At 47.0% G+C, this 57,671-nt stretch carries 50 protein-coding genes and 23 pseudogenes (1 of these 73 only partly in view); 59 read left to right on the top strand and 14 right to left on the bottom strand.

Annotated features, from left to right (window positions below; translation table 11 throughout):
• Nucleotides 1-80: 80 nt before the first annotated feature.
• The 3 pseudogenes from ACYF68_RS10485 (at nt 81) to ACYF68_RS10475 (ending at nt 3,144) form a co-directional block, all read left to right on the top strand.
• Nucleotides 81-1,437 (top strand): annotated as a pseudogene (locus tag ACYF68_RS10485) (cytochrome ubiquinol oxidase subunit I).
• Nucleotides 1,434-2,458 (top strand): annotated as a pseudogene (locus tag ACYF68_RS10480) (cytochrome d ubiquinol oxidase subunit II). The pseudogenes ACYF68_RS10485 and ACYF68_RS10480 overlap by 4 nt, the downstream one beginning before the upstream one ends.
• A gap of 25 nt (nt 2,459-2,483) precedes the next feature.
• Nucleotides 2,484-3,144: pseudogene (locus ACYF68_RS10475) on the top strand (potassium channel family protein).
• Between the two features lie 43 nt (nt 3,145-3,187).
• On the opposite strand, the pseudogene rnjA reads toward ACYF68_RS10475, so the two are convergent.
• Together rnjA and ACYF68_RS10465 are read right to left on the bottom strand one after the other, a co-directional pair.
• A pseudogene (gene rnjA, locus ACYF68_RS10470) lies at nt 3,188-4,872 on the bottom strand (ribonuclease J1).
• A complete protein-coding gene (locus tag ACYF68_RS10465; protein WP_344701134.1) occupies nt 4,872-5,087 on the bottom strand; it encodes an RNA polymerase epsilon subunit in 216 nt (71 codons plus the stop codon). The pseudogene rnjA and the gene ACYF68_RS10465 overlap by 1 nt, the downstream one beginning before the upstream one ends.
• Nucleotides 5,088-5,362: 275 nt before the next feature.
• Between ACYF68_RS10465 and ACYF68_RS10460 the strand changes: the two genes are divergently transcribed.
• On the top strand, nt 5,363-5,626 hold the full coding sequence (locus tag ACYF68_RS10460) for a hypothetical protein (protein WP_344701132.1): 264 nt from the start codon (nt 5,363-5,365) through the stop codon (nt 5,624-5,626).
• Nucleotides 5,627-5,680: 54 nt separating this feature from the next.
• Here ACYF68_RS10460 and def read toward each other — a convergent pair whose 3' ends face one another.
• Nucleotides 5,681-6,232, bottom strand: coding sequence for a peptide deformylase (gene def, locus ACYF68_RS10455; protein ID WP_344701130.1), 552 nt, complete (start codon nt 6,230-6,232; stop codon nt 5,681-5,683).
• Between the two features lie 122 nt (nt 6,233-6,354).
• Here def and ACYF68_RS10450 point away from each other — a divergent pair, with 122 nt between their 5' ends.
• The 10 genes and pseudogenes from ACYF68_RS10450 (at nt 6,355) to ACYF68_RS10405 (ending at nt 13,575) form a co-directional block, all read left to right on the top strand.
• Nucleotides 6,355-6,480 (top strand): hypothetical protein, encoded by a 126-nt coding sequence (locus ACYF68_RS10450; protein ID WP_461046742.1) that lies wholly within the window; start codon nt 6,355-6,357, stop codon nt 6,478-6,480.
• A 26-nt stretch (nt 6,481-6,506) separates the two neighbouring features.
• Nucleotides 6,507-6,983, top strand: coding sequence for a YkyA family protein (locus ACYF68_RS10445; protein ID WP_461046740.1), 477 nt, complete (start codon nt 6,507-6,509; stop codon nt 6,981-6,983).
• A gap of 167 nt (nt 6,984-7,150) precedes the next feature.
• Nucleotides 7,151-8,260, top strand: a complete 1,110-nt coding sequence (gene pdhA, locus ACYF68_RS10440; RefSeq protein WP_344701126.1) for a pyruvate dehydrogenase (acetyl-transferring) E1 component subunit alpha — start codon at nt 7,151-7,153, stop codon at nt 8,258-8,260.
• A 3-nt stretch (nt 8,261-8,263) separates the two neighbouring features.
• Nucleotides 8,264-9,241 carry an alpha-ketoacid dehydrogenase subunit beta gene (locus tag ACYF68_RS10435; RefSeq protein ID WP_461046738.1) on the top strand — a complete coding sequence of 326 codons (978 nt, stop codon included), beginning with the start codon at nt 8,264-8,266 and terminating at the stop codon, nt 9,239-9,241.
• Between the two features lie 26 nt (nt 9,242-9,267).
• Nucleotides 9,268-10,626: a dihydrolipoamide acetyltransferase family protein gene (locus ACYF68_RS10430; protein ID WP_461046736.1), complete on the top strand. Its 1,359-nt coding sequence runs from the start codon at nt 9,268-9,270 to the stop codon at nt 10,624-10,626.
• Complete coding sequence (gene lpdA / locus ACYF68_RS10425) at nt 10,601-12,007, top strand: dihydrolipoyl dehydrogenase (protein ID WP_380571792.1); 1,407 nt, start codon at nt 10,601-10,603, stop codon at nt 12,005-12,007. The genes ACYF68_RS10430 and lpdA overlap by 26 nt, the downstream gene beginning before the upstream one ends.
• Before the next feature lie 69 nt (nt 12,008-12,076).
• A pseudogene (locus tag ACYF68_RS10420) lies at nt 12,077-12,244 on the top strand (UPF0223 family protein); the annotation flags it as partial.
• 29 nt (nt 12,245-12,273) lie between these two features.
• Nucleotides 12,274-12,348, top strand: a pseudogene (locus ACYF68_RS10415) (hypothetical protein); the annotation flags it as partial.
• Nucleotides 12,349-12,520: 172 nt separating this feature from the next.
• On the top strand, nt 12,521-12,766 hold the full coding sequence (locus ACYF68_RS10410) for a hypothetical protein (protein WP_461046734.1): 246 nt from the start codon (nt 12,521-12,523) through the stop codon (nt 12,764-12,766).
• Nucleotides 12,760-13,575 (top strand): DUF4064 domain-containing protein, encoded by an 816-nt coding sequence (locus tag ACYF68_RS10405; RefSeq protein ID WP_461046732.1) that lies wholly within the window; start codon nt 12,760-12,762, stop codon nt 13,573-13,575. Before ACYF68_RS10410 ends, ACYF68_RS10405 begins: the two co-directional genes overlap by 7 nt.
• Before the next feature lie 187 nt (nt 13,576-13,762).
• Here ACYF68_RS10405 and ACYF68_RS10400 read toward each other — a convergent pair.
• Nucleotides 13,763-14,303, bottom strand: a pseudogene (locus tag ACYF68_RS10400) (YktB family protein).
• 141 nt (nt 14,304-14,444) lie between these two features.
• On the opposite strand from ACYF68_RS10400, the pseudogene ACYF68_RS10395 reads away from it, so the two are divergent.
• Nucleotides 14,445-15,262: pseudogene (locus ACYF68_RS10395) on the top strand (inositol monophosphatase family protein).
• Here the strand turns inward: ACYF68_RS10395 and ACYF68_RS10390 are convergent.
• From ACYF68_RS10390 to ACYF68_RS10380, 3 genes are all read right to left on the bottom strand, one after another.
• The gene (locus ACYF68_RS10390) at nt 15,199-15,555 is read right to left on the bottom strand and encodes a hypothetical protein (protein ID WP_461046730.1); all 357 of its coding nucleotides are present in this window, start codon (nt 15,553-15,555) and stop codon (nt 15,199-15,201) included. The pseudogene ACYF68_RS10395 and the gene ACYF68_RS10390 sit on opposite strands and share 64 nt — an antisense overlap.
• 72 nt (nt 15,556-15,627) lie before the next feature.
• The gene (locus ACYF68_RS10385; protein WP_461046728.1) at nt 15,628-16,125 is read right to left on the bottom strand and encodes a hypothetical protein; all 498 of its coding nucleotides are present in this window, start codon (nt 16,123-16,125) and stop codon (nt 15,628-15,630) included.
• A 165-nt stretch (nt 16,126-16,290) separates the two neighbouring features.
• Nucleotides 16,291-16,482: a DUF5325 family protein gene (locus ACYF68_RS10380; RefSeq protein WP_380571778.1), complete on the bottom strand. Its 192-nt coding sequence runs from the start codon at nt 16,480-16,482 to the stop codon at nt 16,291-16,293.
• A 165-nt stretch (nt 16,483-16,647) separates the two neighbouring features.
• On the opposite strand from ACYF68_RS10380, the pseudogene typA reads away from it, so the two are divergent.
• The 4 genes and pseudogenes from typA to ACYF68_RS10360 all read left to right on the top strand — a co-directional run bounded on the left by typA (nt 16,648) and on the right by ACYF68_RS10360 (nt 20,118).
• A pseudogene (typA, locus tag ACYF68_RS10375) lies at nt 16,648-18,492 on the top strand (translational GTPase TypA).
• 24 nt (nt 18,493-18,516) lie between these two features.
• Complete coding sequence (locus ACYF68_RS10370; RefSeq protein WP_461047588.1) at nt 18,517-18,846, top strand: YlaH-like family protein; 330 nt, start codon at nt 18,517-18,519, stop codon at nt 18,844-18,846.
• Nucleotides 18,847-18,958: 112 nt separating this feature from the next.
• Entirely contained in the window at nt 18,959-19,276 is a 318-nt protein-coding gene (locus ACYF68_RS10365; protein ID WP_461046725.1) for a transposase, read from the top strand.
• Entirely contained in the window at nt 19,273-20,118 is an 846-nt protein-coding gene (locus ACYF68_RS10360; protein ID WP_461047586.1) for an IS3 family transposase, read from the top strand. Before ACYF68_RS10365 ends, ACYF68_RS10360 begins: the two co-directional genes overlap by 4 nt.
• A 76-nt stretch (nt 20,119-20,194) precedes the next feature.
• Here the strand turns inward: ACYF68_RS10360 and ACYF68_RS10355 are convergent, their stop codons facing one another.
• Nucleotides 20,195-20,677, bottom strand: coding sequence for a hypothetical protein (locus tag ACYF68_RS10355; RefSeq protein ID WP_461046723.1), 483 nt, complete (start codon nt 20,675-20,677; stop codon nt 20,195-20,197).
• A gap of 146 nt (nt 20,678-20,823) precedes the next feature.
• Between ACYF68_RS10355 and ACYF68_RS10350 the strand changes: the two genes are divergently transcribed.
• The 5 genes and pseudogenes from ACYF68_RS10350 (at nt 20,824) to ACYF68_RS10330 (ending at nt 25,908) form a co-directional block, all read left to right on the top strand.
• Entirely contained in the window at nt 20,824-21,123 is a 300-nt protein-coding gene (locus tag ACYF68_RS10350) for an Fpa/YlaN family protein (protein WP_344701086.1), read from the top strand.
• Between the two features lie 30 nt (nt 21,124-21,153).
• Complete coding sequence (locus ACYF68_RS10345) at nt 21,154-21,516, top strand: FtsW/RodA/SpoVE family cell cycle protein (RefSeq protein ID WP_461046720.1); 363 nt, start codon at nt 21,154-21,156, stop codon at nt 21,514-21,516.
• Nucleotides 21,459-21,647, top strand: coding sequence for an FtsW/RodA/SpoVE family cell cycle protein (locus ACYF68_RS10340; RefSeq protein WP_461046718.1), 189 nt, complete (start codon nt 21,459-21,461; stop codon nt 21,645-21,647). Before ACYF68_RS10345 ends, ACYF68_RS10340 begins: the two co-directional genes overlap by 58 nt.
• Before the next feature lie 14 nt (nt 21,648-21,661).
• A pseudogene (locus ACYF68_RS10335) lies at nt 21,662-22,338 on the top strand (FtsW/RodA/SpoVE family cell cycle protein).
• Nucleotides 22,339-22,470: 132 nt separating this feature from the next.
• Nucleotides 22,471-25,908 carry a pyruvate carboxylase gene (locus ACYF68_RS10330; protein WP_461046716.1) on the top strand — a complete coding sequence of 1,146 codons (3,438 nt, stop codon included), beginning with the start codon at nt 22,471-22,473 and terminating at the stop codon, nt 25,906-25,908.
• A 99-nt stretch (nt 25,909-26,007) separates the two neighbouring features.
• Here ACYF68_RS10330 and ACYF68_RS10325 read toward each other — a convergent pair.
• Nucleotides 26,008-26,901 (bottom strand): annotated as a pseudogene (locus ACYF68_RS10325) (COX15/CtaA family protein).
• Nucleotides 26,902-27,211: 310 nt separating this feature from the next.
• Here ACYF68_RS10325 and cyoE point away from each other — a divergent pair.
• The 7 genes and pseudogenes from cyoE (at nt 27,212) to ACYF68_RS10290 (ending at nt 33,737) form a co-directional block, all read left to right on the top strand.
• Entirely contained in the window at nt 27,212-28,132 is a 921-nt protein-coding gene (cyoE, locus tag ACYF68_RS10320; RefSeq protein WP_461046713.1) for a heme o synthase, read from the top strand.
• A 31-nt stretch (nt 28,133-28,163) separates the two neighbouring features.
• Nucleotides 28,164-29,294: a cytochrome c oxidase subunit II gene (gene coxB, locus ACYF68_RS10315; protein WP_380571762.1), complete on the top strand. Its 1,131-nt coding sequence runs from the start codon at nt 28,164-28,166 to the stop codon at nt 29,292-29,294.
• A gap of 2 nt (nt 29,295-29,296) precedes the next feature.
• A pseudogene (locus tag ACYF68_RS10310) lies at nt 29,297-31,212 on the top strand (cytochrome c oxidase subunit I).
• A pseudogene (locus ACYF68_RS10305) lies at nt 31,212-31,837 on the top strand (cytochrome (ubi)quinol oxidase subunit III). Before ACYF68_RS10310 ends, ACYF68_RS10305 begins: the two co-directional pseudogenes overlap by 1 nt.
• 1 nt (nt 31,838) lies before the next feature.
• The gene (locus ACYF68_RS10300) at nt 31,839-32,180 is read left to right on the top strand and encodes a cytochrome C oxidase subunit IV family protein (protein ID WP_380571755.1); all 342 of its coding nucleotides are present in this window, start codon (nt 31,839-31,841) and stop codon (nt 32,178-32,180) included.
• A gap of 127 nt (nt 32,181-32,307) precedes the next feature.
• Nucleotides 32,308-33,260: pseudogene (ctaG, locus tag ACYF68_RS10295) on the top strand (cytochrome c oxidase assembly factor CtaG).
• Between the two features lie 21 nt (nt 33,261-33,281).
• Nucleotides 33,282-33,737, top strand: a complete 456-nt coding sequence (locus tag ACYF68_RS10290; protein ID WP_461046711.1) for a DUF420 domain-containing protein — start codon at nt 33,282-33,284, stop codon at nt 33,735-33,737.
• Between the two features lie 46 nt (nt 33,738-33,783).
• Here ACYF68_RS10290 and ACYF68_RS10285 read toward each other — a convergent pair whose 3' ends face one another.
• Nucleotides 33,784-34,140: a YugN family protein gene (locus ACYF68_RS10285; RefSeq protein WP_461046709.1), complete on the bottom strand. Its 357-nt coding sequence runs from the start codon at nt 34,138-34,140 to the stop codon at nt 33,784-33,786.
• Between the two features lie 144 nt (nt 34,141-34,284).
• Here ACYF68_RS10285 and ACYF68_RS10280 point away from each other — a divergent pair, with 144 nt between their 5' ends.
• Nucleotides 34,285-34,728: a YlbF/YmcA family competence regulator gene (locus tag ACYF68_RS10280; protein ID WP_461046707.1), complete on the top strand. Its 444-nt coding sequence runs from the start codon at nt 34,285-34,287 to the stop codon at nt 34,726-34,728.
• A 43-nt stretch (nt 34,729-34,771) separates the two neighbouring features.
• Here ACYF68_RS10280 and ACYF68_RS10275 read toward each other — a convergent pair.
• Nucleotides 34,772-35,693: pseudogene (locus tag ACYF68_RS10275) on the bottom strand (glycerophosphodiester phosphodiesterase).
• Between the two features lie 86 nt (nt 35,694-35,779).
• Between ACYF68_RS10275 and ACYF68_RS10270 the strand changes: the two are divergent.
• Nucleotides 35,780-36,043 (top strand): DUF2129 domain-containing protein, encoded by a 264-nt coding sequence (locus ACYF68_RS10270; RefSeq protein WP_461046705.1) that lies wholly within the window; start codon nt 35,780-35,782, stop codon nt 36,041-36,043.
• 4 nt (nt 36,044-36,047) lie between these two features.
• On the opposite strand, the gene ACYF68_RS10265 is transcribed toward ACYF68_RS10270, so the two are convergent.
• Nucleotides 36,048-36,422 (bottom strand): DUF7147 family protein, encoded by a 375-nt coding sequence (locus ACYF68_RS10265; RefSeq protein WP_461046703.1) that lies wholly within the window; start codon nt 36,420-36,422, stop codon nt 36,048-36,050.
• Between the two features lie 57 nt (nt 36,423-36,479).
• On the opposite strand from ACYF68_RS10265, the gene rsmD reads away from it, so the two are divergent.
• Nucleotides 36,480-37,025, top strand: coding sequence for a 16S rRNA (guanine(966)-N(2))-methyltransferase RsmD (gene rsmD / locus ACYF68_RS10260; RefSeq protein ID WP_461046701.1), 546 nt, complete (start codon nt 36,480-36,482; stop codon nt 37,023-37,025).
• Nucleotides 37,022-37,507, top strand: coding sequence for a pantetheine-phosphate adenylyltransferase (gene coaD, locus ACYF68_RS10255; protein ID WP_461046699.1), 486 nt, complete (start codon nt 37,022-37,024; stop codon nt 37,505-37,507). The genes rsmD and coaD overlap by 4 nt, the downstream gene beginning before the upstream one ends.
• Here the strand turns inward: coaD and ACYF68_RS10250 are convergent.
• A pseudogene (locus ACYF68_RS10250) lies at nt 37,494-38,629 on the bottom strand (nucleotidyltransferase). The gene coaD and the pseudogene ACYF68_RS10250 sit on opposite strands and share 14 nt — an antisense overlap.
• 134 nt (nt 38,630-38,763) lie before the next feature.
• Between ACYF68_RS10250 and ACYF68_RS10245 the strand changes: the two are divergent.
• Nucleotides 38,764-39,279, top strand: coding sequence for a YceD family protein (locus ACYF68_RS10245; protein ID WP_461046697.1), 516 nt, complete (start codon nt 38,764-38,766; stop codon nt 39,277-39,279).
• 2 nt (nt 39,280-39,281) lie between these two features.
• A complete protein-coding gene (gene rpmF, locus ACYF68_RS10240; protein WP_380571732.1) occupies nt 39,282-39,455 on the top strand; it encodes a 50S ribosomal protein L32 in 174 nt (57 codons plus the stop codon).
• Between the two features lie 64 nt (nt 39,456-39,519).
• Here the strand turns inward: rpmF and ACYF68_RS10235 are convergent, their stop codons facing one another.
• The gene (locus ACYF68_RS10235) at nt 39,520-39,984 is read right to left on the bottom strand and encodes an N-acetyltransferase (protein WP_461046695.1); all 465 of its coding nucleotides are present in this window, start codon (nt 39,982-39,984) and stop codon (nt 39,520-39,522) included.
• Between the two features lie 114 nt (nt 39,985-40,098).
• Here ACYF68_RS10235 and bshC (ACYF68_RS10230) point away from each other — a divergent pair, with 114 nt between their 5' ends.
• The 22 genes and pseudogenes from bshC (ACYF68_RS10230) to ileS form a co-directional block, all read left to right on the top strand.
• Nucleotides 40,099-40,647 (top strand): bacillithiol biosynthesis protein BshC, encoded by a 549-nt coding sequence (gene bshC, locus ACYF68_RS10230; RefSeq protein ID WP_461046693.1) that lies wholly within the window; start codon nt 40,099-40,101, stop codon nt 40,645-40,647.
• On the top strand, nt 40,647-41,684 hold the full coding sequence (gene bshC / locus ACYF68_RS10225) for a bacillithiol biosynthesis protein BshC (RefSeq protein ID WP_461046691.1): 1,038 nt from the start codon (nt 40,647-40,649) through the stop codon (nt 41,682-41,684). The genes bshC (ACYF68_RS10230) and bshC (ACYF68_RS10225) overlap by 1 nt, the downstream gene beginning before the upstream one ends.
• Nucleotides 41,685-41,816: 132 nt before the next feature.
• Nucleotides 41,817-42,245 (top strand): annotated as a pseudogene (gene mraZ, locus ACYF68_RS10220) (division/cell wall cluster transcriptional repressor MraZ).
• A gap of 11 nt (nt 42,246-42,256) precedes the next feature.
• Nucleotides 42,257-43,184 (top strand): annotated as a pseudogene (rsmH, locus tag ACYF68_RS10215) (16S rRNA (cytosine(1402)-N(4))-methyltransferase RsmH).
• 11 nt (nt 43,185-43,195) lie between these two features.
• Nucleotides 43,196-43,417, top strand: a complete 222-nt coding sequence (locus ACYF68_RS10210; protein ID WP_461046689.1) for a hypothetical protein — start codon at nt 43,196-43,198, stop codon at nt 43,415-43,417.
• 137 nt (nt 43,418-43,554) lie between these two features.
• Nucleotides 43,555-44,217 (top strand): annotated as a pseudogene (locus tag ACYF68_RS10205) (penicillin-binding protein 2); the annotation flags it as partial.
• A 248-nt stretch (nt 44,218-44,465) separates the two neighbouring features.
• Nucleotides 44,466-45,265, top strand: a pseudogene (locus ACYF68_RS10200) (penicillin-binding transpeptidase domain-containing protein).
• Nucleotides 45,265-45,699 (top strand): PASTA domain-containing protein, encoded by a 435-nt coding sequence (locus ACYF68_RS10195; RefSeq protein WP_461046687.1) that lies wholly within the window; start codon nt 45,265-45,267, stop codon nt 45,697-45,699. Before ACYF68_RS10200 ends, ACYF68_RS10195 begins: the two are co-directional and overlap by 1 nt.
• Nucleotides 45,700-45,710: 11 nt before the next feature.
• A complete protein-coding gene (gene mraY / locus ACYF68_RS10190) occupies nt 45,711-46,673 on the top strand; it encodes a phospho-N-acetylmuramoyl-pentapeptide-transferase (protein ID WP_461046685.1) in 963 nt (320 codons plus the stop codon).
• A 1-nt stretch (nt 46,674) separates the two neighbouring features.
• Nucleotides 46,675-47,970 carry a UDP-N-acetylmuramoyl-L-alanine--D-glutamate ligase gene (gene murD, locus ACYF68_RS10185; protein WP_461046683.1) on the top strand — a complete coding sequence of 432 codons (1,296 nt, stop codon included), beginning with the start codon at nt 46,675-46,677 and terminating at the stop codon, nt 47,968-47,970.
• 54 nt (nt 47,971-48,024) lie between these two features.
• Nucleotides 48,025-48,354, top strand: coding sequence for a hypothetical protein (locus ACYF68_RS10180; protein ID WP_461046681.1), 330 nt, complete (start codon nt 48,025-48,027; stop codon nt 48,352-48,354).
• An 8-nt stretch (nt 48,355-48,362) separates the two neighbouring features.
• On the top strand, nt 48,363-49,178 hold the full coding sequence (locus ACYF68_RS10175; RefSeq protein WP_461046679.1) for a cell division protein FtsQ/DivIB: 816 nt from the start codon (nt 48,363-48,365) through the stop codon (nt 49,176-49,178).
• 109 nt (nt 49,179-49,287) lie between these two features.
• Nucleotides 49,288-50,718 carry a cell division protein FtsA gene (ftsA, locus tag ACYF68_RS10170; protein ID WP_380571713.1) on the top strand — a complete coding sequence of 477 codons (1,431 nt, stop codon included), beginning with the start codon at nt 49,288-49,290 and terminating at the stop codon, nt 50,716-50,718.
• A 36-nt stretch (nt 50,719-50,754) separates the two neighbouring features.
• Nucleotides 50,755-51,882, top strand: a complete 1,128-nt coding sequence (ftsZ, locus tag ACYF68_RS10165; protein WP_380571711.1) for a cell division protein FtsZ — start codon at nt 50,755-50,757, stop codon at nt 51,880-51,882.
• A 55-nt stretch (nt 51,883-51,937) separates the two neighbouring features.
• Nucleotides 51,938-52,237, top strand: coding sequence for a hypothetical protein (locus ACYF68_RS10160; protein WP_461046677.1), 300 nt, complete (start codon nt 51,938-51,940; stop codon nt 52,235-52,237).
• On the top strand, nt 52,147-52,728 hold the full coding sequence (locus tag ACYF68_RS10155; protein WP_461047584.1) for a polyphenol oxidase family protein: 582 nt from the start codon (nt 52,147-52,149) through the stop codon (nt 52,726-52,728). Before ACYF68_RS10160 ends, ACYF68_RS10155 begins: the two co-directional genes overlap by 91 nt.
• A pseudogene (locus ACYF68_RS10150) lies at nt 52,709-53,349 on the top strand (YggS family pyridoxal phosphate-dependent enzyme). The gene ACYF68_RS10155 and the pseudogene ACYF68_RS10150 overlap by 20 nt, the downstream one beginning before the upstream one ends.
• 5 nt (nt 53,350-53,354) lie before the next feature.
• Nucleotides 53,355-53,918, top strand: a complete 564-nt coding sequence (locus ACYF68_RS10145; protein WP_380571704.1) for a cell division protein SepF — start codon at nt 53,355-53,357, stop codon at nt 53,916-53,918.
• A 5-nt stretch (nt 53,919-53,923) separates the two neighbouring features.
• Nucleotides 53,924-54,234 (top strand): annotated as a pseudogene (locus ACYF68_RS10140) (YggT family protein).
• A 102-nt stretch (nt 54,235-54,336) separates the two neighbouring features.
• A complete protein-coding gene (locus ACYF68_RS10135; protein ID WP_380571699.1) occupies nt 54,337-55,116 on the top strand; it encodes a YlmH family RNA-binding protein in 780 nt (259 codons plus the stop codon).
• A gap of 26 nt (nt 55,117-55,142) precedes the next feature.
• A complete protein-coding gene (locus ACYF68_RS10130) occupies nt 55,143-55,658 on the top strand; it encodes a DivIVA domain-containing protein (RefSeq protein ID WP_380571697.1) in 516 nt (171 codons plus the stop codon).
• 268 nt (nt 55,659-55,926) lie between these two features.
• A pseudogene (gene ileS, locus ACYF68_RS10125) lies at nt 55,927-57,671 on the top strand (isoleucine--tRNA ligase) (it continues 992 nt past the right edge of the window).

The following is a 57,671-nucleotide window of genomic DNA, read 5'->3' as shown; positions in this document are numbered from 1 at the left end:
CATTGATCGTTGTCAAATCGATCAGGATAAATTGATTATAAACGTTATAATTAAGCATACGATTACAAAGAGGTGATTGAATGGAAGATGTGGTTTTGGGGCGTGTATTGACAGCGTCTACATTAGGGTTCCATATTATCTTTGCGACAATCGGAGTAGGTATACCGATTGTCTTCATGGTACTTGAGTTCCTGGGGGTGAAGAAGAAAGACGCTGCGTACTTGACGATGGCAAGAAGGATTGCCAAAGGCTACACGGTGACAGTCGCCGTTGGGGTCGTGACCGGTACGATCATCGGTCTGCAGCTTTCCTTGATATGGCCTGATTTCATGCGGCTCGGTGGGCAGATCATTGCGCTACCGCTATTTATGGAAACATTCGCCTTCTTCTTTGAAGCAATATTCCTTGGGATATTCCTATATACTTGGGACCGCTTCAAGAATCCTTGGCACCACTGGCTCTTGAACATTCCGATTGTCATCGGGTCTTCGCTCTCGGCAGTATTCATCACAACGGTGAATTCATTCATGAATACACCTGCTGGTTTCAATATGGTTGATGGAGAGCTCATCAACGTAGATCCGCTTGCGGCGATGTTCAACCCGTCGACTTGGGTCAGGGTATTCCACGTAGTGGTGACGGCGTATACGACGGCAGTATTCATCATCGCCGCCATCGGTGCGTTCAAACTCCTCCGTTCGAAATTCGAGGAAGATAGGGAGTATCACAAGAAAGGCCTTAAAGTCATGATGGTGCTTGGGCTTGTTACAGCATCACTGACCGTTCTTGGCCGGAGACCTCTCAGCCAAATTCCTGCATGAGCACCAGCCTGAGAAATTGGCTGCGATGGAATGGCATTTTGAAACGGAGGACAACGCTGATCTGGTCCTTTTCGGTACAATTGATGAAGATACGAATGAGGTGAGCTATGCACTCAAGATTCCAAGTGCACTCAGCTTCCTGGCAGGCAACTCCTTCGATACCGAGGTGACCGGGCTCAATGATATACCGGACGACGAGCAGCCACCGCTCATCATCCACTACTTCTTCGACATCATGGTCTTCTTCGGGATGTACGCACTTATGGTATCGATCATATACTTCATAGCGAAGTTTTCGAAGTTCGACGAACACCATCCTGCACTGCTTTATGCCTATGTATTGACCGGCCCCCTGACCATGGCTTCAATAGAAGCAGGCTGGTTCCTGGCAGAGATGGGTCGCCAGCCATGGATCTTGCGCGGCTACATGCGGGTTTCTGAAGCCGTCACCCAGGCTGATGGACTGGGCATCACGCTGATTGCCTTCGTGTTGCTGTATGCGGTGCTCGGGGTCACCACAATCTATGTGCTGCTCCAGATGTTCAAAAATAAGAGTGCCACAGCAGAACGCATTGAAATCTATGGAGAGGACTATGAAGGAGGTCGGTTGCAATGAATTATGAAATCATCGGGGTAGCAGTCCTATGGACCTTCCTGTACGGCTACATCATAGTATCCGCAATCGATTTCGGTGCCGGCTTCTATAATTTCTATTCGAAGCTGACGGGGGACGACAGCATCATCAGTCCGATCATCAAGCGTTATCTGAACCCGGTTTGGGAAGTGACGAACGTCTTCTTCGTCTTCTTCTTCGTCGGCATCGTCGGATTCTATCCGGATACCGCCTATTACTATGGGACAGCGCTGCTGATTCCAGCGAGCATTGCGCTCATCCTATTGGCGATACGGGGAGCTACTACGCCTTCAACTCCTACAATAGGGAGCCGAAGTTATCCTGGGCGTTCCTCTACGGTGCCACAGGGTTGCTGATCCCCGCTTCGCTGTCGATGGCGCTCGTCATTTCTGAAGGCGGCTACATCATCGAGAGTGCAGACGGTGTGCGCCTCCAGCTTGAAGAGCTCCTCTTCAGCACTTACGGCTGGTCCGTCGTCTTTTTGGCTGTGGTCATAGTACTCTATGTATCAAGCGGGTTCCTGACGTTCTACGCAGCGCGCGCCAAAGATTCACAGGCGCTCCACCTCGTACGCAGATGGTTCCTGATCTGGACGTTGCCGATGCTCTTCATCTCGCAGTTCGTCTTCTTGGGCCTCCGTGAACATAACAGGGAACACTTCCTGCGTGCGCAGGATTACTGGTATATGTTCGGGCTCAGCCTTGCAGCGATGGGGGTAGCGGTGTACCTGATCTGGAGGAAGCGCCGTTTCGGTCTGGCCTTCATAATGATCATGCTGCAGTTTGCCTTCGCCTTCTACGGCTATGGCATCAGTAAACTGCCGTATATACTGTATCCCTACATCGACATCAATACTTCGGTTGTAAACGAGAATATGGCCTTCAGTTTGACAGTGGCCTTCATATTAGGTTTACTATTATTGATACCGAGTCTCGGTATGCTGCTCAGACTCTTCCTGTTCGATAAGGATTATGTACAGGGGAAGGGCGACAACAAGTATTGATATCCTAAACGAATAGGTGATGAAGATGAAAAAGGACTATGCGGTGATCGGCCTCGGCCGTTTCGGTGCCAGCATTGTACGGGAACTGATTGAACTCGAAATGGATGTACTGGCGGTCGACATAGATGAAAACCGTGTCAATGAATATGCCGATATCGCAACCAAGTCGGCCATCGGCGACACTACTGATGAAAGAGTGCTTAAGAACCTCGGTCTCGGCAACTTCGATAATGTCATCGTCGCAATCGGTGACAATATCCAGTCGAGTATCCTGACGACGCTGCTCCTTAAAGATCTCGGGGTCAAGCATGTGAGCGTCAAGGCACAGAACAATTATCATGCCCGTGTCCTTGATAAGATCGGCGCTGATATGGTGATCCACCCTGAGCGCGATATGGGGAAACGCATCGCCCATAAGCTTGCATCCACTTCCGTACTCGATTACCTTGAACTCTCGGATGAGCATTCGATCGTTGAGATCAGAGCACAGGAGAACCTGGCGGATCAATCCTTGCTGGACTTGGATATCCGTGCAGAATACGGAGTCAGTGTAATAGCGATAAAACGGGATGAGGACATCATTGTCAGTCCAGAACCCGACGGTCAACATCCAGAGGGATGATATCCTGATTGTAATAGGCGATGATCAGGATTTGACCCGGTTTGAAAAATTACTCATAGACTAGAAGAGCACCTGTGGAAACTTCCACAGGTGCTCTTATCTATTCATTACTTCTTCTTCTTTTCATTGACCCTCATGATGGTAGGCAGGATCATCGGTTTACGATGGGTCCGCTTGTAGAGGTGGTTGCTGAGTTCTTCTATGATGAGCTGCTTCACGTGGTACCATTCCACATGCTCTTTTGAGTTGAGCAGGTTGATGATATCCGCTTTTATCTTCTTCTCTGCACCACGGATCAAGCCGTAGGATTCCCGCATATAGACGAAACCACGTGAGATGATGTCCGGGCCGCTAAGAAGCGTCTTTGTATTGAAGTCTATCGAAACGACGACGATTGCGAGCCCCTCCTCAGATAGGTCCTTCCTGTCCCGGAGGACAATGTTGCCGATGTCGCCGATACCCGTACCGTCGACGAATACTGTGCCTGCCGGTACGCGGTGGCTATGTCTTGCACTATCCCGTTTCAATGCCAGAACATCACCGATTTCCATCAGGAAGACATCGTCCGGGTCCATACCTGTGTTGACTGCCAGCTGCTTGTGAAGATGCAGCATGCGGTATTCACCATGGATCGGCATGAAATATTTAGGGCGCATCAGACGGAGCATCAACTTCTGCTCTTCCTGTGAACCATGCCCTGAAGTATGGATGTTTGAGAGCTTTCCGTGGATGACATCTGCACCCGCTTTGTAGAGGGCGTTGATTGTCCGGTTGATGCTCAGCGTGTTGCCTGGAATCGGAGATGAGCTGAAGACGACCGTGTCATCAGGGATTATGCTGATTTGACGGTGCGTGCCGTTGGCTATCCTGGATAGGGCAGCCATCGGTTCACCTTGGGAGCCTGTACACAGCATCATCACTTTGTGCTTTTCGATGCTGTTGATCATTTTTGGCTCGATGAATGTTTCAGGCGGCGCTTTGATATAGCCCAGTTCCAGGCCGATTTTGATATTGTTTTCCATACTGCGGCCGAAAATGGCGATTTTACGGTCGAACTTGATCGCCGCGTCTATTGCCTGCTGTACGCGGTAGATGTTGGAGGCGAATGTAGCGAAGATGATTCGTCCTGTACACTTGCGGAAGATATCCTTTACATTCTGGCCGACTTCCTTTTCGCTTGTGGTGAAGTTCGGCACTGTAGCGTTTGTTGAATCGGAAAGGAGGCAAAGGACCCCTTCCTCCCAAGCTGTGCCATTTTCGCAATGTTTGCAGGTTCGCCTACCGGTGTGAAGTCGAACTTGAAGTCACCTGTGTGGACGATTGTGCCTTCAGGTGTCCGCACGATGACGCCATATGCTTCAGGGATGGAGTGTGTGGTCAAATAGAATTCGACTGTCATGTGCTTGAACTTCAATACAGTGCTCTCTTCGACCGGCTTAAGCTCTGTCGATCGGAGGAGGCGGTGCTCCTCCAGCTTGTTGCGGATGAGTCCAAGGGCCAAAGGCCCGGAATAGATGGGCACATTGAATTCTTTCAGCAGGAAAGGAATGCCGCCGATATGGTCTTCGTGGCCATGGGTGACGATGAGCGCGCTGATTTTCTCCTGGTTCTCTTTAAGATATGTGTAGTCGGGAATGACATAGTCGATTCCCAGCTGTTCGTCGTCCGGAAATTTGATGCCTGCGTCGATCATGATGATTTCGTCTTTATATTCAATGCAATATGTGTTTTTGCCTATTTCCCCGAGTCCCCCGAGGGCAAAAACGCCTACTTCACCTTTTTCCAGTGTCATCAGATATCCTCAACCTTAAAGTCTGCATTGTTATTCTTTTCGTACTCCAGGTGTGCGGGACTTAATTCCTGGACGAATTCGATGTTGAGGCGGCTATCTTTCAGTGCTGTGCGCACTTCGCTCTCTGACTCTGCCTCAAAATACCGTGTTATTGTCTCTTCACGGATGATGCGGCTATCTAGTTGTTCTTGAAAAAAAACTTTAAATACTGCCATTATATGATTTCTCCTTTTGATTTGATTATATGGATGGCCATTAACAAAAAATTTGTGTTGCATAAAGCAACACAATATAACGGACTTAACGCCGTTTGAAATATTCGTTGTTCAGCAACCCTTTCCTACCGAGAATGCGTCCAAGCCTTTGCTTCAGCCTCTTCTTCCACCGTCTGAGCATTATGACCACATCCCTTATCAGCTTAACTTCATTTTACATTATAGACGGGGGACATGCAAAGACTTTATAATGGAAGGGAATGGAGGGGAACCGCATGAAAGAGAAGCGTATATTGGAAGCTGTACTGCTTGAGTGGACGCGTCAGGACCGCAACATGATCATGCTGGAATTCAATACACATCCTGACATGGTGGTGATGAACTACATCTATGACGATCATGAAGAGGCAGATGATGTCCACCGAAAGCGTCATGACCATGATCCTGAAGTCCTGGATCACGAAACATTTACGGCACTGAAGAAGGAGTTGTATGAGCAGAACATCCCATTTAGGGAGAGGCGCGATGACTTCATCTGATTGGATGGAATTCATGTGCAATGAAAAAGCGACCGCTTTGATACGGCCGCTTTTTCAATCTACAGGCTTGGCGCCTGGCTTTGGCTCCATGGGAGCGTCCGGGTCGATGTGATCATAGAACATGATGCCGTCGAGGTGGTCCAGTTCATGCTGCAATACGACGGCAAGCATGCCTTTTGCCTTCACTTCTACAGGCTTGCCTTCGGGATCGAGGGCTGTAACTTTGACCCGCTGGAAGCGATGCACAAGGCCTGGAACGTCTTCATCGACACTCAGACAGCCCTCGCCTCCCGGTAGGTACGTCTCAGTCACCGAGTGACTTTTGATTTTAGGGTTGATCAGCATATGATCATGGAGCACTTCGCCTTCGTCACCTTCTATATAGATGGCGAGCATGCGTTTATCAAGTCCGACTTGCGGCGCAGCAAGACCGACGCCCGGCCTAAGGCCTTGTTTTCCTGCAATATCGGGATTTTGGGAGCGTACGAGATAGTCCCGCATGGCGGCCAGTTCATTTATCGTTTCTTCATCGATTGTGTCGACTTCGGCCACTTTCTTGCGCAGAAACGGATCGGGATCCCGGATGATGTCTTTCATTGTTACCAAAATAAACCCTCCTGTTTATATATGTCGCGATTTATTATACTATAATACTCAGGAGAACCGGAATTCTCAACATATTATTTTTTAATTATACACTATCCAGTCAACAATCGGAGGGAATGGAAATGAAGAAACTATTAGGTGGCGCCATGGTTATGGCGATGGTGCTTGCCGGGTGTTCGTCTGCATCTGATGAACTGCTCGATTTTTATAATGCGTTTCAAGAGACCGTCGAGGTGGAAAGGAGATAGAGGATGTCAACGCTAAATTCGAAGAGTTGGAGAGCGAGAAGGCGGAACTACAAGGCTCGCTTGAGAACGCCACTAAAGGGGAACTTGGTGAGATAAGCGATTCGCTGGTGGAAAATACGGAAGAACGCATCAAACAGTTGGATCAGGAAGTCTCGATCATGGGGGACAGCAGAAGCCGCATGGAAGCTTCGACCCAATATGTAGAAGAGATTTCCGACGAATCGAACCGTAAGCAGGCACAGTCGCTGATCGATGCGATGGACGAGAGATATATGAGCCATGGTGAAATGATCGGCAGCTACAAGTCTGTATTGAACAGCGAGAAGGATATCTTTGCATACCTTGGCGAAGAAGAAGTGTCACAAGATGAAGTGGATGAACGCCTCAACAGCTTGAGTAAAGAGTATGAGGAAGTACAGGAGAATGCAGAAGCTTTCAGCAAACGGACTGAAAAGGTCAATGCACTGAAAAAAGAGATAGAGACCATAATTGAAGGAGAATGATGTAAGCGCTGTATTATATAACAGATAAAACTGTATTAATACAGAAATCGTTGATTTAAAGCGCTTTGTGAGCAGCTGTTACAATGCTATTCATTTTACTGTTGTAACAGGATATGGTAAGATAATAGACGATAAATGAAAAATTTGAAAGGTATGGTGAACACTTTATGGCACCAAAGAATAAAAGTTTCGATCCAGTCAAGGCGCTTGAAGAGATCGAAAATAAATTTGAAATGTTCCAGATTCTCGATCAGGACGGGAAAGTTACCAATAAAGACGCAATGCCTGATCTATCCGACGATGATCTTGTAGAACTGATGAAGCGCATGGTCTGGACACGTGTGCTCGATCAGCGTTCAGTTTCATTGAACCGCCAAGGTAGACTGGGCTTCTATGCACCTACTGCCGGGCAGGAAGCATCACAGCTCGCCAGCCAGTTCGCCCTTGAAGGAGAGGACTACATCCTTCCTGGCTATCGTGATGTGCCGCAGCTCATCTGGCATGGCCTGCCGCTTACGAAGGCGTTCCTTTTCTCAAGGGGCCACTATGAAGGCAACCAGTTCCCTGAAGGCGTCAACGCACTCAGCCCGCAGATCATCATCGGCGCACAATATGTGCAGACCGCTGGTGTGGCACTCGGCATCAAGATGCGCGGAAAAGACACAGTAGCGATCACCTATACCGGTGATGGTGGTACATCCCAAGGGGACTTCTACGAAGGCATCAACTTTGCAAGTGCGTATAAGGCGCCTGCAATTTTCGTCATCCAGAATAACCACTATGCAATTTCGACGCCAAGAGACTTGCAGACTGCGGCGAAGACGCTCGCCCAAAAAGGTGTAGCTTCAGGTGTGCCAAGCATTCAGGTGGACGGCATGGACCCGCTTGCTGTATATAAAGTGACTAAAGATGCACGTGACCGTGCTGTTGCAGGAGAAGGACCGACCGTCATCGAAACGCTCTGCTACCGTTACGGTCCGCACACAATGGCAGGGGATGACCCGACACGCTACAGGACATCTGATGAAGATTCAGATTGGGAAAAGAAAGACCCGCTCGTCCGTTTCCGCACTTTCCTTGAAGAGAAGGGCCTATGGAGCGAAGATCAGGAAAACGAAGTGATGGAACAGGCTAAAGAAGACATCAAGAAAGCAATCAAAGAAGCAGACGGTGCAGAAAAACAGACTGTCACCAAACTCATGGAGCTCACTTATGATGACATGCCGAGCAACCTGAAGGAACAGTATGAAGTCTACAAAGAAAAGGAGTCGAAATAAGCAATGGCACAGATGACAATGATCCAAGCAATCACTGACGCGATGGCCACAGAACTCAGGAACGACGAGAACGTCCTGGTCTTCGGCGAAGACGTCGGCGTAAACGGCGGGGTGTTCCGCGCTACAGAAGGCCTGCAGAAAGAATTCGGTGAAGATCGCGTATTCGATACACCACTCGCAGAAAGTGGACTCGCTTCGATGGGTCTCGGCCTTACACTGGAAGGTTTCCGCCCTGTAGTGGAAATCCAGTTCTTCGGCTTCCTTTTTGAAGCAATGGACGGTGTAGCCGGCCAAATCGCCCGCAACAGACAGCGTTCAGGCGCTTCCAAGGAAACGCCTGTCGTAATCCGTGCGCCATTTGGCGGCGGTGTCCACACGCCTGAACTTCACGCGGATTCGCTGGAAGGTCTGATGGCACAGACACCAGGCCTTAAAGTGGTCATCCCGTCAAACCCAGTAGATGCAAAAGGGCTTCTGATTGAAGCAATCCGTTCGAATGACCCTGTCATCTTCCTTGAACACATGAAACTCTACCGTTCATTCCGTGAAGATGTACCGGAAGAAGAATATACTGTCGAAATCGGCAAGGCAAGCGTCAAACAAGAGGGCGACGACATTACACTGATCGCTTACGGCGCAATGGTTCAAGAAGCCATCAAAGCAGCTGATGCACTTAAAGAAGAGGGCGTCTCTGCAGAAGTGATCGACTTGAGGACCGTCTCCCCGATAGACTATGACACATTGGTCGAATCTGTCGAGAAGACAAACCGTGCAGTGGTCATCCAGGAAGCACAGCGTCAAGCAGGTGTTGCAGCGAACGTTGCAGCAGAACTGTCCGAACGTGCCATTCTTAGTCTGGAAGCACCAATCATGCGCCTCACAGCGCCTGATACGGTCTATCCATTCACACAAGCGGAAGGTGTATGGCTGCCTACCAAAGATGACATCATCGAACGTGCGAAACAGGTTATGGACTTTTAAACAGAAAGTATAAAGGAGGAAATACTGTGGCTTTTGAATTTAAACTGCCGGATATCGGTGAAGGTATCCACGAAGGTGAAATCGTCAAGTGGTTCATCAATGAAGGCGATGAAATCAAAGAAGATGATGTTGTAGCAGAAGTGCAGAATGATAAAGCAGTTGTTGAAATCCCGTCTCCAGTAGACGGGACGGTCAAACAACTCCATGTCGAAGAAGGAACCGTTACAACAGTTGGTGAAACGATTGTGACCATCGATGATGGTTCTGAAGACTCTGGCGGAGAAGAACCTGCTGAAAAAGAAGAAAAGCAAGAAGAGAAGCAAGAAGAAAAAGAAACGGAAGATTCCAAGAAAGAAGCACAGACTTCTGACGAAGGCGAAGATTCCGGTAAGGAAGACGAGTCAGAAAAAGGCGGCTCTTCCGACAAACGCATCATCGCTATGCCAAGTGTACGTAAATTTGCACGGGATAACGATGTTGACATCACAGAAGTATCGGGCACCGGCAAAAACGGCCGTGTAGTGAAGGCAGATGTGGAAGCATTCATGAATGGCGACCAGAGTTCTGCTGAGGCGACTCAAGAAACTGCCGATACCACTGATGAACAGCCAACATCCAAAGATGCCAAGCCAGCATCTTCTGAAGGCGAGTTCCCGGAAACACGCGAAAAGATGAGCGGCATGAGAAAAGCGATCGCAAAAGCGATGGTCAACTCCAAACAGACTTCCCCACATGTTACACATCTCGACGAAGTAGAAGTAAAAGCACTGTGGGACCACAGGAAGAAATTCAAATCAATCGCAGAAGAACAAGGCATCAAATTGACTTTCCTGCCGTATGTGGTAAAAGCGCTTGTGTCAATGTTCAAGAAATATCCTGAATTCAATGCATCAATCGATTCAGAAACATTTGAAGTCATACAGAAACATTATTATAATGTAGGCATTGCTGCCGATACAGAGCGTGGACTTGTTGTACCTGTAGTGAAACATGCAGACAAGAAATCCATGTTCGAAATATCCGACGAGATTAACCAGCTTGCCGGCAAAGCACGTGACGGCAAACTCTCAGGCGATGAAATGAAGGGCGGATCAATGACCATCTCAAACCTCGGTTCTGCAGGTGGACAATGGTTCACACCAGTCATCAACCAGCCTGAAGTGGCAATCCTCGGTATCGGGCGCATAGAAGAGAAGGCAATCGTCAGAGATGGGGAGATAGTGGCGGCCCCTATGCTTGCACTGTCACTCAGCTATGACCACAGACAGATTGACGGCATGACGGCACAGAACGCCCTGAACCATGTTAAGCGTCTGCTTAACAATCCAGAAATTACTATTAATGGAGGGATAATTACAGATGGTAGTTGGAGATTTTCCTATTGAAACTGATACTATTGTAGTCGGCGCAGGCCCAGGAGGCTACGTTGCAGCAATCCGCGCAGCACAACTTGGACAGAAAGTGACAATTGTAGAAAAAGGTGACATCGGTGGCGTCTGCCTGAATGTCGGCTGTATCCCGTCCAAAGCGATGATTTCATCTTCCCACCGTTTCCAGCAGGCACAAAGCTCTGAAGACATGGGGGTCATCACTGAAGGTGTGAAACTTGATTTCTCCAAAGTGCAGTCATTCAAAGACAGTGTAGTCAAAAAACTCACTGGCGGCGTTGAAAGCCTGCTTAAAGGAAACAAAGTCGAGATCGTCAAAGGCGAAGCTTACTTCGTCGATGGCAACACTATGAAAGTCATGGACGAAAAGCAGTCACAGACTTATGAATTCAAAAATGCAATCGTGGCTACCGGCTCCCGTCCAATAGAAATCCCAGGTTTCAAATTCGGTAAACGCATCCTCGATTCCAGCGGTGCGCTTGCGTTGGAAGAAAAACCTGAGAAATTGGTCGTCATCGGTGGCGGCTACATCGGAACTGAGCTAGGTACTGCCTATGCGAATTTCGGTACAGAAGTGACTATTCTTGAAGGCGCCAAAGATATTCTTGGTGGATTCGAAAAACAGATGACGCAAGTCGTCAAAAAGAACCTCAAGAAAAAAGGTGTAACCATCGAGATGGAAGCAATGGCTAAAGAAGCTGAAGAAACAGACGATGGCGTCAAAGTCACTTATGAAGTTAAAGGCGAGACTAAAGAAATCGAAGCAGACTATGTCCTTGTAACAGTAGGACGTCGTCCGAATACAGATGAGCTCGGTTTGGAAGAGGCCGGCATCAAAATGTCCGATAAAGGCCTCATCGAAGTCGATAAACAATCCCGTACTTCAATTGACAGCATCTTCGCTATAGGCGATATAGTGCCTGGACTGCCACTTGCCCACAAAGCAAGCTACGAAGGTAAAGTTGCTGCTGAAGCAATTGCAGGAGAAAAATCTGAAGTTGATTATCTCAGCATGCCAGCAGTCTGCTTCTCAGAACCTGAGTTGGCTACAGTCGGCTATAATGAAGCAGACGCTAAAGAAGCTGGATTTGAAGTGAAGACAGGTAAATTCCCATTCGCAGCAAACGGTCGTGCGCTTGGATTGAATGAAACTGATGGTTTCGTCAAACTTGTTTCACGTAAAGAAGACGGCCTACTCCTCGGTGCCCAAGTTGCGGGAGCAGGCGCTTCCGACATCATTGCAGAACTTGGCCTTGCAGTTGAGACAGGAATGACTGCTGAGGATATCGCGCTTACCATCCACGCCCACCCGACACTTGGAGAGATTCCAATGGAAGCTGCGGACGTGGTACTGGGTAGACCAATCCACACTATGTAACAGCATATTTTAAGGGCGTCCATAACGGATGCCCTTTTTTTATCTTTGCCGTAAAGGAGGAGACCAGAAATGGAAGAATACAGCTATCCGATTGATGAAGACTGGACCACAGATGAAATCATCGACGCCGTCGCTTTTTTTGAAGCCGTAGAGAAAGCATATGATGGCGGTGTGCCTGCAGAAGAATTGAAAAGGAAGTATGAAACCTTCAAAAGAATTGTACCGGGAAATCGCAGGAAAAGACGAAATTTCGTGAATTCAAATCAAACAGCGGCCTTGAAGCCTATACAGCAGTCAAAAAGCTTAAGGATGCAGAACCAGGCAGCATGATCAGAGTGTAGATCATATACAATCCGGGACCGTATCCTGCAGCCACACTCACGATTAAAGATCAGTCGGCTGCATGCGTACATAAAAAAGCATAGAGAGTGATTAAACTAAATTTTATCTGGTTAAAAAATCGATGTACGGGTAATATTGATTATGAAGACATAAATAACCCAGGAGGTTCCTATGGCTAAAAAAAATTATACCCAAACGGTAAAACCGGTCAGCCGCATTCCTGAAAAGATATTCGGATGGCTGGCTTGGATTGGATTGCTGGCGATAACGGCCCTGCTTCTTTTCTTTTCACTCGTCACAATGAATGACGCACAGGTTACACAGAACATGACACAGCAACTTGAAACAGAATTCCAGAACCTTGCGGAGCAGGGACAGGATATTGGAGCCGCACCGGAGATCTTGCTGATATGGTAGTCGGGTGGTTGAACAATGTATGGATGATTGCACTATATCTGATGATTCCGCTCATTTTAGGACTGTTCGGCCTTCTGACGATGCGCAGAAGGATTTTGGCAGGCTTCCTGCTGCTGGTGGCAGCCATTCTCACAGCACCGCTCATTGCGCCTGTCGTGACTGGCATCATACCATTATTTTTCATCATTGCAGCAATACTGCTCTTTGTCAGAAAGGATAGAGTCATTCGAAATGATGAACTTGAACCCCTGGATGAAGAACGGCGGCACAGCAGGAACAATAACCGAACATTTGAAGATGGCGGGATGACTGAAGCTGGGACGCCAGATAGGCAACCACGCCGTCGGGACGAAGCGGAGTCAGATCAGGCTTTCGACTACAATAGGCCTGCGGCCAGGCGCCGAGATGACGCCGCCCTCGATAGGGATGAAGTCAATGAAGACAGAAACAGCCGGGGACCGCGGAGTCACCATGACGAAGATATCGAGTCAACACGTACTTTCAGTCTCGGTGAATATGATGACGACAACAGGACATCGGCACGTGACACTACTAGACGTTCAGACAAGACAGCAGAAGACGATCGGTTTGTAGATCGCAATATCGACTCCAGTGAGCCCGTCACTCCGGTATCAGAAGAAGAGTATACAAGGCGCGGGGGCACTGCAGGTTCCGGTGGAGCTGATGACCGCGCGGACGATACGCAATCGAACGATGCATCACAGCGCCGTACCGGCGATGATTACAGCTATGATGCAACGAAGGAACGCCGTGATAATGTAAACAGACGCAACAACGATTCACTATAAGTACAGAAGACGCTTCTGGTTGGAGCGTCTTTTTTATAAAAATATTCAAGAAAGGTGGATATCGCCGACATCGCCCGTATACAGTCTTTGGCAGATCAGCTGAAAGTGCAGGTGACCTGATCTTCCGCCTATTGGAAAAGCCTCGATACACGACAGGTATCGAGGCTTTTCCAATGCTCCATTTGAATCAATAGAGCTTTAACAGTTCAGTCATGACCGTCTCCAGCTCTTTTAGGAATATATCATCGTTTTCCAAAACGGGGTTTGAAGGCAGATACATCTTCCCGATCAGGAACTCACCCTTCTTCACATCCTTCAGACGGGTGAGCGCAGATTCAAAGTCATCATAACTCATATCATCGATGGCTGTCTTTTCGGGTTTCATATGATCCAAAGAGATTACGTAATTGTTCGGCATGCTGCGCATCTCCTCGATCATATCAAGCCATTTATCAGCAACCTGCTGTTTTTCAGGAGACTCATATATGACCCCGTACATGCAGAATGCATGATCACCAAAAAGGCCGATCTGGAAATGGGGCATCATTTTATAGCCTCTTGGGTTGGTGCTGAAGCTGACCCATGTATCGTTGGGGGTTCACTTTGCGACGTGCGTGCTTGGCAACATGGGCGAAATGCTCATCTCCGGTCAAAGTGGTGAGATATTCCTTGAAATATTCACCGAGGTTCTCAAGTTTAGGTCGTATGGTCTCTTTCAGGGCATCCATCCGCGGCTCCAACCGTCGATGTCGAAAACCCGGAAGTCCTCCTTTGTAAAATGGTACTTAGGCATTTGGCTTCTCCTTTCAAATCATTATCTATATGATAGAATAAGTGATAATGTCAATCAATCATTTGGGGTGGATGCAATGGAAATATATGAATTCGGACAGCGTATGATCAGGGAAGCGGGGGACTTCATCAAACTCCGTATGAAGGAGGATTTCAAGGTTGATGCCAAGCTCAACCCTCATGACCTGGTGACGGATGTCGACAAGGAAACAGAAACATATATATATGAACGGATACTTGAACGCTATCCGGACCACCGCATCATTGGTGAGGAAGGGCATGGCACAGATATTGAAGATATGTCAGGCGTGCTGTGGATCGTTGATCCGATAGACGGTACATTGAATTTTGTGCACCAGCTCCAGAACTTCGCTGTCTCCATCGGCGTCTATGTGGACGGAGAACCATACTGTGGCTTGATTTTGGATGTCATGGAAGGGGTGCTGTACCATGCAAGGATCGGTAGTGGTGCTTTCAAAGATGATATCCGCCTTGATGAAATGCGGGATACGACGCTTGACCGGTCGCTCATCGGCATGAATGCCAATTGGGTGATTAAAGATCAGATAGGGCCTGCATTTAAGAAAATAGTGAAGCAAACGAGGAGTACACGATCATATGGTTCCGCTGCCCTCGAAATGGCATATGTCGCGACCGGTATCCTCAGTGCCTCTGTATTCTTCAGACTGCACCCCTGGGATTATTCAGCAGGTATGATCATCATCGATGAAGCTGGCGGCAGAACGACCAACCTGCTGGGGAAGAGATCGATATTTTGAGGAAGGATAGCATCCTGACTGGCAATAAAGCGATCCACAAGGAACTTACGGATTATTTTACAAGTGATGAAGCATTTATAGCTGGCCACAGGCTTGTGCACGGGGAGAAGCGGTAGATGCGGGTATGCCCCTCCAATTTTGTGAAGTTCTGTCGGATGATCTTCTGGAGGGTGTATTCCGACAACTCGAGCTTGAGATGGTCTATGATATCACGGCGTTTATAGTGTGTATCAGGGTAGATCATGTGGAGGCGGTTGAAGTATTTGGTTGTTATCGCCTGTATCCCGGCAACTTTGCCACAGGCATCGCATCGTCCGAAATTGCCGCCTATCGTCTGCCAATCAAAACTGTGGCAGAATGGACATTTGATGCCTCTTTTGAAGTTGAAGTGGATCATTCTGACCGTCACCCGACCGCCTGTAATCAGTGCGAGGCCGGGTGACGGTTCTTTTTCTGATCACAGCGGAATGTTCGATGGTCTTCAGATAATGGGGAGCTCACTTAATTTCAAAAACAGTTCGGAACGTGCCGATTCAATTTTGAAACTCGGATCCATCATCACATATTTGAGAATGATCGGCCGCTGATAATGCCCTTCATCTATGAGTTGCCCACGGAACATTTCGAATATCGCGCGGCTGCGGTTGAGGTCGATTACAGCTTCATGTTCAGCAGTACATAGTATATTGAACTGATTAATGTAGTGCGGACCGCTAAGATCATGCAGTACAAAAAGGTAATAGCAGTAGTCGGTGGTGAGCAGGACATTGACGATTTCGAACGAGTTGCCGATGTGCATTTCAGCATGCCAGTGGACGGACATATTCTTTGTGTTGATGTTCATAAGATGGCGTTCGAATTCACTCTCGAGATGTTCCATCTTCTGCATGGAATGATATTCTGCCGTCTCATCATCTGAAAAAGGCACTCTGTTGTACAAAAACTCATAAACTTTCAAGCGATCGTGTTTTTCCCTCATGGCACAACTCCTTAATGGTGGTGCCGTCATTATCTGTGACTTCAGACGTTGGGTCAAAATACAGAAAAAGAGACAATCCATACAAAAAAGAACAAACGGGGAAGAAGTTCCAGTAAATCCCCATTTGTCCTTGGACGAGTCGTGCAAAATATCAAATTCAGCAGCCTACAGCCAGCCGTTTTCACGATATTTCTTCTTCAGCGTAAAACCGATTCCGAATATCGCGATGAACAGTACGACGGATAATATGGCCATGAGCGGCATCGCTTCGGCGACAAAAGCAGAGAAGGCAAGCATCATCAGGACAGCCAGCACAGCTAGCACCATGAATATGGCTTTTGATTTTTTTTGTTCCATTTTGACGGTCCTTTCGAAGTGGATTTGATGAATATTATAGCATAAGACAACATTTTATTACACCCAATGCTTGTCAAGGAGTGGAAAAGGACACCGATGTCGTGTTATAATAAATAAGTTATGAAATGAAAGCTACAAAACGATTTTAAAAACGAAGGGAAAGACTTGATGAATTTAAGAGAAGATATCCGTAATATCGCAATCATTGCACACGTTGACCACGGAAAAACGACACTAGTAGACGAACTGCTGAAGCAGTCCGGCATATTCCGGGAGAATGAGCATGTCGCCGAGCGCGCGATGGATTCCAATGATATTGAACGGGAACGTGGAATAACAATTCTCGCTAAAAATACAGCAATTGACTATAAAGATAAACGCATCAACATTCTTGATACTCCTGGCCACGCCGATTTCGGTGGCGAAGTTGAGAGGATCATGAAGATGGTTGATGGTGTAATCCTGGTGGTGGATGCCTATGAAGGTACTATGCCACAAACGCGTTTCGTATTGAAGAAAGCATTGGACCAAGACCTTAAGCCACTTGTTGTTGTAAACAAGATCGATAAGGAAACAGCCCGCGCAGAAGCAGTCATCGATGAAGTGCTTGAGCTTTTCATCGAACTGGACGCGAACGACGAACAGCTCGAATTTCCAGTGGCATATGCTTCCGCAATAAACGGCACGGCAAGCCTCGAGGTGGATAAGCAGGAAGAGAACATGCAGTCCATATTCGATATGATCTTGGAATATGTGCCAGCTCCTGTAGATAACAGCGACGAACCGCTACAGTTCCAGGTCGCACTCCTCGACTATAACGATTATGTCGGCAGAATCGGCATCGGACGTGTGTTCCGGGAGAAATCAAAGTTGGCCAGCAAGTGTCGCTCATGAAAAATGATGGCACGGTCAAAAATTTCCGCGTGACCAAATTGTTTGGTTTCTTTGGACTCCAGCGCCTCGAGATCGAGAGCGCCAAAGCAGGCGATCTGATAGCAGTCAGCGGCATGGAGGACATCAACGTCGGAGAGACTGTGACACCGATTGACAACCAGGAGGCATTGCCTCTTCTGCACATCGACGAACCGACCTTGCAGATGACATTCTCAGTCAACAGCTCACCATTCGCCGGCAAAGAAGGCAAGCATGTTACAGCGCGTAAGATAGAGGAAAGATTGGAAGAGCAGCTCGAAACGGACGTGTCCCTGAAAGTTGAGCCTACTGATCAACCGGATGCATGGACAGTTTCCGGCAGGGGTGAACTCCACTTATCAATCCTTATCGAAAACATGCGCCGTGAAGGGTTCGAACTGCAAGTTTCGAAACCACAAGTCATCGTCAAAATGGTGGACGGCGTCAAATGTGAACCGTTTGAACGTGTCCAGGATCGACGTGCCTGAAGAGTATACCGGCAGCATCATAGAATCACTCGGCCAAAGAAAAGGTGAAATGGTGGACATGGTCAATACAGGCAATGGCCAAAGCCGCGTCACTTTCCTTGTACCAGCACGTGGTCTGATTGGATACCGTACCGAGTTCATGTCCATGACACGTGGCTACGGCATCCTCAACCATACGTTCGAGGATTACCGTCCACTCATCAAAGGACGCATAGGCGGTAGACGTAATGGTGTGCTCGTATCCATCGATAAAGGAGCCGCTTCGACTTATTCCATCCTACAACTGGAAAGCCGTGGCACCAACTTTATGGAACCAGGCACTGAAGTCTATGAAGGCATGATCGTCGGCGAAAACTCACGGGACAACGATTTGACTGTCAACATCACCAAAGTGAAAGCCGCGAACAATATACGTTCCGCTACAAAAGAGCAGACCACGACCATGAAAAAACCTAAAGTGATGACGCTGGAGGAAGCGCTCGAGTACATCAATGATGATGAGCTTGTGGAAGTGACCCCGGAATCCATCCGCCTCAGAAAAAGCATACTTGCCAAGAATGAGCGGGAAAAATCGCAAAAACATGAAAAGATTAAACTTGAATCGGAGTGAATTTAATTGTATCTCCCTGATTTGATGAGTGTAAATGTTACAGAGCGCCTGACTTTCTTCGGCAGGTTGTTCGGGTTGGATTCCAACCCTGAGAGTGGAATGTGGTACCTTTTCATCACCATCTTCATACTGTCGATTCTAGTGTATAACCTCGGTTTCGCACGTAAAGTCAAGGTGTGGCAAAATGCCATCATTTACGTCGTCATGTTTTTAGGATGCATCATATTGACATTTTTCGGTGCATTCCTCCCCGTTGCAGAAAGTCTGATAGTCGCTACGGCCGTTTTGGCTTTATATCGCTTCAGATTGCACCAGGAACGGAAAGCTGGAAACATTAAGACTTCCAGCAAATAAAAAATCAGCCTATCCATAAAGATAGGTAGACTAACCTAATTATTTGAGACAATATAAAACACCTTCGAAATGGTACAATGTTCATCAAGTACTGAATCGGAGGTGTTTTTGCATGGGCAAAAACGTATATTCAAGTGAGACCAAGTGGGCAGTGGTCAAAGCGAAAATGGCGGGTGAATTGACTACAAATGAAATTATGGAGAAATACGGCATCAAGAATAAATCTCAAATTTCCACATGGGTCAGATGGTATAAGCAAGGGGAACTTTATCGATTTGATCAACCGATTGGAAAGCAGTATACCTATGGACATGGTCCTGAAGCGCGCTCAGCTGATGAACGAAAAGATCGTCAGATTGAACATTTGAAGATGGAGAACGATATTTTAAAAAAGTATATGGCGATCGAAAAGGAGTTGAAAAAGAAATAGTTCTGACACTTGTTGAAAGAATGCAGACCAAATACACGACTACTGCCATTTTAAGTGCATTGCTTGTGCCGCGTTCAACCTACTACCGATGGCGATCGGAAGCCACTGATTCATCGTTGACCGATGTCGAGCGGACAATCATTGATATATGTGAGTCGACGAAGTATCGATACGGCCATCGCAAGGTGAGAGCGTTGTTGCAGCGAGACTACAATATCAAAAGGAATCGGAACACTGTGCAGCGCATCATGCAGAAATATCATCTACAATGCCGGATTAAGCCGAAAAAGAAATGGCAGTCACAAGGGGAAACCATTATTATCGCACCCGATCGAATCAAGCGTGACTTTCAGGCTGCCGCGCCCAACCAAAAATGGGTCACGGACATTACTTACATCCAATACGGGCGCACTGTGCAGTACCTGTCAACGATTATAGATCTTTACAACAATGAGATTGTCGCAGCCAAATTGTATAATCATCAGCAGACGCCATTAGTGCTGGATACACTGAAAGAAGCTTTGGAGAAACGGGCACATCCTAAAGGCGTGATCATTCATTCGGACCAAGGGAGTGTGTATACATCATATGCCTATCAGTCATATGTAATGGAAAATAATCTGGTGAGCAGCATGTCCAGACGCGGGAACTGTTGGGATAATGCGGTCATCGAATCGTTCCATTCTAACCTGAAGTCTGAAGCGTTTATATACACCAGATTCAATTCACTCAGTAATGTTGAGACGATTTCACGTGTGAATCAATACTTAAAGTACTATAACGAAGAAAGAATACAAGAAAAATTAGGCTACCTTCCTCCAATTCATTTTGGAGGAAGGTAGCCTAATGAAGGTGTTTTATATGTGTCTCATACTGCTAGGTCAGTCTAATAGGCTGATTTTTTTATTATTCAAACGCTTATTCAAACGCGATGCCGGTAACATGCACAAGCTTTTCTTCCATATTACCATCCTTGATGACCAGCACATCGATCATGCCGTCATCATAGATGCGCTTTCCATCCTGACTGAAATGGGCATAATATGTATCACGTGCATTGAAGGGAAGAGTAGTCGTCCCCTCGTCATGTGTGAACACTATCATGGCATCTTCGCCCTGATGGGGCTCGGTATATTCCAGGAAAGGCTTTAGGCAAATGATGAAAGTGCCTTCTAGAAGTTCTTTATTTTTGAACTTTTTCTCGGTTTTCAAAGTAGGCGGTTTAGTCGTGCCCTCAATGATCTGCCTGTTCCATTCTGTGCTGTCTGAAAAATTGATCTGTTCCTTTTCGGGTTCCTGAGCCAACACCTTTTCAAGTTCTTCTTTGCGGTCGTCGAATATCCATGTGGATGGGTCGAGTGTAATCTGGTAACGTACATTGCCCAATATTTGTATAATCATCTGCATTCTCTCCTTACTGCTTAATTATAGCAGAAATATATGTATTGTTTAAGCTGTTTCAATCGTATCATACTCTTGTATTTACTTGCTTTTTTGCTGTTCCTGATATAAAATTTTATAGAGAGTTTATAGAAAGGGGTAATTTCGTGTCCACTAAAGATGAATTGAGCAGACAGGCTTATGAACAGCTGGAAAAAGATGCCGAAAAGATTGTCCAGCTGATCGAAGTGCAGATGGACAACTTGACAATGCCCCAATGCCCGGTCTATGAAGAGGTTTTGGACACACAGATGTTTGGATTATCAAAAGAGGTCCATTTCGCTGCAAGACTTGGCCTGATCGATCCCGAAGACGGACATGCCGTATTGGAGAAACTGGAAAAGGAAGTATCCAAAGTGCACGAAGCATATATGGAAAAGGAAAAATTCGAGTCTAAAGAAATATAATCTTTAGACTTTTTTAAATGAGGCGATAAATTGTCATACATAAAAGACTTCTTCGACTACGTAAAAGTATACTCCAAACACGTTGATTTCGTCATCGTGATCAGCTATATCCTGCTAAGCCTCATCGGTCTCATCATGGTCTACAGTGCGAGCATGGTGATCGCATCGAAAAGCGATATTACAGGCGGGAATCCTGAACATTATTATATCAGACAACTGTTCTCCATAATTCTCGGTTTCATCGTCGTATTCATCATGACCTACTTCATGTCTGGGGAGTTTCTGCGCAATAAATACTTCCAGATTGCAGCGACGGGGGTATTTTTGTTCTTCTGTTGTTTACGGCTTTCTTCGGTACAGAGGTTAATGGGGAAAGGAACTGGATCCGCTTAGCGGGCTTCAACTTCCAGACTTTGGAGTTTTTCAAGATAGTGACCATTTTATATCTGGCGTACATATACGATAGGAAGAAAGACCGCCTCAAGCAACTTGAGGCAGGTCATCTGGTGCCTTGTTGTTCATAGGTTTCTGTACGACGATGGTCATCTCGAACGATTTCGGCACCGGGCTCGTCATCACTGGCATCATTGCAGGGATATTCCTATATTCCGGCATCTCGATCCGATTTCTCGCCAAGGCGGGCGGGGTAATCGCCATGGCGGCAGTAGCGATAGGCATCATCATCTTTATGATTAAGGGGAGTATCCTCTCGCCTCACCAGCAGGCCCGCATAGACACGTTCCTCCATCCATTCAATGATCCGACCGGGACGGGTACCAATTGACGAATGCGTTGGTATCCATATCCCATGGCGGCATTTTCGGCAATGGGCTGGGCAATGGTGTAATGAAGCTCGGCTATCTTCCAGAGCCGCATACTGACTTCATATTTGCGGTGGTGGCAGAAGAGCTGGGGCTGATTGGGGTAATATTCATCCTACTCCTGTACTTGGTCCTTGTACTGAAGGCATTATGGTATGCAGCAGTCTCAGAAGACATGTTCTATCGCCTCATCTGTGTAGGCGTCGCCATATACATCACCTTCCAGCTGTTCGTCAATCTCGGCGGCATCTCAAAGCTCATCCCGCTTACCGGTGTGCCGTTGCCGCTGCTCAGTTATGGGGGCTCGTCATTCCTCAGCATATCCATCGCAATCGGCCTGCTCATCATTTCGGCCAAACATGTTAAAAAACAAAAGACGCTGACTAACCTATAGACCAGAATTCATTTTCTGCTTTTTTTGATCACGATCTTTTGCCCTCATTTACAAATTAGGAGAAACAATGAATTGGATTGTATATTTTTTGAATATTTATTATAATTAAAATGATAATAGAGGAGGAATGTCATGAATAAAATCAACAAACTGATGGTTGCCAATAGGGGAGAAATCGCTATCCGTATCTTCCGCGCCTGTACGGAGCTCGATATTACTACAGTAGCGATATACAGTAATGAGGATAAAGGGGCATTACATAGATACAAGGCCGACGAAGCATATCTTGTCGGCGAAGAGCTGTCGCCTACAGAGAGTTATCTGGATATCGAAGCCATCATAAAAGTGGCGAAAAAAGCAGATGTGGATGCCATACATCCAGGTTATGGCTTCTTGAGTGAGAACATGACGTTCGCGAAACGTTGTGAAGAGGAGGGCATCATATTTGTCGGACCAGAGCAGCGTCACTTGGATATGTTCGGCGATAAGGTCAAAGCACGCGCAACAGCGGTGGCTGCCGGACTCCCGATCATCCCCGGTTCAGACGGCGCAGTCCAGTCATTCGAAGAAGTAGAACAGTTCATTGAAAAGCATGGGCTGCCGGTCATCATCAAGGCCATATCAGGTGGCGGCGGGAAAGGGATGCGTATCGTTGATGAAGGCGATGATGTCAGGGACAGTTACGACCGGGCCAAGAGTGAAGCATCCAAATCCTTCGGCAACAGTGAAGTCTATCTTGAAAAGTATATCGCCACTCCGAAGCATATCGAAGTCCAAATCATTGGAGATGCTGAAGGCAACGTCCTCCACCTCTATGAACGCGACTGTTCAGTCCAGCGCCGCCACCAGAAGGTTGTGGAAGTGGCGCCGTCAGTCGGTCTGAGTGAAGAGATGCGTGCGAGAATCTGCGGGGCGGCAAAGGACATGGCTGAAAAAGTCGGCTACATCAACGCCGGAACCATTGAATTCCTGGTGGCTGGAGACGATTTCCATTTCATTGAAGTGAACCCGCGCGTACAGGTCGAGCATACGATTACAGAAATGGTTACCGGCATCGACATCGTCAAAACACAAATCCAAATAGCCGACGGCAATACGCTTTTCGGGGAAGCAATCAACCTGCCGCGGCAGGAAGACATTCCATTGATGGGATATGCTGTCCAGTGCCGGATCACCACTGAAGATCCATTGAATGATTTTATGCCTGACACAGGGCAGATCATGGCGTACCGTTCAAGCGGCGGGTTCGGCGTACGGTTGGATGCCGGAGATGGTTTCCAAGGGGCGGTCATCTCGCCTTACTACGATTCGCTTCTGGTCAAACTTTCTACACATGGTCTCACATATAAGGATGCAAACGAGAAGATGCTGCGCAGCCTGAAGGAGATGCGGATAAGGGGAATCAAGACCAATCTCCAGTTTTTGGCCAACGTCATCAGCAATGAGGATTTCCGGAAAGGAGATTATTCGACCAAATTCATCGACAACACGCCTTCACTTTTCGAGTTCGAGAAGCCAAAGGATAGGGGAACCAAGACGCTTGAGTACATTTCGACAATCACGGTCAATGGATTTCCAGGGGTCGAACAACGCCAAAAGCCATATTTCGATCCTCCACGCATGCCAGACTATGAACCGAAAATAGTGGAGGGAACAAAACAGATACTGGATAATGAAGGGCCGGAGGGCTTGGTCAGATGGCTGAAGGCACAAGAAGATGTGCTTTTGACGGACACCACAATGAGGGATGCGCATCAGTCATTGCTTACGACACGGATCCGCACTTATGACATGAAGAAGATTGCGCCCTATACGGCACATGATCTGAAGGATGTATTTTCCCTTGAAATGTGGGGAGGGGCCACCTTTGATGTTGCATATAACTTCCTTAAGGAAGATCCGTGGAGACGACTTGAGACATTGCGCAGTGAAATACCGAATGTCCTCTTCCAGATGCTCCTTCGCGCTTCCAATGCAGTGGGCTATAAAAACTATCCGGATAACGTCGTAGAGAAGTTTATACAGGAAAGTGCAGAGGCAGGCATAGATGTTTTCCGGATATTCGATTCCCTGAACTGGATGGAAGCAATGAAGCATCCGATCGAATCCGTGCTCAAAAGCGGTAAGGTGGTTGAAGCGGCCATCTGTTATACAGGGGATATCCTGGATCCCCAGCGTTCAGCCGTCTATACTCTGGACTATTACAAGAATATGGCCAAAGAACTTGAGGCGGAAGGTGCGCATATACTTGCGATTAAAGATATGGCAGGACTTCTTAAGCCGCAGGCAGCCTACGAGCTTATTGGGGAATTGAAGGCGACGGTGGACCTTCCAATCCACCTGCATACCCACGATACGAGTGGGAATGGCATCCTTATGTACCATAAGGCGATTGAAGCAGGTGTGGATGTGGTCGATACGGCGCTCGGATCATTAAGCGGTCTGACATCCCAACCAAGCGCGAACAGCCTATATTATGCACAAAGCAATCAAGACAGGAAGGTCCGCGCGGATATAGAAGGGCTTGAACGCCTCAGCGAATACTGGGAAGATGTCAGGAAGTATTATGTCGATTTTGAAAGTGACATCAAAAGTCCGAATACTGAAATCTACAGACATGAAATGCCGGGAGGTCAATACTCAAACCTCTACAGCCAGGCAAAGTCACTTGGACTTGGTGACCGTTATGGTGATGTCAAGAAGATGTACCAGAAGGTCAATATGCTGTTCGGCGACATCATCAAAGTGACCCCGTCATCCAAAGTAGTGGGGGATATGGCATTGTTCATGGTACAAAACGAACTCGATGAGGAAAGTGTCATCGAGCGCGGTCAGCACCTCGACTTCCCCGACTCAGTCGTCAGTTTCTTCAAAGGGGAAATCGGCAGGCCTGAAACGGGATTCAATGAAGCCTTGCAGAAAGTTGTGCTAAAAGGCAGCGAACCATTGAGTGTACGAGCAGGCGAGGTGATGGAACCTGTAGACTTCGATCAGCTACGTGAAGAAGTGGCCGAATTCTGCGAATACAAGATCACCGAGAAGGATGTATTGTCCTATGCGCTCTATCCGAAAGTGTTCAAAGACTTCATCATGACCAACAACAAGTGGGGCAATGTTGAAGTATTGGATACGCCGACCTTCCTGTTTGGAATGCGTAAGAATGAGCAGCTTGAGATTGAAATAGATAAGGGCAAGACGCTGATCGTAAACTTATTATCGATCGGGCATGTGCACGAAGATGGTTACCGTTGGATGTATTTTGAATTGAACGGTTTCCCACGCAAGGTCTATATAAATGATGAGAGTGTCGAATCGAAAGAAGCAAGGCTCAAAAAAGCCGACCCTGCAAGCATAAGCGATATCGGGGCGCAGATGCCCGGTACCGTGAGTACGGTGAAGTATAAAGCAGGGGAGACATTCAAAAAAGGAGAGGTCATCATAATCACAGAAGCAATGAAGATGGAAAGCTCTGTAAAGGCACCCTTCGACGGCAAAGTGACAGAGGTATTTGTCGAAGCGGGTGATAAGGTAGCCTCGATGGATCTTATGATGACCGTGGAAAAAGCGTAAGGTGAAATTCTGGAACATATAAATGCGTGCCCTTCATCTCTTGATTAGTAGATGAAGGGCACGCATTTTGTTTTATAATTTCTGTTTACAACCACCATATCACTTGGAGCGGTACAGTAGAAGTATGAAGTAGCAGAGCAGTCCGAACAGTAGCGTGATAAATAGGGCATGCAACAGGGCGATGAAGATGTTTACCAGCGTGAATACGCTGAGCATGCCGGTGGTCGCCTGCAGTAGGACAAGGACGAATGCAATAATCCAGCCATACTTCAGGACTCTATATTTACTGTAGTGCTTAAGGACATGAAGCATGATGATGAAGATCCAGATGATGATGACCCGGCCAAAACCCGGTGTCCCATCTGCACCCATTCATAGAATGTATCGGCCCATAGCTTGCCGGGACTACAGTGCGGCCAGCTCAAACAGGCAAGTGATGAGTCGGTGTGCCTGACCAGAGCGCCGCTGTAGACAACAAGGTAAATATAGATTGTCAGAAATATGGTGTGGTATCTGAGATAAGGTCCAATGACCAGGGTTTGCGCCTCAAACTTCTGATCGACTTCGAACACGAGGAGCGTCAAGAGGAAGACTGATGCAAAACTGATCAGTGAAATCCCGAAATGGGCTGCAAGTACGAAGTCATTCTGACCCCACATCACAGCTGCAGCGCCAAGGAGCGCCTGGATGATGATGAACGCGATACTCAGACCCACCAGGAATTTGGTTTCTTTTTTATGGGCCATCAGCTTAAGGGCCATAAAGCTCAGTACACCAACCAGTATGATCGCAATACCAGATACCCCGCGGTGGGCCAGTTCTATAATCGTCTCAATCGGCCACTCGCTCGGGATGATGCGCCCGTGGCATAGGGGCCAGGACTGGCCACAACCATCCGCGGAGCCTGTTTTGGTTACCAGAAGCGCCGCCTATCTGAACGAACACCATCGAAAGCGTGGTGATGACAGCAAGTATTTTTAAATTTTTATACAATGGTAACACCTCTATAGCTCTTATGCTGTTAGTAGTCACAAATATTCAATATATATGAAAGAACTTGTCTTCGCAATCATTAATATTTTTAATTGCTCTTAACAATTCTAGAATATATGGTAAAATCGATTATGTACAACAAACAACTATTCCCAGTATAAAACATATTCGGAATAAGAATGTGGCACATTGATGAACAATTTTTGAACAATATAAAATGTAACGATTTTATTTCAAAAATATATAGTAAATGTGTCATGTTTAATTTATCATTATTTGTAATGTATCTGTGGTGAAAGGAGGCGTATGAATGCAAAATGATGTATATGGTAATGATGTGCATCATGGTAATAGGGCGATGACCTATAAGGCGGTCAAAACTCTTGTCAAGGATGGTATAATCAAAGCGAATTTGATTCCGGCCTTTGCTGCAGGTTTTCTGGCTGTCATGTACTACAACCAGTCTTTCTTCTCGAATGTCCCGCTTCTGCTGCTGATGGTTGCAGCGACTGCTCTTGTGATAGGCGGTGTAGCTGCACTGAACAACTATTATGACAGGGACATAGACATGATCATGGAATCGAAGCAGTCCCGTCCGAGTGTAGATGGCACTTTCTCAGGGCGAGACATACTGTACATAGGATTTGGATCATTCATCATTGGAGAAATACTTCTTTTCATGATCAACATGACTGCTGGAACACTTGGATTGATCGCTGCTTTTGGATATGTAGTCGTCTATTCCATTTATGCGAAAAGGCATCTGGTGTTGAACACCGTCATCGGGTCGATACCCGGGGCGATGCCGCCACTCATCGGTTGGGCAGTAGTAGACCCTGGTCTGCATGTGCTCGCCTGGGCGATGTTCGTTGTCATGTTCCTCTGGCAGCCTCCACACTTCTATGCATTGGCTATCCGAAGAAGCGAGGAATACAGTAAAGCCAGTATACCGATGCTTCCATCTGTGAAAGGAAACCGCCGGGCTAAGGCGTCAATCATCTTCTGGGTGGCGCTGCTACTGTTTACTCCGCTCATGATGACGGAACTTGGGCTATGGTTCGTGATTCTTGCGACCGCACTGAACATCACCTGGTTAGTCATAACATTGAACAAGTTCCGCCCGGCCAAAGATGATTACCGCCATGCCGGCAGGGTCTTCATCTTCTCGTTGAATTACATCATCATTTTTTTCGTAATGATCATTGTTGCCGGCCTATTAGGGAATTTTTAAAAGCTCAAGTATGAAAGAGAGGTCTATTTAAATGAAAAATCGTTGGATGAGCGCCAAATGGATTGGTCTTATCGTTTTCCTGGCGGCTTTTGCTTCCGGGTGCGGGAAGAATCATCTCAGTACGCTGAGACCAGCCGGTGAAATTGGACAAGAGCAATTCTATTTGATGGTGTTGTCTATAGCCATCATGCTACTCGTTGTAGTATCAGTCATAATCCTATTCTCTTTCGCAGTGCTGAAAAGCCGCAGAAGTAAATTAGGTGAAGACTACAAACCAAAAGATGTGGCTGGTAACCACGTATATGAAGTGATCTGGACTTCCATCCCAATTTTGCTCATCATCATCCTTGCAGTACCAACAGTCTACCTGGTCTTCAAACAAGGTGATGTCCGCGGCATGGAAAATGAAGATGGAGGAATCAATACAGAAGAGACAATCGTCAATGTCACCGCCAATCAGTACTGGTGGGAATTTGAATATCCCAACGAGGAAGTCGTAACAAGCCAAGAGCTTGTGGTACCTACCGACAGGAGAGTTTACTTCAACCTTAAGGGAGGCGACGTTAAACACTCATTCTGGGTACCGGCTGCCGGTGGTAAGCTGGATACGAACGTAGATGGAATCAACAGCTTCTATCTGGTGTTCGATGATGACAGTGCCGAAGAGTCCAACCGTCTCTTCTACGGAAAATGTGCGGAACTTTGCGGACCATCCCACGCGTTGATGGACTTTAAGGTAAAGGCATTGCCGGAAGAAGAATATGATCAATGGCTCGCTGACATGAAGGCTGTTGAGGAACCGGCCCAAGCATCGACGGACGATGCGGCTGAAGGCCAGGAAATCTTCAACAACTCATGTATCGGCTGTCACGCAGTAACACCGCAGGGCGCGGGTGCTGTAGGGCCTAACTTGGCGAACTTCGGAGACCGCGATCTCATCGCAGGCTTCCTTGAACATAACGAAGAGAACCTTGTCGACTGGATCAAAGATCCGGAATCCTTCAAACCAGGAAACAAGATGACGGATCAGTATGATCTGTCAGATGAAGAAATCGATAAGGTAGCGTCTTATCTGATGGAACTGAAAGTTGAAGAAGGTTCCGGAGATGTTGAATCTCTGAGGGAAAAACCTGAAGAAGATTCAGAAGAGGGAGGTAACTAGTAATGGCAACTACTGCTAAAAAGAAAGGCTTCGGTTCCGTAATCTGGGAATATATGACTACGGTCGACCATAAGAAAATCGCAATACTTTATTTGATTGCTGGTGGCTTCTTCTTCGTACTTGGCGGTATTGAAGCAATGCTGATACGTATTCAGCTCGCAGTACCGAACAACGACTTCCTATTGGAGGATTGTTCAACGAAGTCATCACAATGCATGGTACCACCATGATATTCCTGGCTGCCATGCCACTTTTATTCGCATTTATGAACGCTACTGTACCTTTGCAGATAGGAGCGCGCGACGTCGCGTTCCCATTCCTTAACTCGCTCGGTGTATGGCTGTTCATATTGGGTGGTATATTCATCAACCTATCATGGTTCCTTGGTGGTGCGCCGGATGCTGGTTGGACAAGCTACGCATCCCTATCCATCGACTCGCCGGGACACGGTATCGATTTCTACGCCGTTGGACTGCAGATTACAGGTGCCGGAACGCTGATATCCGGTATCAACTTCGTAACGACAATCATCAATATGAGGGCACCGGGTATGACATATATGAGGATGCCGTTGATGACATGGACGACATTAGTTGCATCAGTCCTGATCGTCTTTGCATTCCCACCGCTCACAATCGGTTTGTTCCTGCTCATATTTGACCGTATGTTCGGCTCCAGCTTCTTCCTGGTGGAGACGGGTGGTAATACGATAATCTGGGAGCATCTATTCTGGATCTTCGGACACCCTGAAGTTTATATCCTGATTCTTCCTGCGTTCGGGATATTCTCAGAAGTGTTTTCCACATTCTCCCGGAAAAGGCTGTTTGGGTACTCAGCAATGGTGTTCTCTACGGTACTTATCGGATTCTTCGGATTCATGGTATGGGCGCACCACATGTTTACAGTAGGTCTCGGACCGACTGCAAACGCCATATTTGCTCTTGCTACGATGGCGATCGCTGTCCCTACCGGTGTTAAAATATTCAACTGGATTCTGACCATTTGGGGCGGTAGCATTGAATTTACGACACCAATGCTCTATGGACTTGCATTCATACCGACTTTCGTCATGGGTGGTGTAACTGGGGTTATGCAGGGTGCTGCACCAGCAGACTACCAATACCATGATTCCTACTTCATCGTTGCGCATTTCCACTACGTCATCGTCGGTGGTGTGGTATTCGGACTGCTTGCAGGCCTCCACTACTATTGGCCTTTGATGTTCAGTACAATGCTCAGTGAGAAGCTTGGAAAAATCACCTTTGTACTTTTCGTGGCTGGATTCCACATTACGTTCCTGATCCAGCACTTCCTGGGTCTTTGGGGAATGCCAAGACGTGTGTTCACATACCTTGACGGGCAAGGATATAACACGGCAAACATGATTTCCACGATAGGTGCTGTAATGATGGCAATAGCAGTTGTAGTACTTGTCATCAACATCATCATCACAGTAGCGAAGAACAAACAAGTTGGACGCGATCCATGGGGCGACGGCCGTTCACTCGAATGGTCACTGCCAATACCTGTGCCGTACTACAACTTTGCACAGATTCCACTTGTCCGCGGAATGGATGCTTTCTGGATTGAAAAGGAAGCGAACGATGGCAAGATGATGCCGGCAGAGTCACTGGATGACTTCCATATGCCTAACAATTCAATCCTGCCATTTATAATGTCACTTGGTCTTTTCATCGCTGGTTTCGGAGCGCTCTACTTCGCTTCCGGTAAAGAATGGGCAATCTCGGCAGTTTCAGATATGCCGCAGCATCCTTGGGCGCTTTGGCTTCTAATTATCGGACTCGCCATCACTGCTGGCGCGATGATTACACGTTCACTTAAGGACGATCTTGGTTATTATGTCACTAAGGAAGAAGTATTAAGAGATCTTGAAGAAGAAGAAAGGGGTGCGAAATAATGGCTCACATGGAATATAATGTACCCAGTGAAAGATGGCCTGTCCATCCGGAAACTGCGACGCTTGAAGGCAAGAACAAGTTTGTCGGATTCTGGATTTTCCTAGCAGGTGAGACTGCGCTGTTCGCATCTCTCTTTGCAACCTATCTCGCATTGAAAGATTCAGTTCCAGGAGATGACCATCTTCTGCTGCTGAACTCTTCGCTTTGCCGCTTGCTTTCGTCATGACGATGTTCCTCCTGACTTCATCACTTACAAGTGTGTATGCGGTCTACCATATGAGGAACAACAACTTTAAGCAGATGCAGTTGTGGCTTGCCGTTACTGTGTTGCTTGGACTCGGTTTCCTATCCCTGGAAATTTATGAGTTCGTAGAGTATGTACATCTTGGACATACATTCAGAACCAGTGCATTCGGTAGCGCCTTCTACTTCCTGCTTGGCACGCATGGTTTCCACGTAGCGATCGGTTTGGTCTGGATCACTGGTCTCATCCTCCGCAACGCCAAGCGAGGCCTATCAGTCTATACGGCGGCTAAAGTCAATACAGCTGCACTTTACTGGCACTTTATCGACGTTGTGTGGGTATTCATCTTCACAATAGTTTACTTGCTGGGAGTGATGTAATATGGCAGAAATCAAACAGGAACCGCTGTCCAAGTCGAAGCTTGAGTATTTGCGCACTCAACGTACGAAAGAGATGCGTCAGCAGATGGTCTCTTTCGGTATGATGATCTTCCTGACCTTTGTTGCATTTGGAATGGTGGCAATGGATCTTGATTCAAGATTTGTCATCCCGATCGTGCTGTTCATGGCTGTAGTACAAGTTATTCTTCAGTTCTACTACTTCATGCATATGAAAGATAAAGGTCACGAGTTCGCTAAACTATTCATCATGACAGGTATGTACTTCGGTATTGCGTTCGTTGTAACTTTCCTATATATCACTTGGATTGGAAGCCCAATCTAAATAATAAAGGCCGGCGTATATGCCGGCCTTTATTTTGTCATTATATTGTCATGCACCCACCTTGCCTTAAGGCTAATCGGAATCTATAATTAACAGTAAGTGATATTAAAAAAAGGGATGATCCTAAATGGACAATTTATCATCTATATCTATATTCGGTTTCGTTGCCAACTGGAGTCCGTACTATTTCAGTTTCGTTGTATTTATGACTGTCGTCTATTTTCTGTTGACAAGAAAGTGGTACAGTAATTTTGAAGGCGGACGCCCATCCACCAACAGGGAGGCAACGACGTTTGGCATTGCCATGGTACTGCTCTACACGATGTATGGCTCACCAGTCGATATTCTAAGCCACATCCTATTCAGTTTCCATATGCTGCAGATGGCTTTTGTATTCTTACTGATAGCGCCGCTCCTATATTTCGGTGTGCCTGCTTATCTTTGGACATATTTCGTTAACTTGCCGGGCTTCAGGCAATTTTTCGCGATTGCCAAAAAACCTCTTGTACCGCTGATTCTATTCACCGGGATTTTCTCGGTATACCATCTGCCGATCGTCCTCGATTACCTGAAACAGGAGCCAATCCTACATGGATCATTTAACGTGCTGCTGTTCATGTTGGCACTGCTCATGTTCTATCCGGTCTTCAACAAAGTTGAGCCCGAGGAGAAGCATATGGGGGATTGTTCAAACTCCTTTATATATTCGGCATCGGGGCGTTGTTGACGCCTGCATGTGGTCTAATCATATTTGCCGAAAATGCAGTGTATTCAACATATACCGATGGTGACGCATGGCTATCTGCCATGGAACTATGTGTACCTTCAGGTGTGTTGGATGGACTGAAGGGGCAAGGACTCATCTCTGGGCCCGAGTACTTCACAAACGCTTCACCACGGATGGACCAGCAGACAGGTGGAGTGATCATGAAAGTGCTTCAGGAAATCTTCTTCGGTTTCATGCTAGGCCACCTATTCTTCAAATGGTATAGGGATGAGCGTAAAGACGAAGACGAAGTAACGCGTCGTTCGATTGAAGAGGCGCGTCTGCAAAAAGAACTTTTCAACCAATACAGATAACAGAGTTAGGAGCGTCTTATTGTGCACATATTACCTACATTAAGCACATTCTTCATCATCTTAAGTGCCATCTTCATGGCTATTGGGATAAGCAGAGTCAAAAAAGGTGAAGTGGAGGCCCACCAGAAGATGATGACATTGGCAGCTACAAGCGCATTGCTGTTTTTCATCATCTACGCTTCAAGGACGGCCTTCATAGGGAATACGGCCTTTGGCGGTCCTGAAGCGCTGGTGCCCTATTATACAGCTTTTCTCATCTTCCATATTACCTTGGCGACAGCTGGTGGTCTGCTAGGTGGGATACAAGTCTACTTAGGTTACAAAAACAAATTGTCGAAGCATAGGAAGCTAGCTCCATGGGCATCGATCATCTGGTTTGCAACGGCCATCACCGGCACCATGGTCTACATTCTGCTGTACGTCATGTATCCGGGTGGAGAAACGACTTCACTGATCAAGGCAATTCTGCAGGGATAATAAAAAGACTGGAAGCATTGAATAATGCTTCCAGTCTTTTGTCTTTTTAGATGAGGTTTTTCAGTTCATCAGCAATTGTACGGATCTTTTTGACAGCGTGGTCGACCAGTCGTTCAGGGAAGTGTTCGTCGCTTCCGTACTCAACACCCGTAGGGTAGTAGTGTTTACCCATATATGGGTCCATGAGCTGGAGGACAGCGTTTCTTGCACCAACATCACCTTCCACGGCATATCCAGGTATGCGGAGATAGTAGATGCCTTCAGGCACTTCATACTTATAGTCGAAAGTCATGTGTTCATAATCCCATGACCCTCCAAGCACTAGACCGTTCTTGTTCATTACATTCTGTAAGATATCCTGAGACACGATCATCGTCTCAAGAGTAGAATTTTCAAAAACCATGAATTTTCCTCCCTAAACATTTTTACCATTAATCTAATTTTAATCTATTCCAAGTATAGTTGCAAATGGTATTTATACAGACCCTGAAAATTGGTGGCGGCCCATAGCGCCATTATGATACTATGGACGGGAGGTGTTCAATATATGACGACAGATATAGAAATGGAAGTAATGGATCGTATAGACCATTTGAAAGTGATGGTCCGCGAGACCGATATATATAAATATTATTGCCGATACAGTAGATTGCTTGAAGAAGATGCCGAAGTTGCTGGACTCATTTCAGAATTCAATAGAATGAAAGTGGATTTCGAGGAAGTCAGCCGCTTCGGTAAATATCATCCTGATTTCAGTGCAAAGCGCCGGGAGCTCAACAATTTCAAAAAAACACTTGATATGCACCCGGTAGTGATGGAATATAGACGGGCAGAGTTCCAACTGCAGGAAATGCTGGATGAAGTGCTTTTCCATATCAGTTCCAGCATCAGTGATCATGTTAACGTGGTCAGCAGCAACCCGTTCTTTTCGATGTCCAATGAATCGGGATGTGCAACAGGTGGCAGTTGTGGCTGCCAGACAGCAGGCTAGAATAAAAATAAGGGTTCCCCGCTTCGGGGGAACCCTTATTTAATCAGTAACACTGTTTCAGAAGGTGGCTGCTGATGTCCGGGTAGTCGGTGACGATTGTGTGGGCACCTTTTTGAATCAGCTCATCCATCTGGTCCATTTCGTTTATGACCCAGTAGCCGACTGCGACATTCAAGCTTTGGAGATACTCGATGAACCCCTCTTTATCAAGCGGGATATTGTTGTGTTTTGCCGGTATCTGCAGTGTATCGGCTTTCGGATTGAATAAGTGGCCGAAGCCGCTTGAATAGGCCAGGTAGGCATTGCGTACTTGCTCTTCGCCGGCGCCAAGTGCGATATCTTCGCCTGAATAGAGGGCGAAACGATCGATCTGGTCATCATAGAAGCTCGTGATGAGTACTCTGTCGCTGGCATCTGATTCATCAATCAGGCGGTAGAGCAGGCTTGGTATCAGACTGCCCTCATAAGTGTTCGGATCATCTTTGATGTCTAAGTTGATGAGCATATCGGGATATTTCTTGATGAGTTCCCTAAGTGTCATGATTTTGGCTTCATCGCTGCCCCTATAAGGATGGCTGCCTTCAGCATCTCTGAAATGGTAGCCGAAATCGAGTTCCTTCAGTTCGTCCAGAAGTCAGCTCACTGATACGACCAGCACCATTCGACGTACGGTCTACATAGGCATCGTGGAAGACGACAATTTCTTCATCCTTGGTCATGCGAATATCGATTTCAAACCCGTCCACACCAAACTCAGCAGATTTGTCGAATGCTGCAGCTGTGTGTTCCGGCGCAAGGCCCATACCGCCACGGTGCGCGAGGATATAAGGCGAGCGATGTCTGAAGTATGGCTTGATGTCGCGGATTTCCTGTTCGGATGTCAACTTTGTCCCGATCCACAGGCCACCGACTGCTCCGCCGGCTAATCCAATTGTTGTCAAAAGGCTTTTTGTACATTTCTTCATGATTACTGCCTCCAGTTATAGTTTCATTTAAAACTTCTCATTTACATGGTATCATAACTTTATAAAATTTTATAAGGTGGGGTAATATGCTTGAGAAACGCATCGGCATATATATTTATTTTAAACAAAATAAGTTCATCCGACAATTGAAACGGCACGGCCACCTGATATATGTAAATAAAGATAAGAAGTATCTACTTCTCTATATATACGAATCAGAGCTTGACCAAACCATTCAGACATTGAACAGCCTGAAATATGTCGATGATGTCCTCGTATCGGAATATCCGCACATCCAAAGGGAGTACAACGCTGAAAACTATGAACCTAAGGATTACCGCGTCATCTGATATATCAGGTGAGCGGCGGTATCAGGTTGTTCAATCTCAAGACGCCGGTGATATATTGGAAAAACTGCTCTTTATCGTGGAAGTCCTCCGGATCGCGCGTCTTGAATTCGATGATGGGCAAGTCATGTGCCGTACACCATTCGGATATCATTTGATACTTCTTGCCGGAACCCTCTTTATATGGAACGCCCTGATAGATGGTGTATAGGGCCTGGAAATTTCCACGGACAGGCTTCATCACTAGAACGAATGTAGCAGGCCGCGCATCCGCATGAAGAAATATGCCTTTATCAATCCGGTGATGGTTATGTTCTATGATGGCTTCGAGTTCAAATACATCTCCGTAGCCTTCTCCAAGTACAATGAATTTTTGCATCATTAATCAGCTCCCGACTCCATTTTAAATGAAGGATCGAGGGAAAGAAAGGAATCACCTATGAGAATAATCAGCGGCAAATATAAATCAAAGACCATTGCGACCTTGAAATCGCATGATACACGGCCTACGTCAGACAAGGTGAGGGAGAACGTCTTCAATATCCTCGGTCCGGTAGAGGGGAGGGTGCTCGATCTGTTTGCAGGAAGCGGGGCGCTCGGCATCGAAGCGTTGAGCCGTGGTGCTTCCTCCGCCATGTTTATAGACGGGGCGGGCGATGCAGTCAGGATGGTGAAGCAAAATACTGACGAGCTGGATGAAGAGGTGGAGATCTACCGGAACGATTACCGGCGCGCCCTGAAAGCGATGGCGAAACGCGATCGACAGTTCGATCTCATTTTCCTTGACCCGCCTTATCATAAAGGAATGGCTGAGGAGGCGCTCAAGTACATACAGAATCTTAAACTGTTGGATGCAGGAGGGCGTATAGTGGTCGAGACACATAAGGATGAGAAATATGCAGAAGAAGGCTACACGAGCATCAGGGAAGCAGTATATGGTACGATCCGAATCAATATCCTGAAGAAAGAAGGAGAACAATCATGAAAAGAATTGCAGTATGCCCAGGAAGTTTCGATCCAATCACATACGGTCATATAGATATCATCGAAAGGGCGAGTCGGATATTTGATGTGGTCTATGTTTCCGTCCTGAAGAACGCTTCTAAGGAAGGGCTATTTACACCACAAGAGCGTGTGGAGCTCATCAACGAGGTGACGAAGGGTCTGCCGAATGTTGAAGTGCGCATCTTCAACGGGCTGTTGATCGATTTCTGTGAGGAAGTGGGGGCCCAAGCGATTGTCCGGGGCCTGCGTGCCGTGAGTGATTTTGAATATGAAATGCAGCTGACCTCCATGAACAGAAAATTGAACAGCACGATTGAAACAATCTACATGATGACCAACAACAACTATTCGTTCATATCATCCTCAATGGTCAAGGAAGTCGCAAAGTACGGTGGCAAAATAGAAGATGTAGTGCCGCCGCAGGTGGAGTCGGCACTGCGGGGGAAATTCAATCCGCAATGATGACCGGTGTGTTATAGTCGTTGCGCTTTGAGCCACTGAAAATATTATGGACATCAGTCGCTGTTATCTCATCTTGTATGTGATGGCGGTTGGTGCTGTTTACATTGGTGATGATTTCGAGATCTTGGGATAGTGTCTTCAGATAGGCTTGACCACGCTTGTTCATGGCGAGGACCCTTACAGCCTGCGGCAAGGAATACGCCTCCATCTTTGTACTGGTCAGGTTGAAGAGGATGTAGAGCATCAGCCGGTTGAGGCGTGTGCGTGTGTATCGTTTCGTTTTGACGTCATCTAGGAATGATTCGTAAGTCGAATGTCTCCTTATCCTGGAAATCAGCCTATGTTCGAGGCCTTCAGTCATCGTGTAGATTCTGCCCAATTCTTCCGGTGTGCTCCTGTGGATCAGGAGTTTCAAGGAAGGGAACAGGACTTCATTGGTGAGTGGGCCGTCTTTATGGATCTCCTGTGCAAGTGGGGCGGGCATGAAACGTGATGCACCTTCTAGATTACCTTCCCAAAGGGCATTCCTCAGGCTGGTCGCGCTGGAGAAACGCCGCTCGGACAGGGCAGGGTCATTATAGTCATTGCCGATCCTCTTGATTGTATGGGGCGTTATATCCGGTTGCAGCTTTTTCAGGGCTTTCAAGTAGGACAAGCCGAGAATATCATTGGCCCCTTTAAACACGTCCGTCTGCAGTGCTGCAGAGAGGGCTCTTGGATAGCTGTAGCCTTTCTTCTGCAACGTCCGCATGGATGAACGGATGTCTGCGTCCTCCATCAGCGATTGCAGTCTCGACAATTCGGCAATATCACCGGATTCACTCCCAAAGACGATATTGTCGCTTTTCAGCAGTTTCGCAATGTGGACGCCGCCCAACGCAAAATCATCTGCAAAGCTGACAGCGTTGATGAACGGCAGCTCGACCACAAGATCGACGTGCCTGATGGCAGCTTTCGCCCTTTTGAATTTATCCGTCACTGCAATTTCACCACGTTGCGTGAAATTCCCGACATGATGGCAATGGTGACATCGGCTCCGGTCAGACGCTTCGATGCTTCAATATGGTGGATATGTCCATTATGAAAGGGATTGTACTCTGTAATCAAAGATGTGATAATCATAATAGTGCTCCTTTCCATTCGATTCCATTGTATCAGAAATGGGGCAGAATCATTAGTGATGTTAAGAAAATAACTTGACAGAGTACTGTTAGAAAGGTACAATATTTTTTGTGCTCATAAGAGGTGAAAACTATATGAGATGGTCATTGACGCAACTGAAAAAGTTCAATCAGGATTCAATCGCTGTAAACGAAAAGGTCCAGTTTAAAGAGATGACGGATCGTAAAGATGTCACTTCAGTGGACGAAGTGTCCATCGAAGGCGTCCTTCATGTCCGTAATCGCCAGATCATGGCTGATTTAACCATAGAGACGGTGGTCAATATGCTGGACAGCCGCACAAGCGAAGATATCCAAGTGCCGCTTCATATCGAAGCGGAGGAGATTTTCGATGAAGATGCGGAAGAGGCGGATGATCTCGCTGAAAATGTTCATCCAGTGACCCACACTTTAGATCTGGAACCGGTCATCAAGGAACTCATCATCGTCAACATACCTTTTGTCATCACCAAAAGCGATGAACCGCTGAGTGGTGGTAAACAATGGTCTGTGACCGATGAAGAATCGTTGGAAAATGAGCGGACGAGCGTGGATCCAAGACTATCAAAGCTAAAATCACTGTTGGACGACAGTGATAATAAGGAGGAATAGAAATGGCGGTACCAAAGAGAAGAACCTCGATTACGCGTAAAAGAAAACGTCGTACCCACCTGAAGCTTTCTGTGCCAGGTATGGTAGAATGCCCAAACTGTGGAGAAATGAAGCTTTCCCACCGTGTATGTAAAGAATGCGGCAGCTATAAAGGTGAAGAAGTTACAGCTAAATAATTGGTGTAGAAAAAGACGCTGGCAATTTTGCCAGCGTCTTTTTCATGGGCTTATGAGTTTGCCGCTATTGGAGATGGAAGCCCTCCGGATACCAGATCAGGGGGTCTTCCGCCATATCCCTCTCGATATCATACTTCAGCGTTTCGAAGCCATGCGCTTCGAAGAAGCCGCGTGAATTTTGGCGGCTGATGGCTTTGATCGGCATGCCGTAGTCTTTGGCGAAGTCGATGAGCTTGCTGCCGTAGCCGCGGCCTCTATATTTCTCGAGCACTTCCAGCTTCCATATCACCATATAATCATGCGGCGGATCGAATATGGGTTGATGATCATCTTCTTTTCGGTAAAGGCACATGCGCGCAGCCAGCGTGTCGCCTACGTAGATGCCGAAGAATGGCGAGTCTGTATTGGCATCCATGATATTGCCTTCCAGCTCTTTTTTCATCTGCAGTTCCTGCGCACCATACTCACGGAATTTCTTGAATTCTTCTACTGTCTTATAGTTGATTGCCAGATGCTTCACTTCTGTCATTTTGCATTCTCTCCTTTTCTTTAGTATAGTACATTTCTTTGAAACCGTTCAATTGTTTTATATCTTCATAATATTTATAATCAAGTTAGCATTAGAGTGAGAAGGGGTCTAATTATGGAAATTGAATGTTTGAATTACACACAGGACGATTTTACACACCGGTTCGCCGGTAGGGACGGGCAGACGCTGTCCTTCTATCAAAACTTGACTTATGATGAAAAAAGTATAAAAAAAGTGATGGATAGACCAAGTCATCCGCATACAGGCAAGCTTGCCGATATCATGGCCGAAGGTATGGCGCCCTATGGTCTGAGCGACAAGCAGGAAGATAACCTTAAACGTCTCCGGGAAGGCGCCAGGGTCATCGTCGGTGGACAGCAGGCGGGCCTTTTCATGGGTCCCAGCATGATCATGCATAAAATGCTCACTTTGCTTGTGCTGGTTGAAGAAGTGAAGAAAAACTACAACTACCAGGCAGTGCCCGTCTTCTGGATAGCAGGTGAGGACCATGATTTTGAAGAAGTGAACCATACGCATATCTATGATCGTACCCATAGACGCCGGCGCAAGATTTCCTATAAACCGAATCTGACGGTGCCGATGAGTCTGGGATTCTACAGATATGACCAGAAGTGCAATGAAAGACACTTCTGGATCGTATAGTGGAGGAGTGCGGAGATTCAGGTTACCTGAAAGAGAAAAAGTCAGAGATAGAAGCGATGATTGAACAAAATGAGTATTGGACTGAACTGTTCCACGCGCTCGTCCATGATGTCTTCGCGGATGCAGGATTGTTGATTTTCAACTCCCATGATGAAGCGGTGAGGAAGCTTGAAGCACCGATGTTCAAAAAGATGATAGAAAATCATGAAGCCATCGATGCAGCATTCAGGCAGGGGCAGCAGGAATTCATTGAAGCGCATGACCTATCCCCAACAATCGACACTGAAACGAATGTGCATCTATTCTCCGGCTCACGGACGACGCGTACTTTATTAGACCAGCAGGGCGGCAGCTACCTGACTGATAAGGGTACGCTATCCAAGGATGCGTTACTTGAATATCTTGAGCAGGATCCTGCCTCATTCAGCAATAATGTCGTAACAAGACCGCTTATGCAGGAAATGCTATTCAACACCCTCATATTTGCAGGGGGCGGCGCAGAAGTGAAGTATTGGGGCGAGCTCCACAAAGTGTTTGAAGTGATGGATATCAACATGCCGATCGTACTAAAGAGAATGGAGATCATCCATGAGGACATGAGGCTCAACAAACTTCTCGATAAATACGGATTGGAGGTTTCAGAGAATCTCGCAGCAGATGCCGAAGCTAAAAAGCAGAACCTGATCGAGTCCGCAACAGATACCACTTTCCTCGACGAAGTGGACAGCATAGCCGATCATCTGGATACGGATTACAGCCGCTTGAAGGATAAGGAGGGCCGTGAAGCCCACCGTGATCTGATTGAGGCCAATCTGAAGGTGCACAAGAAACAATTGAGTTACCTGAAACGGCGGTACCAACTTGAAGTGAAACGTACTTTGCGCAAGGAATTGAATGATCTGGAAGAAATATCAGAAAGGCTGATGCCGGGCGGATCGCTGCAGGAACGCATCTATCATCCGTGGATGTTTCCGATCGATCTCGAAGTGGGGCGCCTCGCCTATACGACGCAGCTTACAATCATCAAAGGCATCTAGAATATTGGACGGTCTTCATTTTTATGAGGACCGTCTTTTTTATTGTGTCAAATTAATTGGAGTGGAAAGCACATTATTTGTGGTACATAGTGGGGAGATGTGGTAAATTATTTGTATAGGCGAGGTGATCAGATGTTCATGGGAGAGTTCAAGCATCAGCTTGATGCTAAAGGACGCTTGATAGTGCCAAGTAAATTCAGGGACGAACTCGCAGGACATTTCATCATCACCCGAGGCCTTGATCAGTGTCTATTTGGCTACCCTCTCGATGAGTGGGCCCAGATGGAACAAAAAATGAGTACTTTGCCGCTTACCAGGAAAGACGCAGAAAATTCATGAGGATGTTTTTTTGGGCGCTGCCGAAGTGGAAGTGGACAAGCAGGGGAGAATCAATATCCCCGCTAACTTGAGGGAATATGCTGGATTGAAAAAGAATGCACCGTCATCGGTGTTGCCCATAGGATTGAAATTTGGGATACGGATAAATGGACATCATTTTATGATGATTCAGAAGCCCATTATGAGGATATCGCAGAAGAATTGATTGATTTTGACTTATAGGATGTGAGGGTATGTTCAAACATGACACCGTTCTATTGAAAGAGACAGTGGATGGGTTGAATATACGCCCTGACGGCACATATATCGACGCCACTTTGGGTGGCGGAGGCCATAGTGCCTATCTCTTGGAACAATTGACCACGGGTCATCTATATGCTTTTGACCAGGACTCCTGGGCAATAGAGAACGCACAGGAAAGATTTAGAGGAAACGACAATATTACACTTATCCATTCCAATTTTGAGAATTTGAAAGCGGAACTGGCGAAATTCGACGTCAATGGAGTCGATGGCATAATGTATGACCTCGGCGTTTCAAGTCCGCAGCTTGATGTAACTGAACGGGGATTCAGCCACTCCAGGGAAGCGCGACTCGATATGCGCATGAACCAGGATCAGTCGCTTGATGCCTATGAAATCGTAAATACATATTCCTACAGCCAGTTGGTAAGCCTCTTCTTCAGATACGGAGAAGAAAAATTTTCGAAAAAGATAGCTAGGGAGATAGAACGCACCAGGACTGAGGCGCCTATCGAGACCACTACACAATTGACTGAAATCATCAAATCCCAGATCCCCATAAATTCAGACGAACAGGGGGCATCCAGCCAAGCGGATATTCCAGGCACTCAGAATAGCGGTGAATGATGAGCTTGGGGTATTTGAAAGGTCACTCGAAGCGGCGATCGACCTCCTTAATAAGGATGGGAGGGTATCCGTCATCACATTCCATTCCCTGGAAGACAGAATCTGCAAACAGATGTTCATGGAATATGAAGCAGGGCCCGAACTGCCGCGTAATATGCCCGTCATCCCGGAAGCCTACGAACCTGTATTGAAACGGGTGAACAAGAAGCCAATCACTGCAGACGATGAAGCGGTGCTCGATAACCCGCGTGCGCGCAGTGCAAAATTGAGAATTGCTGAGAAGCAGAAATAGGGAGTGATAACATGGCAGTAGAACATTATCAGCAACCCCTGTCCCAGCCCGGCAGCCATAGGGAGCAACAGCCTGCTACTAAAAGAAAGCGACGCGTCGTCGGCCTTGGAAAAATCGAGACGCTTACCTATCTCGTTCTTTTTGTTCTGATCGCAACTGTTGCGATATACGTCTTATCACTAAAGATGGAGGCCCATACCGTCCAGGACGCAGATTACCCAAATCGAAAGTGAAACGGCAATCAAGGAAGGCGAAATAAGTGAGTTGAAGACGGAGGTCACAGATCTCTCGTCCTACGATAGGATTTATGAAAAAGCAAATGAACTTGGACTTGACCTGGATAATGGAAATGTAAAGGTTGCTGAGAAGTATGGCAAGAATTAGAATCAAGCTACGAAATACAACAAAAACACTATCTGTTGGCGCGCTCCTAATCTACCTGGGTATAGGAGTGCTTTTTGTTTGTATATTTTGGCAGTTCAGCTATTTGATGATAGGCAAATCCCTGGATGATGAAGATCTGGTCGCCCACGGCGAGGAGAAATTCTCACGCACCTCACAGATAGAAGCGGCGCGCGGGCGCATATTGGATCGTGACGGCAACGTTCTGGCGAGCGATATGGAGGCGTATCGCATTGCCCTGATTACGGACTCCAGCTACTCGAACCACGTCAGCGATCCTGAAGCTGCTGCAGAGAAGATTGCAGAAGTCATCGATATGGATGAAGATGAGATCGAAAAACGCATCAAAGAAGGTATAGAGGAAGAGCGTTTCCAGATTGAGCTTGGCAAAGAAGGACGCGAATTATCCTATAACGATAAAAAGACCCTCGAAGAGGCTGAGATTCCCGGCATCGTCTTCATCGCCGAAACGAAGCGGTTCTATCCGAATGGCGATTTCGCCTCACACCTCATCGGCTATGCTGAAAAGAATCAGGATACTGGTGAGTTCGAGGGATCGCTTGGGATTGAACGGGCGTACGATGAGAAGCTGAAGGGTCAGGACGGCGGACTCGACTACCTCAAGGACCTATGGGGGTATATCGTACCGGGGACTGACAGCGTTGCCGAAGCGAAGAATGGCTCGGATGTCCAACTGACGATCGATTCGAACATTCAGATGTATCTTGAGGATTCCCTCGATACGATGGAAGAACATTTTGAGCCTGAGGAGACTTTTGCGGTCGTGGCAGATGCCAAGACTGGAGCAATTCTCGCAAGTGGCCAGAGACCGTCATTCAACCCGAGGACCCGGAAGGGTTTGGAGAGAGCTGGCTCAACATGCTCTATCAACATTCATTTGAACCCGGTTCGACCTTTAAGGTGTTCGGTCTGGCGGCAGCGATTGATTCTGGAGTCTATGACCCGAATGCAGTATATGAATCCGGATCATATGATGTCGACGGCCATACAATCTACGATTGGGAGCCCGAGGGCTGGGCGATATCACTTATAATGAAGGGATGCAGTACTCCTCAAACGCCTTGATGATGATCCTCCAGGAAAAAGTGGGGGAAGATAAGATGCTCGAATACTACAAGGATTTCGGCTTTGGGCAAGTGACAGGCTCAGAATTCCCGAATGAACAATCAGGAACCTTGGCATGGGATGCTGAACTGCAGAGGAAAACGACCTCTTTCGGGCAGACCTCTACTGTGACACCGATACAGATGATCCAAGGCATGACGGCGATACTCAATGGCGGCAAAATGAAGAAGCCATACATCGTCGAATCCATCACTGATAGTGAGAGCGGTGAAGTGATCGAGGAGAATGACGAAACTGTCGTGCGCCAGGTGATATCGGAAGAAGCGGCAGATAGGACACAGGATGAAATCAATACATTCGTCGGAGGGTCGATGGAACGTAATCCGCAATACCTTCTCGAAGATTATGAAGTCGCAGGGAAGTCAGGCACCGCCCAGGTCATCGATCCGGATGGGGGTGGTTATCTGAAGGGTGATTATCAATTCCTGACGTCCTTCATCGGGTATGCACAGAAGACGACCCTGAAGTCATCGTCTACTATGGCGTCAAGCTTGCCAGCAAAAATAAATCGGATACATGGGATATTGGTGTAATGCCCGGCTTCAATCCGCTTATGGAGCGGACCTTGAAATATCTGACGGTCGGCGAAGAAGATGGGGAATCGCCTGAACCAGTAAAGATAGAAGATTACACCGGCAAGATGATCTCCGATGTGCCCGCAGCGGCAAATGATTCTATACAGACGATCATATTGGGAGAGGGCGAAGAAGTAGTGGACCACTACCCAAAAAATGATAAACTGTTACCGTATGAAACATTTTTCATCAAAACTGATGGACAGCTGAAGATGCCTGATTTGACGGGGCTTTCAAAGAGGGAAGTCATCATGTTCGGAGATTTTGCCGGAATGGATGTAACCGTAGAAGGTGAAGGGTATGTCAATGGACAATCGATCGACCCGGGCATCGTTTTAGAGGATGGACAGGAATTAAAAGTCACCCTGTCGTCCAACGACCCTGAAGACTAGAGGAGGATATCATGGATTATTTATTTTTAATATCCGCTTTTATATTGACGGCGGTACTCGTTCCCGTAACGATACCGTTGCTTAAGCGGATGAAATTCGGACAGTCGATACGTAAGGAAGGGCCAGAGAGCCATCAGGTCAAAACGGGCACCCCGACCATGGGTGGCCTTACATATCTAATTCCGGTAATCATATTATCGTTGATTGCGCTTCTATTTGTGGATGACACATACAAGATGCTGGTCATGATCATCGTGACCATCGGATTTGGGCTCATCGGATTTATAGATGACTACATCATTGTCGTAAAAAAGGACAACCGGGGCCTATCTTCAAAACAGAAGTTCCTTGCACAGATTGTGCTATCGGTGATTGTCTATTTCATTATGACCCAGGCTATTCCGGATATAGAAACAGCCTTGCGCATTCCAGGAACAGATTGGACACTGCCCCTTGGCGTGCTGTTCGTCGTATGGATTGTGTTCTGGCAAGTTGGATTTTCAAATGCGGTCAATCTAACAGATGGCCTCGACGGATTGGCGACAGGCCTCTCAATCATTGCATTCTCAAGTTTCCTGGCTATAGCGTGGGTACGGGAGGAGACGACGCTCGTCATCTTCCTGATGATACTGATCGGCGGATTGCTTGGTTTCCTTCTATACAATAAATATCCGGCAAGGCTGTTCATGGGGGACACTGGTTCGCTCGCCCTCGGGGGCATCATTGCGACAGTATCCATCGTACTTAATGAAAGTCTGTTGTTGCTGCTCATTGGAATCATGTTCGTCATCGAAACTGCTTCTGTGATGATGCAGGTGGCATCTTTTAAATTGACCGGGAAAAGAATTTTTAAAATGACGCCTATCCACCATCATTTCGAACTCAGTGGCTGGAATGAATGGAAGATCGTCATCGTATTCTGGACGATTGGTGCTGTTGCAGGCATCATCGGCGTCCTGCTGGGGGTGGCCTAGATTGGAGAAGTTGGACTATCAGAATAGGAAAGTACTTGTGCTTGGTTATGGCAGAAGCGGCAGAAGTGCCATCTCTGCATTGCTCGCATTAGGCGCGAATGTGACGCTTACTACAAATGAAGTGATTTCTGATGAGGGGATCCGCCAGCAGTTGAAGGGCTGGGGAGTCGAGATAGTCGATGGCCATCATCCTGTGAGTCTGCTGAACGATATTGAACTGATTGTGAAGAATCCAGGCATTCCTTATACCATCGATTTTTTAAAAGAAGCGCTGGCAAGAGATGTGCCGATAGTGACCGATGTGGAGCTTGCGTATCATATTTCGCCAGTGCCGATCATCGGCATCACAGGCACCAACGGCAAAACCACCGTGACGCACCTGATTGGGGAAATGTTGGAACGTTCCGGTTTCGAACCCATATTGTGCGGTAACATAGGCTACCCGGCTTCCCAGGCTGCAAGAGAAGCTGTGCCCGGCAATATATTGGTTATGGAACTTTCATCCTTCCAGCTGATGGGTGTGAGGGACTTCCGTCCGGATACCGCGGTATTCACAAATATCTATGAAGCGCATCTTGACTATCACGGGTCGAAGGAAAACTATGTGAAAGCGAAGTTGAATCTGCTCAGGAACATGGGACAGGAAGAAAAAGTCGTCTTCAACGGCCGTCAACGGAATATGGTTGAAGATATGACGTGGCTCTCGATCGAATACTTTTCGACCGATGGTGACGCAGAAGCCATGATCAAAGATAATATGATCACCTACCAGAAGCGTCCACTGATAGGCGTTGATGAAGTGCTGCTGGAAGGCGAACACAACCATGAGAATATATTGGCGGCACTACTGGCCGCTAAAAACCATGGCGCTTCTGACACAGCAGTCATCGAAACCCTGAAGCACTTCGGGAGTATACCTCACCGTATGGAGTATTTGGGGCTTAACCAAGGTGTAGGCTATTATAATGATTCCAAGGCGACAAATAATCTGGCGACTTCCTTTGCACTGAAAAGTTTCCGTTCGCCCGTCATCTGGATTGCTGGCGGACTTGACCGCGGGCAGTCTCTTGAATCACTCGTGCCAGATCTTGAGCATGTGCGCCTGATCATCGCATTTGGGGAGATGAAAGAAAAATTCGTTTCATTGGCGGATGAACTCGGCATTGACTCGATTGTGGCGGAAAACCCGCATGATGGTGTCATAAGGGCAACAGCTCATGCACATCCGGGGATGTTGTGCTTTCTCTCCAGCATGTGCCAGCTGGGACCAGTACAAAGATTTCGAAGCCCGCGGTGATCATTTCAAAGAAGGGTTTACAGCACTCGACAACTGATAGAGAGGGGGAACTCCATGGACAATCATAATGATATAGATGAGCTGAAGCGGAAGTTGAAGCATAGAGAGCGCGAGCGGGATTCACGCGACTCAGAAGAACGGCTACAGCAGGATCCCCCCGCCGGTAGAAGCATCAAAAAGAGTGCGGACAAAAATGTAGAGGCCATTGGCAACGGAAAGAGGAAAGTAGCATCTCGAAGCAAAGCAAGCAGAAAAGCAGCTCTTCCAGATGACGAAGTAGAAACCTTTCATCATGGCAAAACGATCTCCTTTAGGATGGATGAAAAGTCTACAAAAAATGATGGGTCCGAAAAGGGAAGGGCGTACCGAAAAGAAAGAAAGTAAAGCCAAAAATGCCGGTACTCACCCGTGCCCATCTCTTCCTGGGTGTCATCATCACACTGCTCCTTGCGGCTGGTGGACTGATCTATTATGCAGCAAGCAGTGTAAGTGATGTAAAAGAGATTGCCTTAGAAGGCAATGAAATGATCAGCGATCAGGAAGTGATGGAGCGGCTCCAATTTGAAGAGGGCGACAAGATGTTCAGCGCCAACCTTTCCCGGGCTGAGGAAAACATTGCGATGCTTCCGGCAATTGACGAAGTGACGATTGAGAGGCAGTGGCTGAATACAATAAATGTTTCCATCTCAGAGCGCCAGTCAGTGGCCTATGTAGCATCAGGCGATGTGTTCTACCCTGTCCTCGAGAATGCCCAAGTGTTGAGAGGCCACCCGGCCATGCCTGAAACAGCCCCTATCCTCCATTTTTTTGAAGGTCAGGAATTCGATGCGCTAATCGATAATCTGAACAAGATGGAAAGGGATGTTCTTGAGGGGATTTCGGAAATCTATTACCGCCCCTCAGAAAATACCGACACCCGCATCCATATCTTCATGAACAATGGCCAGGAAATCGTCGCTGATTATCGTACAATCGATGAGAAGATGGATTACTACTTGAGCATGCAGGAAGAAATCGGGGAGCCTGGTGGGGGCATAATCGATATCGAAATCGGCAGCAGTTTCCTCCCTTATGGCAGCGAAGAGGCAGATGATGTGAAAAAAGGAATCTATGAGAACCCGGTGAAGCCTCGGTACATCGAAGATATCGAGGAGACTCTAGGTGACTTGAAGTCGCAACTGACGTCAATCGGCGAAGAAAATGAATGATTGCCGATCCGCATTTATACTGGACTATTATGTTTAAATAGTTCACAATGTAAAAAGTATACTGTAAACTATATAAGAGAGTGAAATGGCTTACTAGGAGGCAGAAGAGTTGAAGGAACATTATTATGTCGCCCTGGATATCGGCTCAAACAGCGTCAAAGCCGTAGTCGGCGAGAAATTCCATGACGGTGTCAACATCATCGGTACTGGACAGACGTATACTGATGGCGTATCCAAAGGGACGATAAGAGATTTTGACCTGACGAGAAGTGCAATTATAGATACTGTGAAAAAAGCAAAGATTTCATCTGGCGTCGATTTTGATGAGGTCTTTTTGAAAATGCCGATTGCGGGCATGGAATTGAAGTTTGCAGAGGAAGAAATCCGTTTTGGAGGCAATTCAACCGAAATAAACGGAACCCATATCGAAGATATGCTTGAAACAATCCGGGAACGGGTTGTGCAAAGTGATAAGGAAGTAGTGACCGTCTACCCGGTGTACTTCAAAGTGGACGACCTCCACGAAGTCTCCGATCCGAAAGAGATGATGGCTACCCAGTCACTCTTTGTCAGTGCGGGGATACTGCTTTCCAGCCGGACTGTTTTAATGAACGCGGTGAAGTGCGTGGAAGAAGCTGGATTGACTGTACTTGATGTCTATTCCGATGCTGTGAACTATGCGCATGTACTAAGCGAGTCAGAGGTCGAGCTCGGGGGCGTGGTCATCGATATCGGTCATGAACTGACGCAGTTTGGGTATTATGAGCGTGGTACGCTGAAAACCTCAGGCAGTCTTCCAGTAGGCGGCAAGCATATAACGAAGGATTTGTCTGAAGCATTCAATACTACCCTGGAGGCTGCAGAAAAAGCGAAACATCACTACGGGCATGCCTTCTATGATCTGGCCTCGGCTGAGGACATCGTGCGTCTGCCTCAGCGCGATGGCGAAGCTGATATCGAGATTACGCCTCAAGATATGTCAGACATCATAGAGATGAGGATGGAAGAAGTCTTCATGGATGTTTTTGGGGTCCTCCAGGAAAATCAGATCACCAAAGTAAGTGGTGGCTTTGTCGTTACAGGGGGCACAGCAAACCTTCTTGGCATCAAAGAACTGATGCAGGACCTCGTATCAGAAAAAGTCCGAGTTCATATACCGAATCAAATGGGTGCCAGGAAACCGGAGTTTTCGAGCGCCATCGCTACAGTTTCAAGCGGAATAATGTTTGATGAACTCCTTGAATATGTTACAATTGATAATTATGATACAGAGTCGGATACTGTCCGGCATGCCGCTGATGAGGAGTCATCAGGAAACTTCTTCACTGGACTCTTCAACAAGCGCAGAGAGCAGGAATCGCACGACGCGGACAGCGGATCTGTGGGTCAACCAAAAAACACTTCCGAAGGATACGCCGATTATTCATATGAGGATAGATCGGAAGACCTGGACAACCGGGATAGTGGAGACAAACGTCAGGGTGAAGACAAAAACTATCGTGGCTATATGAAAAAACTCTTTAAAAATCTGTTCGAGTAGAATCAGTAAGATGAATGACTGGGAGGAAATAAAATAATGTTAGAATTTGAGCAAGGCTTCAACCATATGGCAACACTTAAAGTGATCGGTGTCGGTGGCGGCGGTAACAACGCAGTCAACCGCATGATAGACGACGGTATGCAGAATGTTGAATTCATCGCCATCAATACAGATGGTCAGGCACTCAATCTGTCGAAGGCAGAATCGAAAATCCAGATTGGTGAAAAATTGACACGTGGACTGGGTGCAGGCGCTAATCCTGATATCGGGAAGAAAGCAGCTGAAGAATCCAGGGAACAGATCGAAGACGCGATACAAGGCGCTGATATGGTCTTTGTAACGGCAGGCATGGGCGGCGGCACGGGCACAGGTGCTGCCCCAGTTGTCGCTAAAATAGCAAAGGAGATGGGGGCGCTGACAGTCGGCGTCGTCACGCGTCCTTTCTCTTTCGAAGGCAGGAAGCGTCAAACTCAGGCATCAGCTGGAGTTGATGCCATGAAGGCGGCTGTCGATACGCTGATAGTCATCCCGAATGACCGCCTACTTGATATCGTCGATAAATCCACTCCTATGATGGAAGCATTCAAGGAAGCGGACAATGTACTCCGTCAAGGTGTTCAGGGTATTTCCGACCTGATTGCAGTTTCAGGGGAAGTGAACCTGGACTTCGCGGACGTTAAGACGATCATGTACAACCAAGGTTCAGCATTGATGGGTATTGGTGTTTCAAGCGGTGAGAACCGTGCAATAGAAGCGTCGAAGAAAGCAATTTCCAGCCCATTATTGGAAACTTCCATCGTTGGAGCGCAAGGTGTGCTCATGAATATCACAGGCGGAGAATCCCTTTCCCTGTTTGAAGCCCAAGAAGCGGCGGACGTTGTACAGGACGCTGCAGATGAGGATGTCAATATGATCTTCGGTACAGTGATCAACCCAGAACTTGAAGATGAAATCATCGTAACTGTCATCGCTACAGGCTTTAACGAGAAATCTGTCAACCGTTCTCCTGAGAGGGAAGAGAAGAAGGATCCAATCATCCAACCGAACCCTTCCAGAAACGAAGAGCCTAGAGAGCGTGACTTCCAGTCTAGAGACAACACGCCGCAGGATGATGATTACGAAGTGCCTACGTTCTTAAGGAACCGTTCGAGACGCAGACGATAGAAAAGTTTTCAAGTCAGAAAGGGACACCTTTCTGACTTGTTTTGTGAGGTGGACCATGAAGTTCAATAACTATCGCCATCATGTTGGCAATAGTCTTGGCAATGTCACTTTCGGCTATACGAAGCGCACCGGCGGCACCAGCCCCTATCCATCAGGAGCGTTCAATATGGCTCTATACATCGATGATGATATTAAAAACATTCATCATCACCAGGATGTGCTGGCTAGCCATATCGGCTTTCCCCGGAAAATTGGGTCGCTCCAATCCAACAGCATGGCGGTACCGTCAAAGAAGTCCATGCTGAAGATGGGGGCTCCAATATTCGTAGACGCACAGATAAGCTTACAGGAGTAGACGCTCTATATACATATGATGCGGATACCCTGCTGGCCATGAATTACGCAGACTGTGTGCCTGTCTATGCCTTCAGTGAGACGGATGGTTTCATCGGGCTGGCCCATGCAGGCTGGCGGGGAACTGCATCAGAAATAACGAGAAAGCTGATTGGATCGTATCGTGGTGATCCGACAGACTTGAATATTGTTATAGGCGTGGCAATCAATGGAAGTTGCTATGAAGTGGATGAAACTGTCATCGATGCACTGGGGAGGACAAGTGTGCCTGATGGTGCCATCACCCGGACAGCGGAAGGCTTTAAGCTCGATCTGAAAAAGGTGAATGGACATCAGGCCCGACTTGCTGGTGTACCGAATGAAAAGATTCATCTTACACCTCTCGGCACTGAAGATACCAGCACCTTCTTTTCATATAGGATTGAACAAGGCAATACGGGACGTGCCCTTGCCTTTATTGGGAGGAAGAACAATGATCAAAAAGAATTATGAAGATATTAAAAACGAAATCGGTGAAGCCGTCAACTTGATTGCAGTGACGAAATACCACACTGTGGATGAGGCGATGGAAGCTTATGAAGCTGGCATCCGTCACTTTGGTGAAAACCGTATGGAAGGTTTCCTGGAAAAGCGCCAGGCACTTCCGGAGGATGCTGAAATACATTTCATAGGTACACTCCAATCCCGTAAGGTCAAGGAAGTCATTACGCATCTCAACTACCTCCATTCTTTGGATAGGGAAAGCATCGCGAAAAAAATTGAACAATACAGCGCTCATGCTGTAAAATGCTTCTTACAGGTGAATGTATCCGGAGAATCATCCAAACATGGATTGGCACCGGAAGATGTCCCCGATTTCCTGGAAAGAATGAAATCCTATGAAAAGGTGGAAGTCATCGGTCTGATGACCATGGCCCCGACACGGACGATGCGACCCGGATAGAAGGTGTATTCCAGCGCCTGGCGGAGTTGCGTGATTCTCTTGCTGAAGTCAATGGGGATAACGTCCAGATCGACGAACTCAGCATGGGGATGAGCAACGATTACACCCTTGCAGTAAAGCACGGGGCGACTTATGTACGCATTGGCAGCAAACTAATGGGAAGCAGGTGAATGCCATGGCCATAAAAAAGTTTTTCAAGGACATCTTCATTGTGGAGTATGATGAAGAGGAGTCCGTGGAAGAAAGCAACAAGCCAAAACAGCAGAACAGCAAAGTGACGCAACTTGACCATTCAAAAAAGAAAAAAGTCAATGAAGGGTCTGTCGAACCTCGACAGATGGAGCAAGGCAGTGCCTCGGTCTCTCCATCATTCAGGAAGAAAGACCGCCGGTCCGGAGAACCAAGACACCAGAAGAAGCAATCCAATACAAGGGACAAGGAGACTACTTTGATGAGTGCTGAAGCAAGCAATACAAAAGTATGCCTATTTGAACCGAGAGTGTTCTCGGAAACGCAGGATATTGCAGATGAGCTTAAGAATGAACGGGCGGCTCTCGTCAACCTCTCCAAAGTCGATCACAGCCAGAAAAAGCGCATCGTTGACTTCCTGAGCGGCACGGTCTATGCTTTGGACGGAGATATCCAAAAGGTCGGCGCTGATATTTTCCTATGTACGCCAAATAGTGTCGGTGTTAAAGGGGAAATCAGCCAGGAAAAGAATCAGACTGAAGAAATGTAAGGAGAATGAGTTTGGATAACCAACTGTTAATAGATATTGTATTTTTCGTTCAAAGATTCATAAACACCATCTTTCCTATATTTTTCTGGGGGTTGATCATCTATATTCTGAGCTCTTGGCTGCCGGGCCTCCGGGAGTCTGCTTTCGGAAGAATCCTTGGAAAAATATATGAGCCGATACTTGAGCCGTTCAGAAGGCTCATCCCACCAATCGGGGAGTGTTGGACTTGTCGCCGATTATTGCAATTTTGACCATGAATCTTTTCCTGAGCGGCCTGAATGCGATATTCAGGGTTATCGTACAGGCATTGGTCTGAAGAACCTGAATTACTAATAATGCCAGACGCCCTTATGATCTAATCGTTTCCCGATGATTATCATGAGGGCGTTTCCGATATTTCTACAGGAGGGGCTCTGGATTGAAGGAAGTCTACCAGCATTTCAGAAAAGAAGAATATGAAAAAATAACGTATTTCAATGGCAAGTTCGAGATTGCTGCGAGGGATTATTATCCGGTACTCCTCGATTTTTTAGATCCGAGGGAGCGGTTGATTGTCGAGAGTCTGTCTGGGCGTCACCCCGATCTGTACGTAGAGTTTTATGGTGGACCAGGTGAACGCGAGCGTCAAAGGGCGATGATTATTCCGGAATTTCTGGAAGTCACGCCTGAAGAATTTGAAATTGGCATCTTTGAAGTCGATTATCCCCAAAAATTCGTCAATCTTACACACCGCAACATCCTCGGCGCCATTATGAAAGTTGGAGTCGACCGTTCACTGATTGGTGATATAGTCGTTTCAGACCGCATTCAATTCGCTTATGCAGCACCGTATCGTCAAGTCTTCGAACAGGGGCTTGAGAGGATCAAAAATGCACCAGTCACACTTAACGATGTGCCGCACGCCGCGTTCATGGAAGCAGTTGATGAAGGAAAAGATAAACATATGCTCGTCTCATCCTTCAGATTGGACGCAATCATTTCAGAAGCCGTCGGTGAAGGGCGCTCAAAATCCAAGGAACGCGTGGAAAAAGGCAAGGTGAAGGTGAACCACACCCTGACTTCCAGTCCGGCGTTCCTGGTCGAATCCGGTGACATCATTTCTGTCCGGCATTTCGGTCGTTTTAAGATTACATCAATAATTGCTGAAACAAAAAAAGGTAAATATCGTCTTATGGCCCGGATATATAGGGACGGGTAGGGTATTAGTCAATTGAGGTGAAGAAAATGGATAGAGAAGAAGCTCTGAATCGTAAATTTCCAACAGTTTACCGTGGTTTGGATGAAAGAGAAGTAAGAGAGCATCTACAGGCAATGCAGTCTGAAATCGACAGTCGCGATGAGAAGATCAAGCAGCTAGAAGGCATGCTCGATGAAAAGGAAGAGAATCTGAACAGTTTCAGGACCGTCGAAACAAGCATCAACGAAGCCATCTTGACGGCGCAGCGGGCAGGGGATGAAGCGAAGCGCACTGCACAGGCGCGTTCAGAAGAAATCGTCCGAGCTGCGGAAGCTGAACGCGAACGCATCATTGATGATGCGCTTGCCAGAGCCCGGCATATCGCCAGCCAGACAGAAGATATGAAGAGGCAATCCAAAATTTTTCGTGCACGGTTCAAGATGCTCGTGGAGGCACAGCTCGACCTGCTGCAATCGGATGACTGGGATTACCTGCTCGATTTTGAGAAAAATCAGGAACACCGTGTCGATGATCTGGAGGATGCAGAACGCAACCAGGAATAATGATGTGTTGACGTATTGAAGGATATTTAGCATAATAATAGTATTGTTAGACAGGGAAGCATGCATTATGGATACAGCGACCGGGGGATGGTGGGAGCCCCGGCACATAAGATGCTTCTGAAATCACTAATGATGTATTTTAATGACTGTGACGAGTGGACTTATGGACCAGAGTCAATCAGGGTGGTACCGCGGAGAATTTCGCCCCTATTGACATTGGCCCAGAGTTTTTTAAATCATCTACCAAATAGAAAAAGGAGTTTGGAAAATGGACTACAAAGATACACTGCTCATGCCGAAGACCAAGTTCAAAATGCGTGGCGGCCTTGTAAACAAAGAGCCGGAAATGCAGAAGAAATGGGAAGAACAAAATCTTTATGAGAAGAAATTGAAACTCAATGAAGGAAACACCCCTTATGTGCTCCATGATGGCCCGCCTTACGCCAATGGTGCTCTGCACATGGGACATGCCTTGAATAAGATCATCAAGGACATCATCATCCGCAATAAGCAGATGCGCGGTTACTACGCACCATATGTACCCGGTTGGGACACGCATGGACTGCCGATAGAACAGGCACTCACCAATAAAGGTGTCGATCGTAAAAGCATGTCGATCGAAGAATTCAGAAACAAATGCATCGAGTTTGCCGACACGCAGATCGATCAGCAGCGTGAAGGCTTCAAACGCATGGGGATCGATGGCGAGTGGGACAACCCCTATGTCACCTATAAACCTGAATTTGAAGCCGCACAGATCCGTGTGTTGAAGGATATGGTCGAGAAGGGTCTTATCTATAAGGGAAAAAACCAATCTACTGGTCCCCGGTCAGTGAGTCTTCATTGGCGGAAGCGGAGCTCGAATATAAGGACAAGCGCTCTCCTTCAATCTATGTTGGCTTTAAGGTGGCTGATGGCAAAGGCGTACTTGATGAAGGCGTACAGATGGTCATCTGGACAACGACGCCATGGACGATTCCATCCAATTCAGGCATTGCAGTACATCCCGAGTTGAACTATGTCCAAATCAATTATGAAGGTCAGGAATATGTGGTGGCTGAAGCGCTGCTCGATCATTTCTGTGAGGAAGTTGAATTCGATAAGGATAAAGTGACGCGTACAAAAGAAATCAAAGGCTCCGAAATGGAATACATCACAACCAACCACCCACTATATGACCGCACAAGCCTTGTCGTGCTGGGTGAACATGTCACAACGGAAGCAGGTACAGGTTGTGTCCATACGGCCCCTGGACATGGTGACGATGATTTCATCATTGGCCAGAAATATGAACTCGATGTGATCAGCCCTGTAGACGATAAAGGTGTCTTCACGGATGAAGCGGGCAAGTATTCAGGGCTTTTCTATGATGACGCCAATAAAGTGATCACGGAGGACCTTGAAGCAGCAGGCGCCCTGGTTAAGCTCGGCTTCTATGCGCACTCTTATCCACATGACTGGCGCACTAAAACACCGGTTATATTCCGGGCGACCCCGCAGTGGTTCGCATCAATCAAAAATGTCCGTGAAGATATCCTCCAGGCGGTCATGGACACTGAATTCCAAGTGGAATGGAACCAAAAACGCATGTACAACATGATTAAAAACCGTGGTGACTGGGTGATTTCCCGCCAGCGTGTGTGGGGTGTACCATTGCCGTTCTTCTATGCGGAAGATGGACAGGAAATAGTTGATGCAACAGTCATCGAGCATGTTGCCTCGTTGTTTGAAGTGCATGGATCGAACATCTGGTTCGAGTGGGATGCAAAAGACCTCCTGCCTGAAGGCTTCACACATGAAGGCTCGCCAAATGGTGAATTCACAAAAGAAAAGGATATTATGGATGTCTGGTTCGATTCTGGCTCCACCCATCGCGGTGTGCTGACAGTACGCGATAACTTGACATACCCGGCGGATCTTTATTTCGAAGGGTCCGACCAATACCGTGGCTGGTTCAACTCCTCAATCATCACCAGTGTGGCAACTAAAGGCATCGCGCCCTACAAAGAACTC

The sequence above is a fragment of the Salinicoccus sp. CNSTN-B1 genome (genome assembly GCF_054792835.1).
This window is presented reverse-complemented; position numbering and strand designations above follow the sequence as displayed.

Coding starts and splice junctions, on each gene's coding strand:
- ACYF68_RS10245 (WP_461046697.1), top strand. CDS start 38,764: ATGAGATGGTCATTGACGCAACTGAAAAAGTTCAATCAGGATTCAATC.
- ACYF68_RS10265 (WP_461046703.1), bottom strand. CDS start 36,422: ATGATGCAAAAATTCATTGTACTTGGAGAAGGCTACGGAGATGTATTT.
- mraY (WP_461046685.1), top strand. CDS start 45,711: ATGGATTATTTATTTTTAATATCCGCTTTTATATTGACGGCGGTACTC.
- ACYF68_RS10270 (WP_461046705.1), top strand. CDS start 35,780: ATGCTTGAGAAACGCATCGGCATATATATTTATTTTAAACAAAATAAG.
- coaD (WP_461046699.1), top strand. CDS start 37,022: ATGAAAAGAATTGCAGTATGCCCAGGAAGTTTCGATCCAATCACATAC.
- ACYF68_RS10130 (WP_380571697.1), top strand. CDS start 55,143: ATGGATAGAGAAGAAGCTCTGAATCGTAAATTTCCAACAGTTTACCGT.
- pdhA (WP_344701126.1), top strand. CDS start 7,151: ATGGCACCAAAGAATAAAAGTTTCGATCCAGTCAAGGCGCTTGAAGAG.
- ACYF68_RS10460 (WP_344701132.1), top strand. CDS start 5,363: ATGAAAGAGAAGCGTATATTGGAAGCTGTACTGCTTGAGTGGACGCGT.
- coxB (WP_380571762.1), top strand. CDS start 28,164: ATGAAAAATCGTTGGATGAGCGCCAAATGGATTGGTCTTATCGTTTTC.
- ACYF68_RS10385 (WP_461046728.1), bottom strand. CDS start 16,125: ATGAGGGAAAAACACGATCGCTTGAAAGTTTATGAGTTTTTGTACAAC.
- ACYF68_RS10450 (WP_461046742.1), top strand. CDS start 6,355: ATGAAGAAACTATTAGGTGGCGCCATGGTTATGGCGATGGTGCTTGCC.
- ACYF68_RS10300 (WP_380571755.1), top strand. CDS start 31,839: ATGGCAGAAATCAAACAGGAACCGCTGTCCAAGTCGAAGCTTGAGTAT.
- ACYF68_RS10285 (WP_461046709.1), bottom strand. CDS start 34,140: ATGGTTTTTGAAAATTCTACTCTTGAGACGATGATCGTGTCTCAGGAT.
- ACYF68_RS10145 (WP_380571704.1), top strand. CDS start 53,355: ATGGCCATAAAAAAGTTTTTCAAGGACATCTTCATTGTGGAGTATGAT.
- ACYF68_RS10410 (WP_461046734.1), top strand. CDS start 12,521: ATGGCTAAAAAAAATTATACCCAAACGGTAAAACCGGTCAGCCGCATT.
- ACYF68_RS10405 (WP_461046732.1), top strand. CDS start 12,760: ATGGTAGTCGGGTGGTTGAACAATGTATGGATGATTGCACTATATCTG.
- ACYF68_RS10330 (WP_461046716.1), top strand. CDS start 22,471: ATGAATAAAATCAACAAACTGATGGTTGCCAATAGGGGAGAAATCGCT.
- ACYF68_RS10180 (WP_461046681.1), top strand. CDS start 48,025: ATGGACAATCATAATGATATAGATGAGCTGAAGCGGAAGTTGAAGCAT.
- rpmF (WP_380571732.1), top strand. CDS start 39,282: ATGGCGGTACCAAAGAGAAGAACCTCGATTACGCGTAAAAGAAAACGT.
- ACYF68_RS10435 (WP_461046738.1), top strand. CDS start 8,264: ATGGCACAGATGACAATGATCCAAGCAATCACTGACGCGATGGCCACA.
- ACYF68_RS10175 (WP_461046679.1), top strand. CDS start 48,363: ATGCCGGTACTCACCCGTGCCCATCTCTTCCTGGGTGTCATCATCACA.
- cyoE (WP_461046713.1), top strand. CDS start 27,212: ATGCAAAATGATGTATATGGTAATGATGTGCATCATGGTAATAGGGCG.
- ACYF68_RS10465 (WP_344701134.1), bottom strand. CDS start 5,087: ATGGCAGTATTTAAAGTTTTTTTTCAAGAACAACTAGATAGCCGCATC.
- ACYF68_RS10365 (WP_461046725.1), top strand. CDS start 18,959: ATGGGCAAAAACGTATATTCAAGTGAGACCAAGTGGGCAGTGGTCAAA.
- ACYF68_RS10160 (WP_461046677.1), top strand. CDS start 51,938: ATGAAGTTCAATAACTATCGCCATCATGTTGGCAATAGTCTTGGCAAT.
- rsmD (WP_461046701.1), top strand. CDS start 36,480: ATGAGAATAATCAGCGGCAAATATAAATCAAAGACCATTGCGACCTTG.
- ACYF68_RS10195 (WP_461046687.1), top strand. CDS start 45,265: ATGCCCGGCTTCAATCCGCTTATGGAGCGGACCTTGAAATATCTGACG.
- ACYF68_RS10210 (WP_461046689.1), top strand. CDS start 43,196: ATGGCAGTAGAACATTATCAGCAACCCCTGTCCCAGCCCGGCAGCCAT.
- ftsZ (WP_380571711.1), top strand. CDS start 50,755: ATGTTAGAATTTGAGCAAGGCTTCAACCATATGGCAACACTTAAAGTG.
- ACYF68_RS10380 (WP_380571778.1), bottom strand. CDS start 16,482: ATGGAACAAAAAAAATCAAAAGCCATATTCATGGTGCTAGCTGTGCTG.
- lpdA (WP_380571792.1), top strand. CDS start 10,601: ATGGTAGTTGGAGATTTTCCTATTGAAACTGATACTATTGTAGTCGGC.
- ACYF68_RS10355 (WP_461046723.1), bottom strand. CDS start 20,677: ATGATTATACAAATATTGGGCAATGTACGTTACCAGATTACACTCGAC.
- bshC (WP_461046693.1), top strand. CDS start 40,099: ATGGAAATTGAATGTTTGAATTACACACAGGACGATTTTACACACCGG.
- ACYF68_RS10280 (WP_461046707.1), top strand. CDS start 34,285: ATGACGACAGATATAGAAATGGAAGTAATGGATCGTATAGACCATTTG.
- ACYF68_RS10370 (WP_461047588.1), top strand. CDS start 18,517: ATGAGTGTAAATGTTACAGAGCGCCTGACTTTCTTCGGCAGGTTGTTC.
- ACYF68_RS10235 (WP_461046695.1), bottom strand. CDS start 39,984: ATGACAGAAGTGAAGCATCTGGCAATCAACTATAAGACAGTAGAAGAA.